Raw genomic sequence first — 48752 nt, forward strand, 5'->3', positions numbered from 1 at the left:
CCCCGGTAATCCGCGATGAACCAAAAAAAAGGCGGAGACTTTCGTCTCCGCCTCTGGATCCCCCCGCAGGGAGATATCGCTTACGCCGTGACCTTCGAAACCACGCCGGCGCCGACGGTGCGGCCGCCTTCGCGGATCGCGAAGCGCAGGCCTTCGTCCATGGCGATCGGGTGGATCAGGGTGACAGCCATCTTCACGTTGTCGCCCGGCATCACCATTTCCACGCCTTCCGGCAGCTTGATGGCGCCGGTGACGTCGGTGGTGCGGAAGTAGAACTGCGGACGGTAGTTGTTGAAGAACGGGGTGTGACGGCCACCCTCGTCCTTCGACAGCACGTACACCTCGGCTTCGAACTGGGTGTGCGGCTTGATCGTGCCCGGCTTGGCCAGCACCTGGCCGCGCTGCACGTCGTCGCGCTTCAGGCCGCGGAGCAGGAGGCCGGCGTTATCACCCGCCTGGCCCTGGTCGAGCAGCTTGCGGAACATCTCGACGCCCGTGACCGTGGTCTTCTGGGTATCGCGGATGCCGACGACTTCGATTTCTTCGCCAACCTTGATAACGCCACGCTCGATACGACCCGTGACGACGGTGCCGCGGCCCGAGATCGAGAACACGTCTTCGACCGGCATCAGGAAGGTCTTGTCGACGTCGCGCTCCGGCGTCGGGATCCAAGTGTCGAGCGCATCAACGAGGTTGATGATGGCCGGCACGCCGATTTCCGACTGGTCGCCTTCGAGCGCCATGCGCGCCGAACCCTTGATGATCGGGGTCTCGTCGCCCGGGAAGTCGTACTTCGAGAGCAGTTCGCGGACTTCCATCTCGACAAGCTCCATGAGCTCGGCGTCGTCGACCATGTCGGCCTTGTTGAGGAAGACCAGGATGTACGGCACGCCGACCTGGCGCGAGAGCAGGATGTGCTCGCGGGTCTGCGGCATCGGGCCGTCAGCGGCCGAGCACACCAGGATCGCGCCGTCCATCTGGGCGGCACCGGTGATCATGTTCTTGACGTAGTCGGCGTGGCCCGGGCAATCGACGTGCGCGTAGTGGCGCGTGGCCGATTCGTATTCCACGTGGGCGGTCGAGATCGTGATGCCACGAGCCTTCTCTTCCGGCGCCGCGTCGATCGAGCCGTAATCCTTGAATTCACCACCGAAGCGCTCTGCACCGACCTTGGTCAGCGCGGCGGTCAGCGTGGTCTTGCCGTGGTCGACGTGGCCAATGGTGCCGACGTTGACGTGCGGCTTGTTGCGTTCGAACTTGCCCTTTGCCATGACTTGAAACCTCTAAAATACGTTGGATGGTGGAAGAAGAAGCCCTATCAGGACTTCTTCATGACCTCGTCGGCGATGTTCTTCGGCGCCGGCTCGTAGTGGTCGAATTCCATGGTGAACGTGGCGCGGCCCTGCGTCTGCGAGCGCAGCGAGGTGGCGTAGCCGAACATTTCACCCAGCGGGATCATCGCGTTGACGGTCTTGCCCGACGGGGTCTCTTCCTGGCCCGTGAGCATGCCGCGACGACGGCTGATATCGCCCATGACGTCACCGACGTAGTCTTCCGGCGTGACGACCTCGACCTTCATGATCGGCTCGAGCAGCACCGGCTGCGCCTTGGCGAAGCCCTGCTTGAACGCCATGGAGGCGGCGAGCTTGAACGCCATTTCGGACGAGTCGACGTCGTGGTACGAACCGAAAACGAGCTTGACCTTGACGTTGACCACCGGGAAGCCCGCGAGCGGACCGGCCGTGATCGTTTCGCGCAGGCCCTTTTCCACCGACGGGATGAATTCCTTCGGAATCACACCACCCGTGATGTCGTTGATGAACAGGAAGTCGTCCTTGATGCCAGCGGCGAGCTTCTCGTCCGCACGATCGGCGTCGGTGATGGGCGACAGCTCGATCACGACGTGACCGTACTGACCCTTACCACCCGACTGCTTGGCGTGCTTGTAGTCCGACTTGACGTCCGAACCCTGGATCGTTTCGCGGTAGGCCACCTGCGGCTTGCCGACGTTGGCTTCGACGTTGAACTCGCGCTTCATGCGGTCCACCAGGATATCCAGGTGAAGCTCGCCCATGCCCGAGATGATCGTCTGGCCCGACTCTTCGTCCGTACGGACGCGGAACGACGGATCTTCCGCGGCCAGGCGGCCGAGGGCGATACCCATCTTTTCCTGGTCCGACTTGGTCTTCGGCTCAACCGCCATCGAGATCACCGGCTCGGGGAACGACATGCGCTCGAGGGTGATGATGTGGTCCTGCGCGCAGAGCGTGTCACCGGTGGTGACGTCCTTCAGGCCGACCGCAGCGGCGATATCGCCAGCGCGGACTTCCTTCAGTTCGTGACGCTCGTTGGCGTGCATCTGCAGGATGCGGCCAATGCGCTCCTTCTTCGACTTGACCGGGTTGTACACCTGGTCACCGGCGTTCAGCGTGCCCGAGTAGACACGGAAGAACGTCAGGGCGCCGACGAACGGATCGGTCATGATCTTGAACGCGAGGGCCGAGAACGGCGCGTCGTCCTTGGCCGGACGGGTATCCGGCTGCTCGTCTTCGTTCACGCCTTCGACCGGCGGGCGGTCGATGGGCGACGGGAGCAGGTTGACGACGGCGTCGAGCATGGCCTGCACGCCCTTGTTCTTGAACGCGGTGCCGCAGTAGACGGGGATGATCTCGCTCTTCAGCGTGCGCAGGCGCAGGCCTTCGATGATCTCTTCCTCGGAGAGGTCGCCCTCTTCCAGGTACTTCTCCATCATCTCTTCGGTGGCTTCGGCAGCCGCCTCGACCATGAAGCTACGATCGGCAGTCGCCTTCTCGACCAGCTCGGCCGGGATGTCGACGTACTCGAACTTCATGCCCTGGGATTCCATATCCCACTTGATGGCCTTCATCTTGAGCAGGTCGACCACGCCTTCGAAGTTGTCTTCGGCGCCGATCGGCACCTGCATCGGCACCGGGTTGGCGGCGAGGCGGGCCTTCAGCTGGTCGACGACCTTGTAGAAGTTGGCACCCGTGCGGTCCATCTTGTTGACGAACGCGAGGCGCGGCACCTTGTAACGGTTGGCCTGGCGCCACACGGTTTCCGACTGCGGCTGCACACCACCCACGGCGCAAAGCACGAACACCGCGCCATCGAGCACGCGGAGTGAACGCTCCACTTCGATGGTGAAGTCGACGTGCCCCGGGGTATCGATGATGTTGAAGCGGTGCTCGGGAAGCGAACGGTCCATGCCCTTCCAGAACGCCGTGGTGGCGGCGGAAGTGATGGTGATGCCGCGTTCCTGTTCCTGCTCCATCCAGTCCATCGTTGCCGCACCGTCATGCACCTCGCCAATCTTGTGACTGACGCCGGTGTAGAACAGGATGCGCTCCGTGGTCGTGGTCTTGCCGGCATCGATGTGGGCCATGATGCCGAAATTGCGGTAGCGCTCGATGGGAGTGGTGCGTGCCACAGTCTTACCTCAGATCTTGGAAGCTGGGGGGATTACCAGCGGTAATGCGAGAAGGCCTTGTTGGCTTCTGCCATGCGGTGCGTTTCTTCGCGCTTCTTGACGGCGCCGCCACGGGACTCGGAAGCCTCCAGCAGCTCGGCAGCCAGCTTGCGCGGCATCGACGTCTCGCCACGCTTGCGGGCGGCATCGATGACCCAGCGCATGGCAAGCGCCATGCGACGGCCCGGACGGACTTCGACCGGCACCTGGTAGGTCGCACCGCCGACGCGGCGGGACTTCACTTCGACGGCCGGGGCGATGTTGCCCAGGGCCTTTTCGACGAGCTGGACGGGCTCTGCGTGCTTCTCGCCGATGGCCTCGAGGGCACCGTAGACGATGGCTTCAGCGACCGACTTCTTGCCGGACTTCATCACCATGTTGATGAAGCGGGCGATCAGCTGGCTTCCGTGCTTCGGGTCCGGGAGGACGACACGGGCGGGATGGGAACCTTTACGCGACATATTCTGTGTCCTTCACTTAGCCTTTCGGGCGCTTGGCGCCGTACTTCGAGCGCGACTTGCGACGCTTGGTCACGCCCGCGCAGTCGAGGCTGCCGCGAACCGTGTGGTAACGAACACCGGGGAGATCCTTGACGCGACCGCCACGGATCAGGACCACCGAGTGCTCCTGGAGGTTGTGACCTTCGCCACCGATGTAGCTGATGACTTCGAAACCGTTGGTGAGGCGCACCTTGGCAACCTTACGCAGCGCCGAGTTCGGCTTCTTCGGGGTGGTCGTGTAAACGCGCGTGCAGACACCGCGACGCTGCGGGCTGCTCTGCAGGGCCGGCGAGGCGCTCTTGTACGCCTTGGGGCTGCGGGATTTGCGCACCAACTGGTTGACTGTCGTCATGCGAAGCTATTCCTGAGAAACATAAAGGCAGACCGAAGAATCGGCCCGCCGTGTAAGCGATTTTGACGTGCGCCCCCGCACTATGCGGCCGGCACCCATCGTCCCTGAATCCGAACACGAGGCGCATCCGTGCGCCTCATTTCGTATGTACGGGCGAAGCCCGTACAGGAGCCTCACTCGGCGCTATCGTTGGACCCGGCGGGAGCCTCTTCGAACGAGACGGAGGAGCCCGAGCCCTGGAGGGTCTGGAGATCCGCATCCGTCAGGCCGCTCTGGCTACGACGCGAGGCGTGGTAGGCCAGACCCGTACCCGCAGGGATTAGCCGCCCAACAATAACATTTTCCTTCAGGCCACGCAACGTATCACGGGTACCCCGGACCGCGGCCTCGGTAAGGACGCGGGTGGTCTCCTGGAACGAGGCCGCCGAGATGAACGACTCGGTGGCCAGCGAGGCCTTGGTGATGCCCAGCAGCACCGATTCGAACTCGGTAGGACGCTCGCCCCGCTTCTCGGCGCGCTCGTTCTCCTCGTTGATGCGGATGCGCTCGACCTGCTCACCGCGCAGGTAGGTGCTGTCGCCGGCGTCGGTGATCTCGACCTTGCGGAGCATCTGGCGAATGATCGCTTCGATGTGCTTGTCGTTGATCTTCACGCCCTGCAGGCGGTAGACGTCCTGGATTTCCTTGACCAGGTAGCCCGCCAGCGGCTCGACACCCAGCAGGCGCAGGATGTCATGCGGATTCGGCTCGCCGTCGACGACGGTTTCGCCCTTCTCCACGTGCTCGCCTTCGAAGACGATGACCTGGCGCCACTTCGGGATCAGCTCCTCGTGCTCGTTGCCGTCCACGTCCTTGATGATGAGGCGCTGCTTGCCCTTGGTGTCCTTGCCGAAGCTGATGATGCCCGAGCGCTCGGCCAGGATCGCCGGCTCCTTGGGCTTGCGGGCTTCGAACAGATCGGCCACGCGCGGAAGACCACCGGTGATGTCGCGGGTCTTCGACGTTTCCTGCGGGATACGGGCGACGACGTCACCCACGCCCACTTCGGCGCCGTTCTGGATCGAGACGATGGCCCCGGCCGGCAGGAAGTACTGGGCCGCGATATCCGTACCCGGCAGCTTGAGCTCACGGCCCTTGCTGTCTTCCAGGCGGACGATCGGGCGCAGGTCCTTGGCCTGCGTGCCGCGACGCTTCGGATCGGTCACCACCGCCGACTCGAGGCCGGTGAGCTCGTCGGTCTGCGACTGCACGGTCACGCCATCGATGAAGTCAATGAAGCGGACCACGCCGGCCACTTCCGTGACGATCGGGTGGGTATGCGGATCCCAGTTCGCGACGGTCTGGCCGGCCTTGACCGGGTCGCCGTCCTTCACCGTGATGGTCGCGCCGTAGGGCACCTTGTAACGCTCGCGCTCGCGGCCGTTCGCGTCGATGACGCTCACTTCGCCCGAACGCGACACGGCGACCAGGTGGCCCGCCGAGTGCTCGACCGACTTCAGGTTGTTGAACTTCAGCGCGCCGGTGGTGCGGACGGTGACGTTATCCACGGCGGCGGCACGGGAGGCCGCGCCACCGATATGGAACGTACGCATCGTCAGCTGGGTACCCGGCTCACCGATGGACTGCGCGGCGACGACGCCCACGGCCTCACCCATGTTGACCAGGTGGCCACGGGCAAGGTCACGGCCGTAGCACAGGGCGCAGACGCCGTGGCTGGCGCGGCAGGTGATGGGCGAACGCACCTTGATGAGCTGCACGCCGGCCTTGTCGAGCTTGTCGACCAGGCTTTCGTCGAGCAGGGTATCGCGGGTGACGATCGGCTCGTCGCCTTCGCCCGGGGCGTAGACGTCTTCGACGACCGTGCGGCCCAGCACGCGCTCGCGCAGCGGCTCGACCACGTCGCCGCCTTCCACGATCGGCGCCATCATCACGCCGTCTTCGGTGCCGCAATCGTGCTCGGTGATGACCACGTCCTGCGCCACGTCGACGAGGCGACGGGTGAGGTAACCGGAGTTCGCCGTCTTCAGCGCCGTATCCGCGAGGCCCTTGCGGGCGCCGTGGGTGGAGTTGAAGTACTGCAGCACGTTGAGGCCTTCGCGGAAGTTCGCCTTGATGGGCGTCTCGATGATCGAGCCATCCGGGCGGGCCATCAGGCCGCGCATGCCGGCCAGCTGGCGGATCTGGGCCGCGCTACCACGCGCACCCGAGTCAGCCATGATGTACAGCGAGTTCATCGACTTCTGGTTGACCTGCTTGCCCTCGGCGTCGGTCACCTTCTCGGTGCCGATGCCGTCGATCATGGCCTTCGCGACGAGTTCGTTCGTGCGCGACCAGATGTCGACCACCTTGTTGTAGCGCTCGCCCGCGGTGACCAGGCCCGACTGGTACTGCTCCTGGATCTCGACCACTTCCTTCTCGGCTTCCTCGAGGATCGCCTTCTTCTCGGCCGGGATCTTCATGTCGTCGATGCCGATCGAGATACCGGCGCGCGTCGCGAAGCGGAAGCCGGTGTACATCAGCTTATCCGCGAACACAACCGATTCCTTGAGGCCAAGGAGGCGGTAGCTCTGGTTGATGAGGCGCGAGATGTTCTTCTTGGTCAGCTCCGTGTTCACCAGGGCGAACGGGAGGCCTTCCGGGATGATCTCGGCCAGCAGGGCGCGACCAACCGTCGTGTCGACGATCTGGGTGGAGGCGACGCGCTCGCCGGTCTCGGACAGGTTGAAGACGCGCACGCGCACCTTGACCTTGGCGTGCAGCTCGACCGCGCGGTTGTCGTACGCGCGGCGCACTTCGCCGAGGTTCGCGAACACCATGCCGGTGCCCTTCGCGTTCACCAGCTCGCGGGTCATGTAGTACAGGCCGAGCACGACGTCCTGCGACGGCACGATGATCGGCTCGCCGTTCGCCGGCGACAGCACGTTGTTGGACGACATCATGAGCGCGCGGGCTTCGAGCTGCGCCTCGATCGAGAGCGGCACGTGCACGGCCATCTGGTCACCGTCGAAGTCCGCGTTGAACGCGGTACAGACGAGCGGATGCAGCTGGATCGCCTTGCCTTCGATGAGCACCGGCTCGAACGCCTGGATGCCGAGACGGTGCAGCGTGGGCGCACGGTTCAGCATGACCGGGTGTTCGCGGATCACCTCTTCGAGGATGTCCCACACCTGCGACTCTTCGCGCTCGACCAGCTTCTTGGCGGCCTTGATCGTGGTGGCTTCACCACGGGCCTGGAGCTTGGCGAAGATGAAGGGCTTGAACAGCTCGAGCGCCATCTTCTTCGGCAGGCCGCACTGGTGCAGGCGCAGGGTCGGGCCGACCACGATGACCGAACGGCCCGAGTAGTCGACGCGCTTGCCGAGCAGGTTCTGGCGGAAGCGGCCCTGCTTGCCCTTGATCATGTCGGCCAGCGACTTCAGCGCGCGCTTGTTCGTGCCAGTGATGGCACGGCCGCGGCGGCCGTTGTCGAGCAGCGCATCGACCGATTCCTGCAGCATGCGCTTCTCGTTGCGGACGATGATGTCCGGCGCGGCGAGTTCGAGCAGGCGCTTCAGGCGGTTATTACGGTTGATGACACGGCGGTACAGGTCGTTCAGGTCGGACGTGGCGAAACGGCCGCCATCGAGCGGAACCAGCGGACGCAGGTCGGGCGGCAGCACCGGCAGGACGGTCAGCACCATCCACTCCGGCTTGTTGCCGGATTCCAGGAACGCCTCGATCAGCTTCACGCGCTTGGTGAGGCGCTTGAGCTTGGTTTCCGAGTTGGTGGAAGCGATCTCTTCCTTCAGGCGGATGACTTCGCCCGGCAGGTCGAGGCTCTTCAGCAGCTCATAGACGGCCTCGGCACCCATGCGGGCATCGAACTCGTCGCCGTGCTCTTCGGTGGCTTCCAGGTACTGGTCTTCGCTGAGCAGCTGGCCGCGCTCGAGCGCGGTCAGGCCCGGATCGATGACGACGAACGCCTCGAAGTACAGGATGCGCTCGATGTCGCGCAGCGTCATGTCCAGCATGAGGCCGATGCGCGAAGGCAGCGACTTCAGGAACCAGATGTGCGCGGTGGGGCTGGCCAGCTCGATGTGGCCCATGCGCTCGCGACGGACCTTGGCCAGGGTGACCTCGGTGCCGCACTTCTCGCACACCACGCCGCGGTGCTTCATGCGCTTGTACTTGCCGCACAGGCACTCGTAGTCCTTGATGGGACCGAAGATGGCGGCGCAGAACAGGCCATCACGCTCGGGCTTGAACGTGCGGTAGTTGATGGTTTCCGGCTTCTTCACTTCGCCGTACGACCACGAGCGGATCAGCTCCGGCGAAGCCAGGGCGATCTTGATCGCGTCGAAGTCCAGCGTCTGTCGCTGCTGGTTGAACAGATTGAGCAGGTCTTTCATGCGTAATCTCCGATAGCCGCGACGATCACTTGTTGAGCTCTTCGAGCTCGATGTCGATACCGAGCGAGCGGATTTCCTTCACGAGGACGTTGAAGGATTCCGGCATGCCCGCAGCCATTTCGTGGTTGCCGTCGACGATGTTCTTGTACATCTGGTTGCGGCCCTGCACGTCGTCCGACTTGACGGTCAGCATTTCCTGCAGGGTGTACGCCGCGCCGTAGGCTTCGAGCGCCCAGACTTCCATTTCGCCGAAGCGCTGGCCGCCGAACTGCGCCTTGCCGCCCAGCGGCTGCTGGGTGACGAGCGAGTACGGGCCCGTGGAGCGCGCGTGCATCTTGTCGTCGACCAGGTGGTTCAGCTTCAGCATGTGCATGTAGCCGACGGTGACCGGGCGATCGAACGCTTCGCCGGTACGGCCGTCGAACAGCACGGTCTGGCCGGATTCCGGCAGGCCCGCGAGCTTCAGCATGTGCTTGATCTCGTGCTCTTCCGCACCGTCGAACACCGGGGTCGCCATCGGCACGCCGTCGCGGAGGTTATCCGCGAGGTTGACGATTTCGTCGTCCGACATCGAGGCGAGGTCGACCAGGCGCGTGGCACCTTCGGCGCCGGCGTTGCCGTGGTTGTACACCTCGTGCAGGAACTCGCGCAGCTTGGCCGGCTTCTCCTGGGCTTCGATCATCGCGTCGATCTTGTGGCCAAGGCCCTTCGCCGCCCACCCAAGGTGGACTTCGAGGATCTGGCCGATGTTCATACGCGACGGCACGCCGAGCGGGTTCAGCACGATATCGACCGGGCGGCCGTCGGCGGAGAACGGCATGTCCTCGACCGGCACGATCATCGAGACCACGCCCTTGTTACCGTGGCGGCCCGCCATCTTGTCGCCCGGCTGGATGCGGCGCTTCACGGCGAGGTACACCTTGACCATCTTGAGCACGCCCGGGGCGAGGTCGTCGCCCTGGGTGATCTTGCCCTGCTTCTCCTTGAAGCGCTTGTCGAAGGCTTCCTTGTGGCGCTTGACCTGCTCGGCCGCGCGCTCGAGGAACTCCGAGACTTCCTCTTCCTTGACGTTGATCTTGAACCAGTCGTCCTTCTTCAGGCCGTCGAGGTAGGCGTCGTCGATGACGGCGCCGCGCTTGAGGCCGGCCGGGCCGCTCATGGCGCTCTTGCCGACGAGCTGCGTGCGCATGCGGGCGTAGATGGCGCCCTCGAGGATGCGGAACTGGTCGTCAAGATCCTTGCGGATGCGCTTGAGTTCGGTTTCCTCGATCTGCTTGGCGCGCTTGTCCTTCTCGATGCCGTCGCGGGTGAAGACCTGCACGTCGATGACATTGCCGTCCATGCCCGGGGGCACGCGCAGCGAGCTGTCCTTCACGTCCGAGGCCTTCTCGCCGAAGATGGCGCGCAGGAGCTTTTCTTCCGGGGTGAGCTGGCTTTCGCCCTTCGGCGTGACCTTGCCGACGAGGATGTCGCCCGCCTTCACTTCCGCACCGATGTAGACGATGCCGCTCTCGTCGAGGCGGGCCAGGGCCTGCTCGCCGACGTTCGGGATGTCCGCGGTGATTTCCTCGGCGCCCAGCTTCGTGTCACGGGCGATGCAGGTGAGCTCCTCGATGTGGATCGAGGTGTAGCGGTCTTCCTGCACGACGCGCTCGGAGATGAGGATCGAGTCTTCGAAGTTGTAGCCGTTCCACGGCATGAAGGCGACGAGCATGTTCTGGCCGAGCGCAAGCTCGCCCAGGTCGGTCGACGAACCGTCGGCCAGCGTATCGCCCACGGCCACCACGTCACCCACGTTCACCAGCGGGCGCTGGTTGAGGTTGGTGTTCTGGTTGGAGCGGGTGTACTTGGTCAGCGTGTAGATATCGACGCCGGCATCGTCGTCGCCCACTTCGGCTTCGTTGACGCGCACGACGATACGGGCGGCATCGACCTGGTCGATGACACCGCCGCGCTTGGCGGACACGGTGACGCCCGAGTCGCGCGCCACGGCGCGCTCGATGCCCGTGCCGACGAGCGGCTTCTGGCTGCGCAGCGTGGGCACGGCCTGGCGCTGCATGTTCGCGCCCATGAGCGCGCGGTTCGCGTCATCGTGCTCGAGGAACGGCACGAGCGCCGCCGCCACCGACACCGTCTGCATGGGCGAGACGTCCATGTAGTTGATCTCGGCCGACGGGCGCAGCTCGGACTCACCGCGGAAGCGGCAGGACACGAAGTCTTCGAGGAACTTGCCTTCCTTCGAGAGCGGCGAGTTCGCCTGCGCGATGACGTGGTCGCCCTCTTCGATCGCCGACAGGTAATCGACCTTGTCGGTGACCTTGCCGTTCTCGACCTTGCGGTACGGCGTCTCGAGGAAGCCGTAGGCGTTGGTGCGGGCGTACACGGCCAGCGAGTTGATCAGGCCGATGTTCGGGCCTTCCGGCGTTTCGATGGTGCAGACGCGGCCGTAATGGGTCGGGTGCACGTCGCGCACTTCGAAGCCGGCGCGCTCGCGGGTCAGGCCGCCCGGGCCAAGGGCCGAGACGCGGCGCTTGTGGGTGACTTCCGACAGCGGGTTGTTCTGGTCCATGAACTGCGAAAGCTGCGACGACCCGAAGAACTCCTTCACCGCGGCCGCGACGGGCTTGGCGTTGATGAGTTCCTGCGGGGTGAGGCCTTCGGATTCAGCCAGCGACAGGCGCTCGCGCACCGCGCGCTCGACGCGGACGAGGCCGATGCGGAAGGTGTTCTCCGCCATTTCGCCGACCGAACGCACGCGACGGTTGCCCAGGTGGTCGATATCGTCGACCGTCCCGATGCCGTTGCGGATGTCGATGAGCACGCGCAGCACGTCGAGCACGTCGGAGGTTTCGCCCAGCTCGCTGATGAGCTGCTGGCAGGCTTCTTCCTTGCGGTCGCTGAAGTACTTGTGGTCGTACAGCACGCCCGGGCCGATGACGTCCTTGCGGCCGACGCGGCGGTTGAACTTCATGCGGCCCACGGCCGAGAGGTCGTAGCGGTCGAAGGTGAAGAACAGGTTGAAGAACAGGTTCTGCGCGGCGTCCTTGGTGGGCGGCTCGCCCGGGCGCATCATGCGGTAGATTTCGACCAGGGCCTCGAGCTGCGTGCGCGTGTTGTCGATGCGCAGCGTGTTCGAGATGTAGGCGCCGCGGTCGAGGTCGTTCACGTACAGCGTCGGCACGGTTTCGATGCCGGCCTTGCGGAAGTGCTCGAGGTGCTCGAGGGTGAGCTCGTCGTTGGCCGCGGCGATGACTTCGCCGGTGTCCTTGTCGATCATGTCGATGGCCACGATGCGGCCCACCGGGTAGTCGTCGGGGACTTCCAGCGTCGCGATCTTCTCGTTGGCCAGCTGGCGCACGTGGCGCGCCGTGATGCGCTTGCCGGCTTCGACCAGCACCTTGCCATCGACCACGAGGTCGAACGACAGGGTTTCACCGCGCAGGCGCTCGGCGACCAGGTCGAGGGTGACGGCACCCTTCTTGCCCAGGTGGAACACGTTGTGCTCGAAGAAGATGCTGAGCATCTCTTCGTTGGTGTAGCCCAGCGCGCGGAGCAGCACCGTGACCGGCAGCTTGCGGCGGCGGTCGATACGGGTGAACAGGGCATCCTTCGGGTCGAACTCGAAGTCGAGCCACGAGCCGCGGTAAGGGATGACGCGCGCGGAGAACAGCAGCTTGCCCGAGCTGTGCGTCTTGCCACGGTCGTGGTCGAAGAACACGCCCGGCGAACGGTGCAGCTGCGAGACGATGACGCGCTCGGTGCCGTTGATGATGAAGGTGCCGGTATCGGTCATGAGCGGAATTTCGCCCATGTAGACCTCCTGCTCCTTCACGTACTTGACGGCCTTCTTCGACGCCGGGCTGTCCTTGTCGTAGATGACAAGGCGCACGGTGGCGCGCAGCGGGGCGCCGAACGTCATGCCGCGGTTGCGGCACTCGCGCTCGTCGAACGCCGGCTCGCCCAGGCGGTAGTCGACGTATTCCAGCGCGGCGTTACCCGAGTAGCTGGAGATGGGGAACACGGACTTGAGGGCCGCATGCAGGCCCTTGTCCTCGCGCGACTTGGGCGCGGTGTGCTCCTGGAGGAATTCCTTGTACGAGTCGGTCTGGATCGTCAGCAGGTTGGGCACGCCCAGCACGGGGGGCCGCTTGCCGAAATCCTTGCGGATGCGCTTCTTCTCGGTAAACGAGTAGGTCATGGGTGTTACCGCCTCGGTCTTGTAGTTGCCGGCACCGTCGTGCCAGCTAAAGGTGAATCGAAAATCGGAGATCGGGATTCGAACCGCGGAGCCCCGGCGTGGCGGCTCTCGAATCGCGATGTCCCATTTCCGACGGTTTGGAACAGGGGACAACGACACACAGCTTTGGAACGGCCAAAGCCCGGGGGCTTTCGCCCCCAGGCCTGGCATGACGCTAAGTCAAACTCGGGGCGCGCAAGGCGCCAATTACTTGAGTTCGACCGTGGCGCCGGCGGCTTCCAGATCCTTCTTGAACTTGGCTGCGTCTTCCTTCGAAGCAGCTTCCTTCACGACGCCACCGGCTTCGGTGAGGTCCTTGGCTTCCTTCAGGCCCAGGCCGGTGATGGCGCGGACGGCCTTGATCACGTCGACCTTCTTGTCGCCAGCGGACTTGAGGATGACGTCGAACTCGGTCTGCTCTTCGACGGCAGCGGCCGGGCCAGCGGCGGCGGCAGCGGCAACCGGGGCGGCAGCGGAGACGCCGAAGGTGTCTTCGATCGACTTCACCAGTTCCATGATTTCCGTCAGGGACTTGGCCTTGATGGCTTCAACGATCTGTTCGGTGGTCAGGGTGGACATTGTTTCTTACCTTCTGAAATGGGTTTCGATGAGAAAAGAGTCAGCGAGATCAGGCTTCAGCCGGGGCTTCGGCGGCGACTTCGCCACCACCCTGCTTGTCCGCGACGGCCTTGATGGCGCGCGCGAACATCGTGACCGGCTCGGCCAGCACGCGGGCCAGCATGGAAAGCGCTTCTTCGCGGGTCGGCAGCGAGGCCAGCACGTCGACGTGCCTGGCATCGAACAGCTTGCCTTCGATGGAAACGACCTTCGGCTTGAGCTTTTCGTTGGTCTTCGCGAATTCCTTGATCAGGCGGCCAGCGGCGCCCGGTTCCTCGGTCGAGAACGCGTACAGCAGCGGACCGGTGAGGGCGTCGGCGACGACCTCGAACTCGGTACCGGCAACGGCGCGTGCGGCGAGCGTGTTCTTGACAACCTTAAGGAACACGCCCGATTCACGGGCCTTCTTGCGCATCGCGGTCATCTGCGAGACCGTGGTGCCTGCGTATTCGGCAGCAACCAAGGAGTGAGCCTTCGCGGCGACCTCAGCGAGCTCTGCGACTACTTCTTGCTTCTGAGACAGATTGAGAGCCATTGCACTCCTCCAATTGAATTCCGCTTACGACTCCTGCCGCTTGCGGTCCTGGGCGACATCATCCTGACGTCGGGGACGGTCTGCGTCCCGGGGGTGGTGGCCTTTCCAGAGTCGAAACGATTCCAGAAGGGGCTGCACCATCTACGCCGGCTGGGCTTGTGGCCCGATTAAGCGAACCCGCTAGCGATGACGGCGGTTCCTTGCCAACACGAGCTCCCTGCTCGTCGCCATCGCGCGCTGATCGCGCCTGCGGTCTTTGACGGCTGCCCGGTGTTGCAACCGGGCTGCCCTCAAAAACGTGCCCCCGCCGGCAAGCCGACGGGGGTCGTAACACTTACTTGGCCGATGCGTTCACGGTCGAGGTATCGACCGGCACGCCAACGCCCATGGTGCTCGACAGCGCAACCTTCTGGATGTACTGGCCCTTCGCAGCCGACGGCTTGGCCTTCAGCAGGTCGCCCAGCAGCGCGTTGAGGTTGTCAGCCAGCTGGGCAGCGTCGAAGCTGGCCTTGCCGATGGTGGCGTGGATGATGCCGCCCTTGTCGTTGCGGAACTTCACCTGGCCGGCCTTGGCGTTCTTGACGGCCGTGGCGACGTCGGCGGTGACCGAGCCGTCCTTCGGGTTCGGCATGAGGCCACGGGGGCCGAGCACCTGGCCGAGCTTACCGACGACGCGCATGGCATCCGGCGTGGCGATGACGCGGCCGTAGTTCAGGTCGCCAGCGGCCATCTTCTCGGCGAGGTCGTCCATGCCGACGGCATCGGCGCCAGCGGCGAGCGCGGCGTCGGCCTTTTCACCGGCCGGCACGAACACGGCGACGCGAACCGTCTTGCCGGTGCCGTGCGGCAGCAGCGACGAGCCACGGACACCCTGGTCGGACTTCTTGGCGTCGATGCCGAGGCGGACGGAGACGTCCACGGACTCGGCGAACTTGGCCTTGGCGTTGTCCTTGACGATCTTGAGGGCTTCGTCGAGGGAGTAGGTCTTGCCCGGCTGCACGGCGGCGGCCGCGGCCTTCATACGCTTGGTGATCTTTGCCATGTCTTAACCCTCCACCACCAGACCCATGGAACGCGCGCTGCCGGCGATGGTACGCACGGCGGCATCCAGATCAGCAGCCGTGAGATCCGGCTCCTTCTGCTTCGCGATTTCCTCGAGCTGGGCGCGGGTGACCTTGCCCACCTTGTCGGTGTTCGGCTTCTGCGAACCCTTGGCGACGCCCGTGATCTTCTTGAGGAGGATCGAGGCCGGCGGGGTCTTCGTGATGAAGGTGAAGGTACGGTCCGAGTAGGCCGTGATCACGACCGGGATCGGGAGACCCGGCTCGAGCTTCTGCGTGGCGGCATTGAACGCCTTGCAGAACTCCATGATGTTGAGGCCGCGCTGGCCGAGGGCGGGGCCCACCGGCGGCGACGGGTTGGCCTGGCCGGCCTTCACCTGCAACTTGATGTAACCAATGACTTTCTTTGCCATTTTAGTTTCCTCGCGAGTGCTGGCGCCTTGCGGCTCCTCGCTGTTGGCCATCCCTGGGTGTGATGGAGCCCGCGCCTGCGGACCCCTTAAACACGGGCACGCCGGAGCACAAGGCTCCAGCGTGAACCGGGCATTATAGGCACTTCACACGGCTTATGCAAACGCCGTGCCGTTGGGGCCGTGGAACTGGCCTCAGGCCTTCTCGACCTGGCCGAACTCGAGCTCGACCGGGGTGGAACGACCGAAAATGAGCACCGCGACGCGCAGGCGGCTCTTTTCGTAGTTGACCTCTTCGACCACGCCGTTGAAGTCGTTGAACGGACCATCGGTGACGCGGACCATCTCGCCCGGCTCGAAGAGGACCTTCGGGCGGGGCTTCTCGACACCCTCGCGGACGCGGCTGAGGATGGCGTCGGCCTCGGTATCGCGGATGGGGTGCGGGCGATCGGCGGTGCCGCCGATGAAACCCATGACCTTCGGGGTTTCCTTCACCAGATGCCAGCACTCGTCGTCGATACGCGGGGTTTTGCCGCTGGTATCGGTCTCGATCTGGACCAGGACGTAGCCCGGGAAGAACTTGCGCTCGCTGCGGCGCTTCTGGCCACCGCGCATCTCGATGACTTCCTCGGTCGGAACCAGGATCTCACCGAACTTCTCTTCCATGGCCTCGCGCTTGACGCGCTCTTCGAGGGCCTTGCGAACCTGCTGCTCGAACCCCGAATAGGCGTGAACGACGTACCAACGTTTGCTCATGCCTTACCTCAATGTCCGAGCTTGAGCAGCCAATCGAGCACCACCGACTTCAACAGCCAGTCGATGAGCCCCATCAGCAGCGAAAGGATGATGACGACCACGATGATGATACCGGTGGTCTTCAGCGTTTCGTCGCGCGACGGCCAGACGACCTTGCGCAACTCGAACTGCGATTCGGAAAGGAACCCGCGCAGCTTACGGCCCGGGGCCGTGAAGGCGCCGATCGCCAGGGCGGCGACGACGGCGACGACAACGCCAAGGCCGCGCGCGATGGCGGGCACGTTCGGGTTATCGCCGTAGTAATAGAAACCGGTGATGCCGGCCGCGAGCACGATGAAGGCAAGCAGCAGCTTACCGATGTCGGCAGGGCTCGTGCCCTTGGCTTCTTGTGCCTTCGTGTTCATGCGTGCTCGAAAGTGGCACGCCAGGAGGGACTCGAACCCCCAACCTGCGGTTTTGGAGACCGCTGCTCTGCCAATTGAGCTACTGGCGTACAGGTGAAACGTTGAACCACAGGGGCGGCCGATCATGGACCGGGCCGCCCGTGGCGGAAGGCCAGCCCCAGGGGGCTGGCTTCACAAGCTTACTTGGTGATCTTGGCCACGACGCCGGCGCCGACGGTGCGGCCACCTTCGCGGATGGCGAAGCGCAGGCCTTCGTCCATGGCGATCGGCTTCAGGAGCTGGACGTGCATCTTCACGTTATCGCCCGGCATCACCATTTCCACGCCCTCCGGCAGCTGGCAGGCGCCAGTGACGTCGGTGGTGCGGAAATAGAACTGCGGACGGTAGTTGTTGAAGAACGGGGTGTGACGACCACCCTCTTCCTTCGACAGCACGTACACCTCGGCGTCGAAATCGGTGTGCGGCTTGATCGTGCCCGGCTTGGACAGGACCTGGCCACGCTCCACGTCTTCACGCTTCAGGCCGCGAACCAGCACGCCGACGTTGTCGCCAGCCTGGCCCTGGTCGAGCAGCTTGCGGAACATCTCCACACCGGTGACGGTGGTGGCGACCGTGTCCTTCAGGCCCACGACTTCGGCGGCGTCGCCGACCTTGATGATGCCGCGCTCGACGCGACCGGTAAGCACCGTGCCGCGGCCCGAGATCGAGAACACGTCTTCGACCGGCAGGAGGAACGGCTTGTCGATGTCGCGCTCCGGCTCCGGGATCCAGGTGTCGAGGGCGTCGACGAGCTTGATGATGGCCGGCACGCCGATTTCCGACTGGTCGCCTTCGAGGGCGAGACGGGCCGAACCCGAGATGATCGGGGTATCGTCGCCCGGGAACTCGTACTTCGAGAGGAGTTCACGAACTTCCATCTCGACGAGCTCGAGGAGCTCGGCGTCGTCGACCATGTCGGCCTTGTTCAGGAACACGACGATGTACGGCACGCCGACCTGGCGCGAGAGCAGGATGTGCTCGCGGGTCTGCGGCATCGGGCCATCGGCGGCCGAGCACACGAGGATCGCGCCGTCCATCTGGGCGGCACCGGTGATCATGTTCTTGACGTAGTCAGCATGGCCCGGGCAATCGACGTGGCCGTAGTGGCGGGTCGGCGATTCGTATTCGACGTGGGCGGTCGAGATCGTGATGCCACGCGCCTTTTCTTCCGGCGCCGCGTCGATCGAACCGTAGTCCTTGAACTCACCACCGAAACGCTCGGCACCGACCTTGGTCAGCGCGGCGGTCAGCGTGGTCTTGCCGTGGTCGACGTGACCGATGGTGCCGACGTTGACGTGCGGCTTGGTGCGTTCGAACTTACCCTTTGCCATGAGCCGTAAACTCCGCTGGAGTCAAAAATAGAAGGAAAAATGAACCGTCAAAATATGACGAGATGGTGCTCATGACTGGAATCGAACCAGCGACCTCTTCCTTACCAAGGAAGTGCTCTACCGACTGAGCTACATGAGCACGAGACGCAATGCGCGGAGGATCAATGGAGCGGGAGACGGGAATCGAACCCGCACAATCAGCTTGGAAGGCTGAAGTTCTACCATTGAACTACTCCCGCACTACGCGGAACTCGTAATGGTGGAGGAAGGTGGATTCGAACCACCGAAGGCGTAAGCCAGCAGATTTACAGTCTGCCCCCGTTGGCCGCTTGGGTATTCCTCCAACAAAGAACGCCTATTGTCGCGAGCACCCCGGAAACTGTCAACATCTTCCGCACGTTGAAAACACATGCGACGACGGGTTCCGAAGGCCCGGACAACACCCCGCCGGTACGGGTGGCCGGCGGGTGGGCCGCGAACTATACAGGGGTGTTATGCGGTTGTGAATAGCGCATCGCCTGCAAGCAGGCTCCCACAGGAGAAGGCGCTCAGGTTTCGCGGGTTTTCTGTACCAGGGGCTCCATGGCGCGGGACATCTCCATGAGCTTCAGGGCGTACTCCTGCAGCCGCAGGTCGCGCTCCTCCACCGGCACCCACGGGGGCACCGGCGTGGGCTTGCCGCCATCAGGCTTGTCCATGGCCACGAAGACCATGACGCAGCTCGTGGCCAGGCGCGGCTCGCCGCTGCGCAGGTCCTTCGCTAGCACGTCCACGGCCAGGTGCATGCTGGAGGTGCCGGTGTGGATGAGGCGGGCCCGCACCGTGACCAGGTCGCCGATGAGGATGGGCGCAAGGAACTGGATGCCGCTGACCGAGACCGTGACGCAATAGGCCCCGCTCCAGCCCACGGCGCAGGCGTAGCCGGCCTGGTCGATCCACTTCATGACCATGCCGCCGTGCACCTTGCCACCGAAATTCACGTCGGTCGGCTGGGCCAGGAATCGGAATTCAACATCGCGCTGGGAGCCGGGCATGCCCTTACCTTGCTGGGGGAAGACGCCCATTATGGCCTCCGGACAGCTTGTCGCCACGCCCCGGGCGGCATAGATTCGCGGTAACCCTCCCCCTGGAGCCGCCCGTGGTCCTACGCAGCGTCGCATCGCGGCTGGCCCTGGGCGTCCTCGTGGGCTCGGCCGCCGTGCTCGTCATCACGGGCGGCCTGCTGCTCACCCACACCCGCGACCAGATGCTGCGGCAGACCGAGCGCGAGGCCGCCGCCGTCGCCGACGCCGCCGCCACGCGCATCCAGGGCCGCATCGACAGCGTCGCCAAGGTGGCCCAGGTGGTGGCCGGCGTGCTGGGTACCCGCCGCGACCAGGCGCCCTCGGTGATCCACGACGTGCTGGCCGTGAACCCCGAGCTCGTCGACGTCAGCGCCGCCTTCATCCCCCGGGACGTGAACCACCTGCGCCCGGAGGACGCCCCGGTAGCCCGCCGCGATGCCAACGGCACGCTCGTCGCCAGCGACCGCCTGGCCGACCCGGAGCCCTACTGGAGCGCCCCGTGGTTCGTCCGCGGGCTCAACTGCGACCATGGCTGCTGGCAGCCGCCGTTCCGCTCCGCGGCCCACAACGAAACGCTGATCGGCTATTCCGTGGCCATCCCGGGCAAGGACGTGCCCGTCATCGGCGTCACCGACGCCACGATCAGCCTGGGCTGGCTGCAGACCCTGCTCGGCGACCTCACCAAGCCCGACCACGCCTCGGCGTTCGTGGCCGACGCCAATGGCGAGTTCCTCGCCCACGACTGGCGCTCGTACATCGGCACGCGCGGCAGCAAGCCACTGCTGGATGCCATCGCCCGCAAGCAGAACCCCGTGCGCATCACGCCGGAGGACGGCGGGCGGGTCAGCGAGCCCGTCTGGGTGTACTTCGTGCCCGTGAAGGGCACGCGCTGGGTGTTCGGCCTCAGCATGCCCGAGCGCCGCGTGCTGGCCGACCTGCGCCGCACCTACCTGGTCGATGGCCTGCTGGGCGTGCTCGCCCTCGTCGGCGTGGCCATCATCACGCTGGTGATCACGCGGCGGCTCATGGCGCCGCTGAAGGTCCTGGCCAACCGCGCCGAGGACGTGGCCCGCGGCGACCTCGACTTCGAATTGCCGGAAGTGCGCCGCGACGACGACGTGGGCCGCCTCACCCGCGCCTTCGACCAGATGCGCCACCAACTGGCCGGCCACATCGAGACCGGCCAGCGCATCGCGCGCGACCAGGCCCGCATGGCCAGCGAGCTGGAGATCGCGCGTCAGATCCAGCTGGCGCTGATCCCCGAGGCGCACTGGCTGGCCGAAGACGGCCGCCTTGAAGTGCACGCCGCGCTACGTCCTGCCAGCGCGGTGGGCGGCGACCTGTACGTGTATTTCACGCTCGGCGCCAGGCACGTCTGCGTGATGGTGGGCGATGTCTCCGACAAAGGCATCCCCGCCGCGCTCTTCATGGCGCGCACCATCACGCTGGCCCGCACCATCGCCACCCACGCGCGCTCGCCCAGCGATATCCTCGGCGCCCTCAACCGCGAGCTATGCAAGGGCAACGACACCTGCATGTTCGTCACGCTGCTCTGCGGCGTCATCGAAACCGAAACGGGCCTGCTGTCGCTCGCCAGCGCGGGCCACGAGCAACCGGTGCTGCACGCCGGCGGCAGCGCCATCCTCGTCGACGTGGAAACCGGCCCCGCGCTCGGCCTCGACCGCGAAGCGCGCTACCCTGTACGCGTACTTTCGTTGCTGGGGGGCGACACCTTGCTCATGTACACCGACGGCGTCAGCGAAGCCCATGCGGGCAACCAGCGCCTGTATGGCACCCACGCGCTGCTCGACAGCGTGGCGCGCATCGACGAGGGCGCCAACCCCGGCACCTACGTGGAACGCGTGCTGGAAGACGTGGACGCCTACACCAGCGGCGCGCCCGCTTACGACGATATCGCCCTGCTCGCCCTCACGTGGCACGACACGGGGGCCGAGGGAGCACGTATCCATGCGGCTGTGCATTCCTAACCGCCTCGAGGACGTGTTCCAGGCACTGGAGCACGCCGACACCACGCTGGGCCGCGCGGAGGTCGACGACGCCTGCCGCGCCGACGTGCGCCTGGTGCTCGAGGAGCTGCTGGTGAACACCGTGCGCCACGGCTACCCCGACGGCCGCCGCGGCACCATCGAGATCAAGCTCGAAGCCCGCACCGACGCCGTGCGCCTGGAACTGCGCGACGACGGCCAGCCCTTCAATCCGCTGGAACAGGAACCGCCCGACCTGCCCGGCGACCTCGCCGACCGCGAGGTCGGCGGCCTGGGCCTGCACCTGGCGCGCAGCATCGCCTCCGGTTTCGAATACGCGCGGGACGCACGCGGCAACCGCGTCGTCGTCCGCTTCGACCCCTCCCCGCCTGACGAGCCCACCCCATGACATTGATCGTCCGCAATGAAAGCCCGACGCCGGAGCGCAGCACCGTGTGGCTGGAAGGCAGCCTCGACGCCAACTCATTCAGTGATTTCGACGAAACCATGCGCGATATCACCCCCCTGGTCGACAACGGCGGCACCCTGGTGCTCGACCTCTCGCAGCTGAACTACATCAGCAGCGCCGGCCTGCGCAGCCTCGCGCAGCTGCGCAAGCAGATGCACGACCGCGGCGGCCGCACGCTCCTCCTGAACCCGCAGCCACAGGTGAAGAAGGTCTTCGATATCGTGAAGGCCGTGCCGGTGAAGGAGGTGTTCGCCAGCATCGCGGAGCTGGACCAGTACCTCGACCATATCCAGCGGTCGGTGACTGGGCAGGGCTGAGAGCCCTTGTAGGAGCGCGCTTGCGCGCGATGCTCTTACTTAGCAGCGTCAGAGAGGTTCGAGCGCAGCATCTCAAGCTGCGCCTTCAACCCACCCAACGTCTCCACATCGCAATCCATCGCGCAGAACAGATCGACAGGCACGTCGGCCGCCTTCGCCTGCAGCGCCCTGCCCTCGTCGGTAAGCGTGACGATGACCTGGCGCTCGTCCTGCGTGCTGCGGTTGCGCGCGACAAGACCCGCGGCCTGCAGCCGCTTCAGAAGCGGCGTGAGCGTGGCCGAATCCAGGAACAACTTGTCGCCCAGCTCCGAGACCGTGACGCCATCGCGCTCCCAGAGCACCAGCATCACGAGGTATTGCGGGTAGGTGAGGTCGAGCTTCGCCAGCAGCTGGCGGTAGACCTTGCCCATGGCCAGGTTGGCCGAGTACAGCGCGAAGCACAGCTGCCCGTCGAGGGTGCGGGGAGGCTGGATGCCGCTATCCTTGGTTTCTTTCGTGGCCATGGGCCGAATGTAGGGACGGGCTAATTCAATTGCAAGCGATTGAATTGTGTCGCAGAACGGCGTGCCAGCCTGAGGCGGCGCGAGCCGCTGGATGCATGCATTCGCGTTAGCGGATGAACCGATAAAAAAAACCGGCTTGCGCCGGTTTTTTTTAAGAGCATCGCGCGCAAGCGCGCTCCCACCAGGTTCTTCCCCCATAGGGCATCTCCCCCAAAAGGGGTTCCCCAGGGATGAGTGGCTTAGACGTTGAAGCGGAAGTGGAGGACGTCGCCTTCCTTCACGAGGTAGTCCTTGCCCTCGAGGCGGAGGCGGCCGGCTTCCTTCGCGCCCTGCTCGCCGTTGTACTTGATGTAGTCGTCGTAGCCGACGGTCTCGGCGCGGATGAAACCGCGTTCGAAGTCGGTGTGGATGACGCCGGCGGCCTGCGGCGCCGTGGAGCCGGCGCGGACCTGCCACGCGCGGACCTCCTTTTCGCCCGCCGTGAAATACGTCTGCAGGCCGAGCAGCTTGTAGCCGGCGCGGATGACGCGGTTCAGGCCCGGCTCGTCGAGGCCCATGCTCTGCAGGAATTCGTCGCGCTCGGCGTCGTCCAGCTGCGAGAGCTCTTCCTCGATGGCGGCACACACCGGCACCACCTCGGCGCCTTCTTCCAGCGCGCGGGCGCGGACGGCGTCGAGGTGCGGATTATTTTCGAAGCCATCCTCCGCCACGTTGGCGATGTACATCAGCGGCTTCATGGTGATGAGGAACATGTCGCGGACCAGCGCCTTTTCCTCGGCATCGAGGCCGGCGGTGCGCGCGCTGCGGCCCTGGTCGAGTACCTTGGCCAGCTTCTCGAGCACCGGCTTGCGGGCCAGCGCGTCCTTGTCGTTGGCCTTGGCCGAACGCGTGGCGCGGTCGAGGGCCTTCAGCACCGACTCCAGGTCGGCCAGCGCCAGCTCGGTATCGATGGTTTCGATATCGGAGATGGGGTCGACCTTGTTGGCCACGTGGATGATGTTGCCGTCTTCGAAGCAACGCACGACGTGCGCGATGGCGTCGGTCTCGCGGATGTGCGCGAGGAACTTGTTGCCCAGGCCCTCACCCTTCGAGGCACCGGCGACGAGGCCGGCGATGTCCACGAATTCCATGGTGGTGGGGATGATCTTCTGCGGCTTGACGATGGCCGACAGCGCCTCGAGGCGCGGATCGGGCACCGGCACGATGCCGGTGTTCGGCTCGATGGTGCAGAACGGGAAGTTGGCCGAGGCGATGCCCGCCTTCGTCAGCGCGTTGAACAGGGTGGACTTGCCGACGTTAGGCAGGCCGACGATGCCGCATTTGATGCCCATGGCGAACTTCTCTGTATCCGGTAGGTGTTGGGTAGGGTCAGGCGGCGGTGTGCAGGCGTTTCATCGCCTCTTCGAACTTGCCTTCCTGCGCCAGCGGCAGCACGTCGAACGCGCGCCCGATGCCGTGCATGATGGCGTCCTCGTCGGCCGCGTTGGGCCGGCCGAGCACCCACGGGGTGACCTTGTCCTTGCTGCCCGGGTGGCCGATGCCGACCCGTAGCCGATGGAACTTGCCGTGGCCCAGGTGGGCCATGATGTCGCGCAAACCGTTCTGGCCGCCGTGGCCGCCATCGAACTTCATGCGGACGGTGCCGGGGGAAAGATCGAGCTCGTCGTGGGCGACGAGGCATTCCTCCGGCGCGATCTTGTAGTAGCGCAGCGCCGATGCGACGGCGATGCCGCTCTTGTTCATGAACGTGGCCGGCTTCAGCAGCCACACACTTTCGCCGCCGATGCCCACCTTGCAGCTTTCGCCGTGCAGCTTGCCATCGAACGACCAGCGCCCGCCCTTCTCCATGGCCAGCGCATCGACACACCAGAACCCGGCGTTGTGCCGGGTCCTGACGTATTCGGCCCCGGGGTTACCGAGGCCGACGATAAGACGGATGGACGCCATGGAAGGGGCACGGTGGGCGACCCGCGCGCGGGGGCGCGGGCCGCCAGCCGATTACTTCTTCTCTTCGTCCGACGCCTCGCCGCCTTCGGCGCCTTCGACGGTCGGGTCGACTTCTTCCTGGATCTGCGCCACGGTGACGACGGCAACGTCGTGCTCCTTGCCCAGGCCCAGTTCCGGCACGTCCACGCCCTTCGGCAGCTTGAGGTCCGAGAGGTGGATGATGTCGCCGGCCTTCAGGTTGGCCAGGTCGAGTTCGATGAACTCCGGCAGGTCCTTCGGCAGGCACGACACGGTGACTTCCGTCAGGTTGTGCGAGATGACCAGGCCGGCCGTCTTGCCCGCCGGGCTCTTTTCCTGGTTCAGGAAGTGCACCGGCACGGCGACGCGAACGGCTTCGTTCTCGTTAACGCGCTGGAAATCCATGTGCAGCATGAGCTGCTTGAACGGGTGCTTCTGCCAGTCCTTGATCAGGACCTTCTGGGCCTTGCCGTCGACGGTCAGCTCGATGACCGACGAGTAGAACGACTCGAAACGCGAACCGAGCAGGATGTCGTTGTGCAGGACCTGGATGGCCTGCGGCTCGGCGCCTGCGCCGTAAACGATGGCCGGCACGTAGCCCGCGGTACGAAGGCGGCGGCTCGCACCCTTCCCTTCGATCTTGCGGCTCGTGGCGGTGAGCTTGTGGTTGGTAGCCATGGTGGTGTTGCCTCAAGTAAACCGCCTCGCGGCGGTGGTAGAGGTCTTCCCCGCGACCAGGGAAGACCGAAAAAACGGTGGTTCAGTCGATGTAGAGCGAGCTGACCGACTCGCCATAGGCGATGCGGCGGATCGTCTCCGCGAGCAGCTCCGCGACCGACAACTGGCGGATTTTCGCACAGTTACGGGCGTTGTCGCGCAGCGGCAGGGTGTTGGTGACCACCAGCTGGTCGAGCTGCGATGCCTCGAGGTTGCTGATGGCGGCGCCCGAAAGCACCGGGTGCACGCAGTACGCGACGACCTTGCGGGCGCCTTTTTCCTTCAGCGCCGCCGCGGCGGCGCAGAGCGTGCCGGCGGTGTCGACGATGTCGTCCACCAGCACGCAGGTCTTGCCTTCCACGTCGCCGATGATGTTCATGACCGTGGCCACGTTCGCCTTCGGGCGGCGCTTGTCGATGATGGCCAGGTCGGCGTCGTCGAGGCGCTTGGCGAGCGCACGCGCACGCACCACGCCGCCGACGTCGGGGCTGACCACGATCAGGTCGTCCATGCTGTGGTGCCGCCAGATGTCGGCGAGGAGCACCGGCGAGGCGTACACGTTGTCGACCGGGATATCGAAGAAGCCCTGGATCTGGTCGGCGTGCAGGTCGATGGTGAGGACACGATCGGCACCGGCCGTCTGGAGCATCTTCGCGGCCAGCTTCGCCGTGATCGGCACGCGCGCGGAGCGCGGGCGGCGATCCTGGCGGGCGTAGCCGAAATACGGCATCACCGCGGTGACGCTGCCGGCCGAGGCGCGCTTGAGCGCATCCACCAGTACCAGCAGGTCGAACAGGTTTTCCGCGCTGGGCGCGCCCGTCGGCTGGATGACGAACACTTCCTGCTTGCGGACGTTTTCTTCGATTTCGACCTGCGCCTCGCCATCGCTGAACCGGCCGATGAGCGCCTTGCCCAGCGGGATGCCAAGGCGTGCGGCGACATCGTCGGCAAGCGCACGGTGCGCGTTACCGGAGAAGAGCATCGGGGTGGACGTGTCCACGGGGACTCCTGGGGGAAAAGTTAGGTTGAATCGGCGCAGTGCCACCCGTGAAGGTGGCTGGGGCGGCAGGATTCGAACCTGCGCATGCGGGAATCAAAATCCCGTGCCTTAACCAGCTTGGCGACGCCCCAACAATTCGTGACACATGCCGCAGCCCGCGGCCCTTTCCGTCCTTAGGCGAACCCCCTTGCCCCGATCCGCGCGCGCACCGCGAACAGCGGCGATGGATCGACACCCGCCGCCACGTGGGCGGTGTAGGCCCCGGGGCAGCGCGACGCGACCGCGAGGGCCGCTTCGAAGGTTCTCGTTTCCAGGAAAACGCAGCCACCGCTGCCGGAAAGCCGGGCGCGGCCGAAGCCTGCCAGCCAGTCCAGCGCCGCGGCCACCCGCGGGTGGCGCGCACGGACCACCGGTTCGAAGGCGTTCTCCGCCGAATCCCCGGAAACAAAGGACGAAATTGTCGCCCGCGGGGCATTTCGAGTCAATTCGGGGGCAGCGAACAAGGCCGGTGTAGGCACGTGCTCGCCGGGGTCGAGCACGACGTACCAGCGCCGGGGCAGCTTCATGGCCTGGAGGCGCTCGCCCACGCCCTCGGCCCAGGCCGAGCGGCCGCGGACGAACACCGGCACGTCGGCGCCCAGCGCCAGGCCCAGGGCGGCCAGGGCGTCCTCGTCCAGGCCGGTTTCCCACAGGGTGTTGAGGCCCACCAGCACGCTGGCCGCGTCCGAGCTGCCCCCGCCCAGCCCACCGCCCATGGGGATGCGCTTGGTCACCTCGATCTCCGCGCCAAGGGCGGTGCCGGTGGCCTCCGCCAGCAGGCGCGCGGCCCGCACGGCGAGGTCGCTGGCCTCGGGCACGCCCGGCACGTCGGTCGGCCGGGTGATGACGCCGTCCTCGCGGCGGCGCAGGCGCACCTCGTCGCCCCAGTCGAGCAGGCGGAACACCGTCTGCAGCTCGTGGTAGCCGTCGGGCCGGCGGCCCGTGATGCGCAGGAACAGGTTCAGCTTCGCGGGGGCCGGCCAGGCGGTCCAGTCGCCACGGGCCAGCGGCGCCAGCCGGCGGCTCATGAACACGCGCAGGTGGTCGGGGAACCCATTGTCGCGGTCGCGCGCCAGCGCCTCGGCGAACTCCGGGGCATGCTTGTCGACCTCCACGAAGCCATGCTTCGCATAGAACGGGGCGTTCCACGGCACATCGGCGAGCGTGCCGAGGTCGACGCGGTAATAACCGGCCTCGCGCGCCCAGGCGCAGGCGTGCTCGAGCAGCGCCGCACCGATGCCCCGGCCGCCGAACGCCGGCAGCACGTCGATCTCGGCGATACCGATGGCGCCAGGCGTGCCATCGGCATGCAGGCAGACAAACCCGACCGCCTCGCCGTCGACCACCGCGACCCAGCACAGGCCGCGGATGATGAGCTGGCGGACAATATCGACGGGCAACGCCATGGCCGAATACGACGCCCAGGCCTCGTGCCCGCGGAACATCTCGACAGCCGCGCGCTCGATGGCGCACAGGCGCCCGGCGTCGTCAGGCTGGGCGCGGGTGATGGTGAAGTGCGTCACGGGGGTGGGCTTCGGCGCGAAAGGCGGGATTATCGCGGACGAAGCCTGTGGGAGCCAGCTTGCTGGCGATGTGACTTGTCGCAAACCCCATCGCCAGCAAGCTAGCTCCCACAAAAAAATGGTTGCTACGGGCCCAGCTGCCAGGTGTCGATCGCCAGGCGCACCTTTAACGGGGCTTTTTCCGCGAAGACCTTGCTCGGCATCGGCGGCTGGTGGGTGGCGTCCCAGGCCTTGTAGTCGACCACCCAGCCATCCTGCGTGAGCTGTGACGGCAGGCGGTCGTCGCCGAAGCGGATATCGGCCGGCCCCGTGTCGGCGCGCAGGCCGAGGACCCAGCGCTTCAGTTCCGCCATGGGGATCTGCCAGCCGACGGCCTGCGCCATCAGCGTCTCGGCATCGGGCCCGTGGCGGGTGCCGCCGTCCAGGCCCTCCAGGTCGGCGCCATCGGGGCCACCAACGAGGCGGAAGCTGCGGCCCGTGACCGGGGCCCGCACGGTGAACTCATAGCGCTCGCCGTCCTGCTTCCACGTCAGCGCGCCCGAGCCGGAATCCTTGCCATCGGATACCGAGAGCTTGCCCTGCAGGGTCCAGTGGCTGGTATCGGCGAGGGCGCGTTCGCGCTGCTCCTGCTGGCCCAGGGTGACGACATCGCCCGCGTTATGCACCGCGGGGCGGGTGGTGGCGCAGGCGGCGAGCAGCAGCGGCAGCAGGGCCGCGAGGGCCCCGCGGGGGGCGGAAAGGGATCGGCTCACGGGGTGAATTTCTTCTCGGTTTTCTTCAGCTGGGCGTTCTTAGGGTCGATGCGGCGCACCTCGTTCAGCACCTTGCGGGCCTCGTCGTGCTCGCCGCGCTGCCATAGCACCTCAGCCAGGTGGACGCCGATGTCGCCGTCCTTCTGCTTCGCCCACGCGCCACGCAGCGTGCTCTCGGCCTGGTCGAGCTGGCCCTGGCGGAACTGCAGCCAGCCCCAGGAATCGGCCACGGAAGGGTCGTCCGGCCGCGCGCTGCGCGCCGCCTGCAGCAGGGTCTGCGCCTCGGGCAGGTCGCGGTTGTTGTCGGCCAGCGTGTAACCCAGCGCGTTGCTGGCCTCGATATCGCCCGGCTTCATGTCGAGCACCTTGCGGAAATCGGCCACGGCCTGGTCGACGCGGCCGGCCTCGGCGTAAGCGAGCCCGCGCGCATAGAGCATCTCGGTGTCGTCGGGCTTCACGCGCAGGGCCTTGTCGTACGCGGCGGCCGCGGCGTCGAACTGGCCCGCGTCCATGTACAGCTCGGCATCCACCGCGAACGCCTTCTGCAGGGCATCCGGCCGGTCGGCGTAGCTGGTCTGCAGGTCGGCGACCACCTGGTGGGCGTCGTCGTCCTTGCCCTGGGCGTGCAGGATGACGGCGCTGCGCACGGAGGCATCGAAGGCGCGCGGGTCGTCGTCGCCCACGGCGGCGTACCAGTCGAGGGCGTCGTCCTTCTTGTCCTGCAGCTCGGCCAGCTGGCCGAGGGTGAACGCGTTATCGGCCTGCACGTCGTCGGGCTGCCGGCGGATCTCGTCATAAAGGCGACGGATGGCGGCCTTGTCAGCCGCGCGGGCCGCCAGGGTCATGCGCATGCTGTAGGTGTCGGCGTCCTGCGCGCCTTGCGCCAGCACGCGGGCGGCTTCTTTCTCGTCGCCGCCCTGGGCGAGCACCGAGCCGTAGGCGAGGCGCAGGCGCGGGTTCTTCGGGTCGGCCGCGACCGCTTTGGCAAACAGCTTCTTCGCCCCGGCCTTGTCGCCCGCGTGGAATTTCTGCTGGGCGGCCCAGGCATAGGTGGTGCCGTCATGGAAGCGCTTGAGGGCCTCGGCCCCGATGCGCTGGGCGTAATCGTGGCGGCCCAGGTTCTCGCCCAGCTCGGCCATGGCCAGCCAGGCCGTGGAATCGTTGGGCAGGCGCTGCGGCGTGGCGATGCGCTCGAGCAGCACGCCGGCCTGGGCGGCGTCGCGGGCCTGTACGAGCGTGCGGCCAAAGGCGCGCCAGGCGTCCGGGCCACCGGCCGCCACCAGGGTTTCGAGCTGGCGCTGGGCCTCGGCGGTGTCGCCGCGGTCGAGCGCCATGCGCGCCCTGCCCTCGGCCAGCTCGCCCGGTTTCGCACCCAGGGCGGCCCAGCGGTCGAGCGCCTTGCCCGCAGCGGCCTGGTCGTGGATGGCGAGGGCCAGCTCGGCGGCGCGGCTGGCCACCTTCGGGTCGTCGCTGAGGGCCGCGGCGCGGCCGTAGGCGTCTGACGCGGCCTTGAGATCGTTGTGGGCGATGGCGAAATCGCCGGCCATGACCTGGGCCTCGAGGTCGCGCTCGGGTGGCACGATGGCCACCTGCAGGCGGTCGAGCGGCTGGACGCCGGTGCGGACCTGGCGGGGCTGCTGCCCGGCGGGCGGCGTGGCGGTGGCGCAACCGGCAAGGGCCGCGGCGGCACCCATGAGGACCACAAAATGCCGCACTAGCTTGAACTTGGACCGACCGCTCAGCACACTACTCTCCGTTGTTTTCCGCTAGTCAGCGCACAATGCGCCCTTAGCTTAGCCGACGCCACCCCCGCCGAGCGCCGCCGCCGACATGCCACTCATCGCCCTCGGGCTCAACCACCTCACCGCGCCGGTCAGCCTGCGCGAGCAGGTGGCGTTCGACGAAACGGTGGCGGCCGAGGCCCTGGGCGACCTCACCGCCCAGCCGGGCGTGGAGGAGGCCATGATCCTCTCCACCTGCAACCGCACCGAGCTCTACGTGAGCGTGGCCGACGGTTTCCAGGGGGTGCCGGGGCAATGGTTGTCCCGGCAACACCGGTTGACCCCGCAACGCCTCGATGAGTTCCTCTACCGGCACGACGAGCACGATGCCGTGCGCCACATGTTCCGCGTGGCCACCGGGCTCGACTCGATGGTGCTGGGCGAGCCGCAGATCCTGGGCCAGGTGAAAGATGCCTACCAGCAGGCGCGCAGCGCCAACGCGCTGAAGGCCCCCATGGAGCGCCTGCTGCAGCACACGTTCGCCGTGGCCAAGCGCGTCCGTACGGATACCCGCATCGGCGCGCACACCGTCTCGGTGGCCTACACCGCGGTGCGCCTGGCCGAGCAGGTGTTCACCGACCTGCGCCAGGCCTGCGTGCTGCTGATCGGCGCGGGCGAGACGATCGAGCTGGCCGCGCGCCACCTTGCCGACAAGCAGGTGCGCCGGCTCATCGTCGCCAACCGCACGCTCGAGAACGCCCAGGAGCTGGCCGGCCGCTACAGCGGCTACGCCATCGCCCTGGCCGACCTGCCCCGCCACCTGGCCGAGGCCGACATCGTCATCAGCTCCACGGCGGCGCGCCAGCCCGTAGTCACGAAGGCCATGGTGGCCGACGCCATCGCCCAGCGCCGCCGCCGGCCCATGTTCATGGTGGATATCGCCGTGCCACGCGATATCGAACCGGGCGTGGCCCAGCTCGACGACGTGTACCTCTACGGCATCGACGACCTCAAGCAGGTCATCGACGAGAACCGCCGTTCGCGCGAGCTCGCCGCCCGCGAGGCCGATGCCATCATCGACCTGCAGGTGGAGCGCTACATGTCGTGGCGCCGCGCGCTTACCCTGCGCAACCCCGCCGTCGACATGCGCGTGGCCGCCGAAGCCCAGCGCGACGAGGTACTGGCCAAGGCCCAGGCCATGCTCGCCAGGGGCCGCCCGGCCGAGGAAGCCCTGGCCTTCCTCGCCAACACGCTCACCAACAAGCTGCTCCACGCCCCCAGCGCCCGCCTGCGCGACGCCGCTCTTTCGGGCGACCTCGACCTGCTCCACGCGGCCGGCCGCCTCTACGGGCTGGACCCGGACGACGACGTTTCCGCATGATGTACGGCTTGAGCCGCCATCGTGCCCCCAGATGACCCCGTCGATCCGCCGCAAACTCGAAGCCCTCGCCGAACGCCACGAAGAGGTGGGCCTGCTGCTGGCCCAGCCCGACGTGCTGGCCGACGGCAACCGCTTCCGCGATCTTTCGCGTGAATACGCCCAGCTCGAACCCGTGGCCACCTCGCTGAAGGAACACGACGACGCCGAGCGCGAGCTGGCCGACACGAAGGCCATGCTCGACGACCCCGACATGCGCGAGATGGCCGCCGACGATATCGAGCGGATCGAGCGCCGCCTTGTCGAGCTCGACGGCGAGCTGCAGGTGTTGCTGCTGCCCAAGGACCCGCGCGACGACGGCAACCTGTTCCTCGAAGTGCGTGCCGGCACCGGCGGCGACGAGGCCGCCATCTTCGCCGGCGACCTGTTCCGCATGTACGCCCGCTACGCCGAGCGCATGCGCTGGCACGTCGAGATCCTCAACGCGAACGAGGGCGAGCACGGCGGCTACAAGGAAGTGGTGGCGCGCATCGAGGGCCGCGGTGCCTACTCGCGGCTGAAGTTCGAATCCGGCACCCACCGCGTGCAGCGCGTGCCCGAGACGGAATCACAGGGCCGCATCCACACCTCGGCCGCCACGGTGGCCATCCTCCCCGAGCAGGACGAGGTGGGCGACATCGAGATCCGCGACGCCGACCTGAAGGTGGATACCTTCCGCGCCTCCGGCGCGGGTGGCCAGCACGTGAACAAGACCGACTCGGCCATCCGCATCACCCACCTGCCCACGGGCACGGTCGTGGAGTGCCAGGACGAGCGCAGCCAGCACAAGAACCGCGCACGCGCCATGAGCCTGCTCAAGGCCCGCCTGCTCGACGCCGAGCGCAGCAAGCAGAGCGCCGCCCAGGCCGAGGAACGCCGCCTGCAGGTGGGCTCCGGCGACCGCAGCCAGCGCATCCGCACGTACAACTTCCCGCAGGGGCGCATCACGGACCACCGTATCAACCTCACGCTGTATCGGCTGGTGGAGGTGATGCAGGGGGATATGGATGAGCTGGTGGATACGCTGACGCGTGAGAACCAGGTGGATGAGTTGAGGGGGCTGGGCGACTAGAGCGGAGGCGGGGGATGGGAAGTGGGGGCGCATGGGGTGCCCCCTGCCGCACGCCCCAACCCCGTGGGAGCGCGCTTGCGCGCGATCGCGCGCAAGCGCGCTCCCACAATGTCGTGACGCAAGCTGGGGCAGAATGCCTCTTTCGTCCCAGGAAGCCGTGGCATGGGTAAGAAAAAGAAACAGTACGAGCACGACCTCGAGGCCCTCCAGGTCGAACTGGTCGGCCTCACCCGCTGGCTGCGCCGCACCGGCAAGCGCATGGTGGTGGTCTTCGAAGGCCGCGATGCCGCCGGCAAGGGCGGCACCATCAAGGCCATCACCGACAAGCTCGATACGCGGGCCGCGCGCGTGGTGGCCCTGGGCAAGCCGACGCCCCAGGAAGAAACCCAGTGGTACTTCCAGCGCTACGTGGAGCACCTGCCGGCGGCGGGCGAGCTCGTGCTGTTCGACCGCAGCTGGTACAACCGCGCCGTGGTGGAGCCTGCCATGGGCTTCTGTACGCCCGAACAGTACGACGCGTTCATGAAGGCCTGTCCCGCCTTCGAGAAACTGCTCACCGACGACGGCATCCTGCTGTTCAAGTACTGGCTGGCCGTGGACCAGGCCGAGCAGGAAGAACGCTTCGCCGAGCGCGCGGAAGACCCGCTCAAGCGCTGGAAGCTCTCGCCCGTGGACATCAAGGGCCGCGAGAAATACGAAGAAATGGGCGACTTGCGCGACACGATGATCCAGCACACCGACAAGCCTGACGCGCCGTGGTTCATCGCCGACTTCAACGACCAGAAGAAAGGCCGCCTGGACCTCATCCGCCACCTGCTCGACCAGGTGCCCGACAAGCTGGTGCCGGACCAGGGAGTGGAGCTGCCCAAGCTGAAGGGCAAGCCGCGGAAAGAACGCGTCACCGCGAAGGCGGTGAAGGTACCGAAGGTCTACTGACCCGGCGCACTACGGGCGGCCGCTTCGGCAGCCGCCCCGTGCGCGACAGGCGCAGCCACTGGCGCATGGCCAGCAGGCCGCCGATGGATTCGATGATGGCCGCCGGCACCCACATGATGACGCCGCCGATGAGCTGGCCGGTGAGCACGTTCATCGTGAAGGCGCGGCCGCAGATCTCGAAGATGGGATAGAGGTCAGCCTTCGAGAAGGTGACGATGGCGCCCGCCACGATCTGCGGGGTCATGGTGAACGCCGGCGACAGCACGCGGATGCCGGGCGTCATGCGCCCCGGCGGCTTGGGGCGGTGGTCGAGCACCAGCCACCAGTAGGCCAGGCCCGAGGCCATCATCGACCAGTTCATGAAACGGTAGATGCGCCAGTCGAGCATCGCCAGCGTCTGCATGTCGGGGATGAGCCACACCAGGATCAGCGCAACGAACGAGAGCGTGACGAAGGCCGGGTTGAGCAGCACCGCCGCCACGGCGCGCCCGGCCCACGAGCGCCCCGCCCTGCGCAGGCGCACGCGCCATGGCAGTGGCAGGCCCTTGCGCAGCACGGTGCCCGGGTAAGACGCGATGATCAGCAACGGCGCCAGGTGGTGCAGCAACACCTGCTGGATACGGTGCATGAAGAACTCATGCTCGAAGAAGTAATCCAGGTAGGTGTGCAGCGTGACATACACGATGGCCATGCCCGCCCAGAACGCGGCGCGGCGGCCCACTGGCACGCGCAGGCGCCGCGCGCCCGCCGCATACAGCCATGCGATGGCGACGAAGGCCAGCAGGAAGCTCCACGAGAACTCCCACGGCACGATCCACTTCAGCAGCCCCCCGCCCACGGCTTACATCTCCCGGCGCGCGCGGCGCGTGCGGCGCCAGCCGAACAACAAGCCCGCCAGGGCCACGAGCGCGGGCACCAACACGATGTTGATGAACTTCAGGCGCATGCCCAGCGCGTCGATCTCGGCGTTGAGCTGGTGCTGCACGTCGCGCAACTCCTTGCCGATGGCAAGCTTGCGCTGCAGGTATTGCTCCACTTCCTTGCGCTGCTGCGAGGTGAGCGTGTTGGTCGCGGCGGCGCCCTTCGCAGGCTGCAGCTCGGCAAGGCGGCGCTGCGTGTCGTACAGCTCGTTCTCGAGCTCGCGCTTCTTCACGATGAACTTGCGATCGGCCGCGGCCTGCATGGCCCGCACGCGCGTGAACGGCCGCTGCAGGTTGGCGCGGCCGCGGATCGACAACAGCGCCGTGGAACCACCGAGGTTATCCACGATGTTGGCGATGAAGTCGCCGTTGTTCGCGAACGGCGTGAGCTGCTGCTGGCCCAGCAAGGGCTGCACATCGAGCCACAGGCGGTCGGAGAGCAGGTCGGTATCAGCGATAAGCACGACCTCGCCCGGCGCGGCGGCGACATCGAGGTGGCCGGCGCCCTTGCGCCCGGGGAAGGCCGTGTGGAACGTGTCGCGCAGGCGCGCCGCGACCACGTAGCGATCGTGGCTGGGCTCGTAGTTCTCCAGCAGCGTCGACGGGTCGGCCACGGCATCGCGCACGCGCTGCGACGGCACCACCGTGGCCTCGTCGGAGGTCTGCACCAGCGGCAGCAGGCGCGCCTTCGTATCCGGCGCGAGCTCGAAGAAGCCCGCGGTGGAAACGTTGATGCGCTGAAGGCTCGCCGTCACCACGTCGTCGTGGTTCAGGTCCTGCGCCGACAGGCCAAGCATGGCCGCATGCGGCACGCTGTTGCCGTTGAGCTCGATGGTGAGCGCCTGCGAGCGGTCGAGCACCACCTTGCCCGGGTCGTACACCACGCCCCAGGCCCCGAACAGGCGGCGCAGGTCGGAATCGTGGTCGTCCACGGTGCCGTTCGAATCGATCAGTGGCGCGGTATCCATCTCCGCATCGGGGTCGACGAACACCACCAGGTGCCCGCCGTGCAGCACGTACTGGTCGATGGCGTACTGGGCGTCGTCGCTGAGCTTCTTGGGGTGGATGAGCAACAGCACGTTCACCGAGGGGTCGATGCGCGTGAGGCCCTCCGGGTCGATCGTGGTCACATCGGCCAGCTGGTCGAGCTGGCGCACCACCGACCAGGGTTGCTCGCCGATGACGAGGTTGCCCTCGACGGGTAGCGAGCTCAGGACGCCAATCTTCGGCTTGCGCGGGGCACCCAGTTCGTACAGCAGCTTGGCGATGTCGTACTCGACGAACGCCTCGCGTGCCGGGTCGAAGAAGGCGATGGCCTGTGATGTCGTCGCATCGCCCGTGCCCGTCGTGCCGACCAGACCAAAGAACACGCGCTCGCCGTTGCTGCCGCCACTGGCCGGCGTGAGCCCATAGCTTTCCGCGGCGTCCTCATCGTCGGAGTACGGCACCGGGTCGATCACCCGCAAACGGATGCGCCCATGCGCCCGCACGGCGATCTCGCGCAGCATCTCCAGGATGCGCTGCTCATAGCTGCGCAGTTGCGGCAGCTCGCGGGTGGCGTGCTCGGAGAAGTACAGGGTGAGCGTCAGCGGCTTGGCGAGGCCATCGACGATGTTTTCCGTGCCCGGGGTGAGCGTGTAGATGCGATCCTCGGTGAGGTCGATGCGGGCCGTGCGCAGCGACAGCGAGCTGGCGCCGATGACGGCGAGGAACAGCACCGCCACGGCGACGAGGCCGAGCCGCAGCAGGTTGGCCCGCGAAAGGGCGAACGAGGGCCGCTTCATCAGCGCGTCCTCTTCAGGTCGAGCACGAGCACGGCCGCCCCCAGCCACGCCACGATCATGGCGCCGAAGTACACCAGGTCGCGCAGGTCGAGCACGCCACGCGCGATGGCGTTGGCATGCCGGACGATCGAGAGCTGGCCCATGGCGCCGATAAGCTTGGGCGGCAGCGCGTCCTGGAAGAAATCGAGCACCTGCGGCTGGCCCACCAGCAGCAGCACGAAGCACAGCGAGGCGGTGAGGATGAACGCGATGACCTGGCTGCGCGTGGCCGTGGACATGCACGCACCGATGGCGAGGAACGCGCCGGCCATGAGCCAGCTGCCGATGTAGCCCGACACGATGACGCCGTTATCCGGCTGGCCGAGGTAATTCACCGTGACCCAGATGGGGAACGTCAGCGCGAGGCAGATACCGATGAAGCCCCACGCGGCGAGGAACTTGCCCAGGACCGCCTGCGAGATGCTCACCGGCAGCGAAAGGAGCAGCTCCAGCGTGCCCGAGGCGCGCTCTTCCGCCCACATCGACATCGTCACCGCCGGCACCAGCACCAGGTACAACCAAGGGTGCATGTCGAAGAACGGCTGCAGGTCGGCCAGGCCACGGTCGTAGAAATCGCCCGTGTAAAACGTCAGCACGCCCGACAGCACCAGGAAGATCACCATGAACACATAGGCCACGGGCGTGACGAAATAAGCCCGCAGCTCGCGCCGGACGATGGCAGCCACGGCGCTCATGCGTTGCCTCCGCGCGGCTGCGTGGTGATCTGGCGGAATACTTCGTCCAGGCGCCCCTGCTCCAGCTGGATTTCGGTGACGAGCAGGTTCTGCTCGCGCAGCAGGGCCTGCACCTCCTCGAGGATGGGCTGGCCGGGTTTGGGGAACACCGTGACCCGGCCGTCGAGCGGGTCGACCTCGGTCATCGACACGCCCGGGATGCGCGCCAGCATCTCGCGCGATACACCGCTACCCTGCGCGCTGAATGACACCGCGCCGTGGTACCGCGAGCGGGCCTCGAGCTCCGCCGGCGTGGCATCGGCCAGCAGCTTGCCGTTGGCGATGATGGCCACGCGGTTGCACAGCGCGTGCACCTCTTCGAGCAGGTGGGTGGAAATGAGGATGGTGCGCTCGCGCGCCATGGCGTCGATGAGCATGCGCACCGAGTGCTTCTGGTTGGGGTCGAGGCCGTCGGTGGGCTCGTCAAGCATCAGCACGGGCGGATCGTGCAGGATCGCCTGCGCCAGGCCCACGCGGCGGCGCAGGCCCTTGGACAGCGTACCGATCGGCGCCTCGAGCACATCCTCCAGCTCCAGCCGCATCACCACCTCGTCAAAGCGGCGCAGCGCCACGTCGCGGTCGAGGCCACGCACGCGCACCATGAAGGTGAGGAACTCGCGGACGGTCATCTCGGCGTAGCTGGGTGCACCCTCGGGCAGGTAGCCGAGGGCGCGCTTGGCGGCGAGGGGTTCGCGACGGATATCGTGCCCGCACACGCGGGCGGTGCCGGCGGTGGGGGTGAGGAAGCCGGCGATCATGCGCATGGCGGTGGATTTGCCGGCGCCGTTGGGGCCGAGCAACCCGACGACCTGGCCGGGCTCGGCGCGGAGGGTCAGCGAATCGACCGCGACAAGCGGGCCATAGCAGCGGGTGAGTCGTTCGGTCTCGATCATGCCCGCCCATTAACGCACGGCGACGACGACGGTATCCAGTCCATGGCGCTGCGTATGACTTGTGGGAAAGGCCTGTGGGAGCGCGCTTGCGCGCGATGCTCTTGCACCGGTTCATTCGCTTCGCGAATGCATGCATCCAGCGGCTGGCGCCGCCTTAGGCTGGTGCGGTGTCGCGATTCGGCGGCGGGTGGGCCCTTGGGGCCGACATGAGCGGAGGGCCGCCATGCGTAGCGATTGTCGCGCAGGCGGTGCTACGGCCCGGTCCGAAGGTCCGCGACTGGCGGCACCAAGGGCCTGCCCGCCCCCGACTTCCGACACACCACCAGACACAGGCGGCGCAAGCCGCTAGAAACATGCATTCGCGATAGCGGATGAACCGCTTGAAGAGCATCGCGCGCAAGCGCGCTCCCACAGGGGGTGGGAACAAAAAAAGGCCGCCCGGAGGCGGCCTTTTTTCGACAGCGTAAGTCGCTTCGCGGCTTACTGGGCGGCGGCCGTGCTGGCCGGGGCCGGGGCGGTGCCTGCCGGGGCCGGGGCCGTGCCCGCGGCGGCCGGAGCGGAGGACGAGCCCGCCGGGGCGGCGTCTTCCAGGCCCGGCTGCTTCATGCCGGCTTCCTGCTCCGGGGTCTGGTCCGGGAGGTTGTCGCCCTGCAGCGGCAGGTAGATCTCGAACTTCTGCTCGTCGTAACCCTCGATCGTGCCCTTGTTGTTCACCGGGGCCTTCACCTGGATGTCGTAGGCGCGGAAGCTCACGTCGTCGTACTTGTAACCGTGGGTCTGCGAGTACGCGGCCAGCATCTGGCGCGTCTGCGGCAGGCCGGCGCCGGTGCCGTTCCAGTCAGCCTTGAGGGCCTTGCCGCCGAAGGCGAGCGTGGCCTTGACGTTGCCGTCGACGACGACGCGGCCCAGCTTGTCCTTGCTGCCGGGGGTGGCGGCATCGGCCGGGGCGGCCGGGGCGGCGGCGGTCGAGGCTTCGGCCGGGGCGGCCGCGTCGAGCGTCGGGCGCTGGGCGGCGGTCAGTTCCACGTCCTGGCCGTTGATCTTGATCGTGGTGGCGTCGATCTCGGCGGCCACGTCGAACGTGTAGTTCTGGTCGCCCCAGTTCGTGGTGAACGTGATGCGCGGGCTGACGATGTTCACGCCGAGCTTCTTGGCGGCCGCCTGGATCTCGGCCATGGCCTTGTCCGACGCGGTGTCGACGTCGTCGAGCGTGCGCGGGGCCGTGGTGGAAACGAACAGGATGGGCTTGGCCGGCTGCTCGACGATCGACGGAACCATCTTGCTGTAGTCGATGTTCGGGATCGACGCCATCAGGTTCTGCAGGTTCGACAGGCTGAACTGGATCTGCGCGTCGGGATCGCCGTGGATGTAGAGGTTCGAGAAGCGGTCGATCAGGTTGAACCCGTAGGCGACATCGTAGGCCCAGTTCACCTTCACGAGCTTCTGGCTGCGGCCGGTGCGCTCGAGGTTGATGGTGTACTTCTTGTCGTGGCCGCGCCAGTTGTTCTCGAGGTTCCAGACGATGGTGCCCTTGCCCGCATCGCTGATCTGGGCGAAGCCCGGATCGATGGAGGCGATCTCGAGGGAGCCGTCACCCAGCTTCGGGTCGTTGGCCTTCCACGAAATCTTGGCGCCCGGGCCGTAGGCCTTGCCCGACAGCTCGTACTGCAGCTTGGGGTCGTAGGTGCGCAGGACGCTGAAGTCCTGGAAGCGACGGAAGTTGCTAAAGACGTCGTAAACCTGGCGCAAGTCCTTGCTGATAAGCACTTCGCGCTCGACGTGTCCGGTCGAGGGCATGGCCACGCCAACGACGACGCCAAGGACGGCGACGATGACAATAGCGACGATGAATTCTAACAGACGCGTCATTCCACGATTCTCCGAACGTCTTTGAACAGGCAACGCCCGGCTGTGGAGGCCGCGCCGTCACCCCTGAAGAACGGCCCGTGGCAAGCGGCTGCCAGTGCCGAAAGAACCGATGGTAGCCGGTCATGGCGCCGAGCGCCATTGGGTCCCCTGCCCTTTTTCGCAAGCCAGTACAAGGCGAAAAATTCCGGTGCGGCCGGGGCTGGTCAGCCGCCCGTCAGACGATACCCAGCTCCAAGGCCTTCAGCACGGCCCGGGTGCGGTCGCGGACGCCCAGCTTGGAAAGGATGTTCGACACGTGGTTCTTCACGGTGCCCTCGGCCACGCGCAGGGAGTTGGCGATCTCCTTATTGCTGTAGCCGCCCGAGAGCAGGCGCAGGATCTCGGTCTCGCGCTCGGTGAGCGGATCGGGCTGCTCCAGGCTCGAGAACTGGTTCTGGATGCGGCCCACCCCGGCCAGCAGGCGCTGGGTGACCATGGGGGCCACCAGGGAGCCCCCGGCGGCCACGGTACGCACGGCCTCCACCAGCTGGTCGAGCGACACATCCTTGAGGAGGTAGCCACGGGCGCCCGCCTTCAGGCCCGACAGCACCAGCTGGTCGTCGTCGAAGGTGGTGAGGATGATGGTGGGCGGCAGCTCGTTGCGGCCGCCCAGCGCCTGGAGCACCTCCAGGCCGCTCATGTTGGGCATGCGCAGGTCGAGCAGCACCACGTCGGGGCGCACCTGCGGGATGGTCTGCACGGCCTGGGCGCCGTCGGCGCACTCGGCCACCACGCGGATATCGCCGGCAAGGTCGAGCAGCGAGCGGATGCCCTGGCGGACCAGGTTCTGATCGTCAACGAGGCAGACGGAGATCATGTGGGGTCCTCGGATGGAACGGCGATGGTGGCATGGGTGGGCGGCAGCGGGCTATCGGCCAGCGGCAGGCGTTGGGGGGCATGGGCCAGCACCTGCGCCTCGCCCAGCGGCAGGCGGGCCGTCAGGGCGAACCCGCCCTCGGGGGCGTCGCGGAACGCGATGGTGCCGCCGAACTCGGCGAGCCGCTCGCGCATGCCGGTGAGGCCGTTGCCAGGGCGGAAACCGGTGGCGTGGCCCGTGCCCCGGCCGTCGTCGCGGGCGTCGAGGCAGAGTTCGTCGGGCCCGGTGTGGCGGAACGTGAGCCAGAGGTTACGGGCGGCCGCGTGGCGCACGGTGTTGGTGAGGATCTCCTGCACGCAGCGCAGCAGCATCTGGGCCCGGCGCGGATCCTCCACGCCAAAACGCGGCGGGATGGCCAGGTGCACCGAAAGCCCCGGCACGCCCTCGGTCAGGCTGCGCAGGGCCTGGGTGAGGTCGATGGCGTCGTCCTGGCGCAGTTCGCTGACCACCTCGCGCACATCGGCCAGCAGCTGCTTGGCGGTGGTCTGCGCCTTCAGCACGTGCTCGCGCGCGGTGTCGTTGGTGAGGTGGCTGGCCACCTCGAGGTTGAGGCTGAGCGCGGTGAGGTGGTGGCCGACCAGGTCGTGCAGGTCGCGCGCGATGCGCATGCGTTCGGCGATGCGGGTCGATTCCGCCAGCAGCGCGCGCGTGGCGCGCAGCTCGGAGTTGAGCCGGCGTAGCTCCTCGCGCTCCTCGGCCAGCAGGCTCGCGGCCATGGAGGTGACGAACATCAGCGAGGAGAAGCCGAAATACAGGCAGGCCTGCATCACCGACAGCAGCAGGGTGAACCCGGGCACGAGGGTGAGCACGGGCACGAGGGCCACGTGGGCCACCACCATCCACACCATGGCCACCGGCAGGCTCACCAGCCATGGCGCCACGGCCGCGACGAGCACCAGCAGCAGCGCCGACAGGCCGCTGCGGCTGAGCGCGCCGATGGCCAGCGCCGTGCCCGTGAGCACCACGAGCACCACGATGCGCGTGGGGCCGTGCACGCGGGTGCCAAAGCTGCGCGTCAGCAGCCAGTACACCAGGCCGAAGACGAGGTAGCAGCCGGTCCACGCCAGCAGGGCCAGGTCGCCGATCTGGCCGTCCTGCGCGCCGGCGCGTTGCAGCGACAGCGGCAGGCCCACGCACAGGTACACGAAGTACGCGGCGTAGCGCAGCAGGCGGACGTGGTTCAGCTGGGGCTTTGACATGCACGCATCATAGGCCTTCGCGTGGCCGGCACCACCTGACTGAAGTCACGTGGCGCGGCGCGGCAAACACCGGCTTTACAACGGTTTTACATCCGCGCCGGCGCTCCCCGGCGAGACCGGGGCGTGTCATAATCCGCGCGTCGGGCGCCCCGGGGGCTGCCTTTTTCGTAACACATGGACCGGAGCAACGAATGGCCCTTGCCATCCGCGACGTGCGAGAGCACGACCTGGATGCCGTGCTTGCGCTTAACAACGCAGCGGGCACCGGCATCCTCGCCACCGATCGCACCCGGTTGCGCCACCTGTACGACCACGCGCATTACTTCCGCATCGCCGAGCAGGATGGCCGCCTCGTCGGCTTCCTCATCGCCATGCGCCAGGATGCCGCTTACCAGAGCCCGAATTTCCGCTGGTTCCAGGGCCATTACGAATCCTTCGTGTACATCGATCGCATCGTCATCGAGCACGATTACCGCGGCCATGGCCTGGGCCGCATTTTTTACTGTGACGTGCAAAGTTATGCCGAGGTACGCGTGCCGCTCCTGACCTGCGAAGTTTTCCTTGAACCCCGCAACGACCAGACCGTGCTGTTCCACGGCACCATGGGTTTCCAGGAAGTGGGCCAGCAGACGATGGGCGAGGATGGCCCGAAGGTAAGCCTGCTCGCCCGCGAGCTGCCCAGCTTCCCGTTCGTGCGCGAGCGCTACCTCGAACAGGGCGGCCTGCCGGCCGAGCCCTGGCTCGCCGAGCGCAGCCGCCCCGCCGACCGCGGGGTGGCCGCATGAGCGCCCGCGCCGAATCCCTCGAAGCCGCCTGCGACCTGCGCTTCGGCCAGGTGGGCATCGCCTGCGTGCGCGTGCGCCGCGTCGATGCCGCCGCGCTGGTCGAGGAACTGGAGCGCCGCGTGCGCTCGGCACCGCAGATGTTCACCCGCGCCGCCGTGGTGCTCGATCTCTCGCACCTGCCCCGCCTGCCCGACGACGGCATGGTCGACGCCATGCTCGAAGCCATCCGCAGCGCCGGCATGCTGCCCGTGGGCCTGGCCTACGGCACCAGCGAGACCGAGGCGCTCGCCGAGCGCATGGGCCTGCCCCTCATCGCCAAGTTCCGCGCGCAGTACGAGCCGGCCCAGGGCGAGGCCGCCGCGGCCGCCCCGGCACCCGTCGCCGCCACGCCACGCGCCGCCGAACCGGCACCGGTGCCCGGCGTGGAGCCCGGCGCCGCCGCCACCGCGCAGCACCACGCCGGCAGCGCCGTGCGCTCGGGCCAGCAGGTGTACGCGCGCGAGCGCGACCTGGTCGTGGCCGCCGCGGTGGCCAACGGCGCCGAGGTCATCGCCGATGGCTCGATCCATGTCTACGGCAGCCTGCGCGGCCGCGCCATGGCCGGCGCGCAGGGCGACGAAACCGCGCGCATCTTCTGCTCCGATTTCCGCGCCGAACTGGTCGCCATCGCGGGGCATTACCGGGTGTTCGAGGATATCCCCAAGGAATTCGAGGGCCAGGCCGTGCAATGCTGGCTCGATAGTGGAAAACTCATGATCGCGCGGCTCTGACGCCGATCCCAACCGTTGTATGCGGAGAATCACTTGACTGAAATCATCGTCGTCACCTCCGGCAAGGGCGGAGTCGGCAAGACCACCACCAGCGCCTCCCTCGCCACCGGCCTCGCCATCGACGGCAAGAAGGTCGCGGTCATCGACTTCGACGTCGGCCTGCGCAACCTCGACCTGATCATGGGCTGCGAACGCCGCGTGGTGTACGACTTCGTCAACGTCGTGCACGGCGAGGCCACGCTGAAGCAGGCGCTAATAAAGGACAAGCGCCACGAAACCCTCTACGTGCTCGCCGCGTCGCAGACGCGCGACAAGGACGCGCTGACCCAGGAAGGCGTCGAGAAGGTGCTGAACGAACTCACGGCCGAGGGCTTTGATTTCGTGGTGTGCGATTCGCCGGCGGGCATCGAGAAGGGTGCGCACCTGGCCATGTACTTCGCCGACCACGCCGTTGTCGTCGTGAACCCCGAGGTTTCCTCGGTGCGCGACTCCGACCGCATCCTGGGCCTGCTCTCCAGCAAGACCCGCCGCGCCGAGAAGGGCGAAGCCCCGATCAAGCAGCACCTGCTGCTCACGCGCTACAACCCGAACCGCGTCGAAGCCGGCGAAATGCTCAGCGTGAAGGACGTGGAGGAAATCCTCGGCATCTCCGTCGTGGGCGTCATCCCCGAATCCGAAAACGTCCTCGCCGCGTCGAACGCGGGCGTGCCCGTCATCCTCGATGAGAACTCCAATGCCGGCCAGGCCTACAAGGATACGGTGGCCCGCATCCTTGGCAACGAGCGCCCGCTGCGTTTCCTCGAGCCGGTGAAGAAGGGCTTCCTCAAGCGCGTGTTCGGAGGCTGAGCATGGGTATCCTCGATTTCCTGAAGCGCAAGCCCGAGCCAAGCGCGGGCGTGGCCAAGGAGCGCCTGCGCATCATCGTCGCCCAGGAGCGCTCGACCCGTGGCGGCCCCGACTACCTGCCCCTGCTCCGCAACGAGCTGCTGGAAGTCATCCGCAAGTACGTGAATGTCGACGTCGAGGCCGTGAACATCAACCTCGAGCGCGATAGCGGCCACGAAGTGCTCGAACTCTCGGTCGCGCTGCCGGACGGCAAGCCCGCGTCGGCATGACCACGGCCGGCCCCGCCGACGCGGTGCTCCGCGTCGGCGACATCGGCTTCGACGAACCCCGCACCCTGCTCGCCCACCATGGCCTCGCGCTTGTCGCGGTGGCCGACGGTGAAGCCATCCCCGGCAGCTACTGGGGGGATACCGAAGCCGGCATCATCGGCAGCACGGTGTATGCCCGCGCCGACACCCCCGTGCACTCCCTGCTCCACGAGGCCTGCCACCTGCTGGTGCTGCCCGAGGACAAGCGCGCGCTGGTCCACACGGACGCCACCGACTCGGTGGAGGAAGAAGACGCCACCTGCTACCTGCAGATCGTGCTGGCCGGCCACATGCCGTCGGTGGGCTCCGGCCGCCTGATGGACGACATGGACCGCTGGGGCTACACCTACCGGCTCGGCTCCACGCGGGCGTGGTTCGAACACGACGCGCCGGAGGCCCGCGCATTTCTCCAGGCGCGTGGCCTGCCCGTGGGCTAGGCCCTACGGGGTGTCGTCCCCCCGCTCGGTGTCGTAGGGGGACGGGCGCTCGGCGACGCTCCTGAGGCGCTGCGCCAGGTGGCTATCCACCGGCTGCACCGGCGCCGAAAGGAACGGCCCGCGGCGAAGCGGCTCCCATTTGATGACGGCGCGGCGACCCAGCGCCCACGCGATATCCGCGAGGTTGCCCAGCGTAAGCGTGCGTGCGCCGGAAAGCAGTTGCGTGACCTGCGCACGGGTGGTGCCAAGCCGCCTGGCCAGGTCGGCCCGGGACATGCCGGTGGACGCCATGAGCTCGGCGACCGCTTCGGTGGTCCACAGGATGAGCCGCTCGCGTTCGTAGGCGCGGCGGTCTTCCTCGGTGGCCTCCTGGCGGGCAACCCAGTCGTCGTTCGTAGCCATCTAGTTCACCTTCTCAAGAAATTGCCGCCTGCATCGCTCGGCGTACGCGATGTCGGTTTTGTCATGCTTATCCTTCTTTTTGTAAACACCGCGGACGACGACCACGCCATCGCCATGCATGAAGCAGAGCAGGCGCACCTGGAACGACTTGAACTCGAAGATGCCCGCCGACCCCTCGAGTTTCTTGAATTTCTCGGTGTTGTGGATACCGCCCATGGTGCCGAACAAATCGAACAACACATCGACCTTGCGGCGGGCCGCGCGGTCGAGCGAGGCCAGGAACGCATGCACGCACTGGCAATCGCCCTCATCGACGAGGGCATACACCGACTTCTTTAATCCCTTGAACAGACATCGTGTCTTCAACGCGTTTCCTCCCATGCGGCCGGGTTTCCTACCCGGCACCGCGGGAGAAACTTAGCGCAGGGAGCCCCATGCGTCTGTCGGATGATTCCGACACACCATGTAGGTGAAACGGCTGGCCAGCGTGGGGGATCAGCCCGGTTCGTTGCGCTCGATCTGCGAGACGACCTCGCTGGCCGCCACCGCGGTGGCTGACGCGAGGCGGCGGCGCTCCATGCCGCGGTACCACAGCCACGCCGCGAGGCCGACCAGGCAAAGGGCCGAGGCGCCCAACGCCAGGTGCAGCATGCTCGACGACAACAGCGGCGAAAGCACGCCGGCGATGAAGGCCGTGGTGAGCAGGCTGCCGAACGCCTGCACCGACGATACGCCGCCACGCTGCGCGGGGAAGCGATCGAGCAGCAGCAAGGTGATGGTGGGGAAGGCCATCTGCACGCCGCAGCCGTAGAGCGCCAGCGGCAGCGTGGACCACGGCACGCGCGGCGCGTCGAGCACCAGCGCTAAGAACAGGCTGAAGGCGCAGCTGGCCAGCATGGCTGCGTAACCCCAGCCGACGGTGCGCGCCGCGCTGACGCGGCCGGCGACGCGGCCGGAAATGAACGCACCGGTGACCATGCCGGTCACGGTCGGCACGAACAGCCAGGGAAAGCCGTCGGCGCCCAGGTGCAGCACATCGCGGATGAGGTGCGGCGCCGAGGCGATATACAGGAACAGGCCGGCGAAATTCACCGAGCTGGCGATGGCCAGCGGCCAGAACGGCAGGTCGCGGGCGATGGCAAGGTAGCCGCGCAGCAACGGCCGCGGCCGGAACACGGTGCGTTTTTCGACCGGGTGCGATTCCTGCAGGAACCGCAGGATGCCCGCCACCAGCAGCACCGTGAACGCCGTGAGCGCCCAGAAGATGCCGCGCCAGCCATCGATGCCCAGCAACCATGCACCGACGATGGGCGCGATGGCCGGCGCGATGCCGAAGATCATCATCACCTTCGACATCATCCGCTGCGCATCCTCGCCGTGCAGCGTGTCGCGCACGATGGCCCGGCCGACGACGATGCCCGCGCCGCCCGACAGCCCCTGGACGATGCGGCAGCCAAGCAGGAAGCCGAAGCCCGGCGCCAGCGCCGCGCCCGCCGAGGCCAGGGCGTAGATGCCCATGGCCACGACGATGACGGGCTTGCGCCCGTAGGCGTCGGAGATGGCGCCGTGGAACAGGCTCATCACCGCATAGGCCAGCAGGTAGACGCTGAGCAGCTGCTGCAGGGCCACCTCGCCCACGCCGAACGAACGGCCGATATCGGGGAAGCCCGGGAAGATGGCGTCGATGGAGAACGGCCCGATCATGCTGAGGGCCGCGAGCAACAACGGGAGGTGGCGCCGCGGGTCGCGGGCTACGGAGGCCATGGACCTTCAATCTGTACCGGGGGATGTCTTCCAGTATAGCTGGAAGTGGTGCTTGCCCCGTGGTGCCCGGCGGTGGCCATAATCATGCCCGACAGGGGGCGCCACCCATGAGCCACGATACGTCGTCACTGAAGGCACGCGCGCAGGGCCTGCTGGAACACGCGGGCATCGCGATCAACGGCAACCGCCCCACCGACATCACGGTGCACGACGAGCGCACCTACGCGCGCGTGTTCGCGCACGGCTCGCTGGGCCTCGGCGAGTCTTACATGGATGGGTGGTGGGATTGCCCCGACCTGCCCGGCTTCATGGCGCGCGTGCTCACCTCGCACCTCGACGAATCGCTGCGCACGCTCGATACCGTCGTGGCGCACCTGAAGGCCCGCCTCACCAACATGCAGCGCGGCGACCACGCGTGGGACGTGGGCCGCCGCCACTACGACCTCGGCAACGACCTGTTCGAGGCCATGCTGGGCAGGCGCCTGGTGTATTCATGTGGCTACTGGGCGAACGCGTGGAACCTCGACGATGCGCAGGAGGCCAAGCTCGATCTCATCTGCCGCAAGCTGCAGCTACGGCCGGGCCAGCGCATCCTCGACATCGGCTGCGGCTGGGGCGAGGCGCTGAAGTACGCGGCCGAGCGTTACGGCACCCGTGGCGTCGGCATCACGATCTCGAAAGAGCAGGCCGACTACGCGCGCGAGCTGTGCCGCGGGCTGCCCATCGAGATCCGGCTGCAGGATTACCACGCGCTCGATGAATCCTTCGACGCCATCCTCTCGGTAGGCATGTTCGAGCACGTGGGCGGGAAGAACTACCGGCCCTGGTTCGAGGTGGCGCGGCGCTGCGTGCGGCCCGACGGGCTGGTGCTGCTGCATTGCATCGGCAGCAACGGCGCGCCGACACGGCCCGACCCGTGGATCGACCGGTACATCTTCCCGAACTCGGTGATCCCCACCATGCCGCAGGTGGCCAGCGCCCTCGAAAGCCTGTTCGTGGTGGAGGACTGGCACAACTTCGGCCCCGACTACGACCGCACCCTGGTGGCCTGGCAGGTGAACTTCGATGCCGCGTGGCCGCAGTTGTCGGCGCGCTACGACGAGCGCTTCCGGCGCATGTTCCACTATTACCTGGGCTGCTCGGCCGGCATCTTCCGCAGCCGCCGCGACCAGCTCTGGCAGGTGCTGCTGTCGCCACGGGGCGTGCCAGGCGGCATGCGCGTGCCGCGGTAGACAAAACGACCACCTGTGGCCCCGTAGGGTCGGGGCATGATCGAGACCGACGTCCCTGCCCGCCTCGACCGCCTCGCCTGGGGCCGGTTCCACACGCTCGTGGTGGTGGCGCTGGGGATCACCTGGGTGCTGGATGGCCTCGAGGTCACCATCACCGGCTCGATCGCCGGCGCCCTGAAATCCAGCCCGGTGCTGCACCTCACCGACACCCAGGTGGGCCTGGCCGGCAGCGTCTACCTGGTGGGCGCCGTGGCGG

At 66.8% G+C, this 48752-nt stretch carries 45 protein-coding genes and 5 tRNA genes; 13 read left to right on the forward strand and 37 right to left on the reverse strand.

Annotation, left to right across the window (positions count from 1 at the left end; genetic code table 11):
• Nucleotides 1-80: 80 nt before the first annotated feature.
• The 18 genes from tuf (VI08_RS09945) to VI08_RS10030 all read right to left on the reverse strand — a co-directional run bounded on the left by tuf (VI08_RS09945) (nucleotide 81) and on the right by VI08_RS10030 (nucleotide 19152).
• On the reverse strand, nucleotides 81-1271 hold the full coding sequence (gene tuf, locus VI08_RS09945) for an elongation factor Tu (protein WP_045829435.1): 1191 nt from the start codon (nucleotides 1269-1271) through the stop codon (nucleotides 81-83).
• A gap of 47 nt (nucleotides 1272-1318) precedes the next feature.
• The gene (gene fusA, locus VI08_RS09950; RefSeq protein ID WP_045829436.1) at nucleotides 1319-3448 is read right to left on the reverse strand and encodes an elongation factor G; all 2130 of its coding nucleotides are present in this window, start codon (nucleotides 3446-3448) and stop codon (nucleotides 1319-1321) included.
• A 32-nt stretch (nucleotides 3449-3480) separates the two neighbouring features.
• The gene (rpsG, locus tag VI08_RS09955) at nucleotides 3481-3948 is read right to left on the reverse strand and encodes a 30S ribosomal protein S7 (RefSeq protein ID WP_045829437.1); all 468 of its coding nucleotides are present in this window, start codon (nucleotides 3946-3948) and stop codon (nucleotides 3481-3483) included.
• 16 nt (nucleotides 3949-3964) lie between these two features.
• A complete protein-coding gene (gene rpsL, locus VI08_RS09960) occupies nucleotides 3965-4339 on the reverse strand; it encodes a 30S ribosomal protein S12 (protein ID WP_045829438.1) in 375 nt (124 codons plus the stop codon).
• 173 nt (nucleotides 4340-4512) lie between these two features.
• Nucleotides 4513-8727, reverse strand: coding sequence for a DNA-directed RNA polymerase subunit beta' (rpoC, locus tag VI08_RS09965; RefSeq protein ID WP_045829439.1), 4215 nt, complete (start codon nucleotides 8725-8727; stop codon nucleotides 4513-4515).
• Between the two features lie 25 nt (nucleotides 8728-8752).
• Nucleotides 8753-12925: a DNA-directed RNA polymerase subunit beta gene (gene rpoB / locus VI08_RS09970; protein WP_045829440.1), complete on the reverse strand. Its 4173-nt coding sequence runs from the start codon at nucleotides 12923-12925 to the stop codon at nucleotides 8753-8755.
• A 246-nt stretch (nucleotides 12926-13171) separates the two neighbouring features.
• Nucleotides 13172-13543, reverse strand: coding sequence for a 50S ribosomal protein L7/L12 (rplL, locus tag VI08_RS09975; RefSeq protein WP_045829441.1), 372 nt, complete (start codon nucleotides 13541-13543; stop codon nucleotides 13172-13174).
• Between the two features lie 49 nt (nucleotides 13544-13592).
• Entirely contained in the window at nucleotides 13593-14117 is a 525-nt protein-coding gene (gene rplJ / locus VI08_RS09980) for a 50S ribosomal protein L10 (RefSeq protein ID WP_045829442.1), read from the reverse strand.
• A 334-nt stretch (nucleotides 14118-14451) separates the two neighbouring features.
• Nucleotides 14452-15159, reverse strand: a complete 708-nt coding sequence (gene rplA, locus VI08_RS09985; RefSeq protein ID WP_045829443.1) for a 50S ribosomal protein L1 — start codon at nucleotides 15157-15159, stop codon at nucleotides 14452-14454.
• Nucleotides 15160-15162: 3 nt separating this feature from the next.
• A complete protein-coding gene (gene rplK / locus VI08_RS09990) occupies nucleotides 15163-15591 on the reverse strand; it encodes a 50S ribosomal protein L11 (RefSeq protein WP_045829444.1) in 429 nt (142 codons plus the stop codon).
• 192 nt (nucleotides 15592-15783) lie between these two features.
• Nucleotides 15784-16344: a transcription termination/antitermination protein NusG gene (nusG, locus tag VI08_RS09995; RefSeq protein ID WP_045829445.1), complete on the reverse strand. Its 561-nt coding sequence runs from the start codon at nucleotides 16342-16344 to the stop codon at nucleotides 15784-15786.
• Between the two features lie 8 nt (nucleotides 16345-16352).
• On the reverse strand, nucleotides 16353-16748 hold the full coding sequence (secE, locus tag VI08_RS10000; protein ID WP_045829446.1) for a preprotein translocase subunit SecE: 396 nt from the start codon (nucleotides 16746-16748) through the stop codon (nucleotides 16353-16355).
• Nucleotides 16749-16761: 13 nt separating this feature from the next.
• Nucleotides 16762-16837 (reverse strand) — tRNA-Trp (locus VI08_RS10005).
• Between the two features lie 90 nt (nucleotides 16838-16927).
• The gene (tuf, locus tag VI08_RS10010; RefSeq protein ID WP_045829447.1) at nucleotides 16928-18118 is read right to left on the reverse strand and encodes an elongation factor Tu; all 1191 of its coding nucleotides are present in this window, start codon (nucleotides 18116-18118) and stop codon (nucleotides 16928-16930) included.
• A 63-nt stretch (nucleotides 18119-18181) separates the two neighbouring features.
• Nucleotides 18182-18257, reverse strand: a tRNA-Thr gene (locus VI08_RS10015).
• Nucleotides 18258-18283: 26 nt separating this feature from the next.
• Nucleotides 18284-18357: transfer RNA gene (locus VI08_RS10020), tRNA-Gly, on the reverse strand.
• An 18-nt stretch (nucleotides 18358-18375) separates the two neighbouring features.
• Nucleotides 18376-18461: transfer RNA gene (locus VI08_RS10025), tRNA-Tyr, on the reverse strand.
• Nucleotides 18462-18666: 205 nt separating this feature from the next.
• The gene (locus tag VI08_RS10030; RefSeq protein WP_045829475.1) at nucleotides 18667-19152 is read right to left on the reverse strand and encodes an acyl-CoA thioesterase; all 486 of its coding nucleotides are present in this window, start codon (nucleotides 19150-19152) and stop codon (nucleotides 18667-18669) included.
• A 104-nt stretch (nucleotides 19153-19256) separates the two neighbouring features.
• Here VI08_RS10030 and VI08_RS10035 point away from each other — a divergent pair, with 104 nt between their 5' ends.
• Genes VI08_RS10035 through VI08_RS10045 form a run of 3 tightly spaced genes read left to right on the forward strand, consistent with a single transcriptional unit; the run spans nucleotide 19257 to nucleotide 21953 of the window.
• Nucleotides 19257-21170, forward strand: a complete 1914-nt coding sequence (locus VI08_RS10035; protein ID WP_045829448.1) for a SpoIIE family protein phosphatase — start codon at nucleotides 19257-19259, stop codon at nucleotides 21168-21170.
• Complete coding sequence (locus VI08_RS10040) at nucleotides 21151-21576, forward strand: ATP-binding protein (protein WP_052697816.1); 426 nt, start codon at nucleotides 21151-21153, stop codon at nucleotides 21574-21576. Before VI08_RS10035 ends, VI08_RS10040 begins: the two co-directional genes overlap by 20 nt.
• Nucleotides 21573-21953 (forward strand): STAS domain-containing protein, encoded by a 381-nt coding sequence (locus VI08_RS10045; RefSeq protein ID WP_045829449.1) that lies wholly within the window; start codon nucleotides 21573-21575, stop codon nucleotides 21951-21953. Before VI08_RS10040 ends, VI08_RS10045 begins: the two co-directional genes overlap by 4 nt.
• A 35-nt stretch (nucleotides 21954-21988) precedes the next feature.
• On the opposite strand, the gene VI08_RS10050 is transcribed toward VI08_RS10045, so the two are convergent.
• The 9 genes from VI08_RS10050 to VI08_RS10090 form a co-directional block, all read right to left on the reverse strand.
• Nucleotides 21989-22456 (reverse strand): MarR family winged helix-turn-helix transcriptional regulator, encoded by a 468-nt coding sequence (locus tag VI08_RS10050; protein WP_045829450.1) that lies wholly within the window; start codon nucleotides 22454-22456, stop codon nucleotides 21989-21991.
• A gap of 239 nt (nucleotides 22457-22695) precedes the next feature.
• The gene (ychF, locus tag VI08_RS10055) at nucleotides 22696-23787 is read right to left on the reverse strand and encodes a redox-regulated ATPase YchF (RefSeq protein ID WP_045829451.1); all 1092 of its coding nucleotides are present in this window, start codon (nucleotides 23785-23787) and stop codon (nucleotides 22696-22698) included.
• A 37-nt stretch (nucleotides 23788-23824) separates the two neighbouring features.
• Entirely contained in the window at nucleotides 23825-24403 is a 579-nt protein-coding gene (pth, locus tag VI08_RS10060; protein WP_045829452.1) for an aminoacyl-tRNA hydrolase, read from the reverse strand.
• 51 nt (nucleotides 24404-24454) lie between these two features.
• Nucleotides 24455-25099 carry a 50S ribosomal protein L25/general stress protein Ctc gene (locus tag VI08_RS10065; RefSeq protein WP_045829453.1) on the reverse strand — a complete coding sequence of 215 codons (645 nt, stop codon included), beginning with the start codon at nucleotides 25097-25099 and terminating at the stop codon, nucleotides 24455-24457.
• Nucleotides 25100-25181: 82 nt separating this feature from the next.
• Nucleotides 25182-26120: a ribose-phosphate diphosphokinase gene (locus tag VI08_RS10070; protein WP_045829454.1), complete on the reverse strand. Its 939-nt coding sequence runs from the start codon at nucleotides 26118-26120 to the stop codon at nucleotides 25182-25184.
• Between the two features lie 72 nt (nucleotides 26121-26192).
• Nucleotides 26193-26269, reverse strand: a tRNA-Gln gene (locus tag VI08_RS10075).
• Between the two features lie 42 nt (nucleotides 26270-26311).
• A complete protein-coding gene (gene ispE / locus VI08_RS10080; RefSeq protein ID WP_045829455.1) occupies nucleotides 26312-27700 on the reverse strand; it encodes a 4-(cytidine 5'-diphospho)-2-C-methyl-D-erythritol kinase in 1389 nt (462 codons plus the stop codon).
• A 125-nt stretch (nucleotides 27701-27825) separates the two neighbouring features.
• Nucleotides 27826-28452 carry a lipoprotein insertase outer membrane protein LolB gene (lolB, locus tag VI08_RS10085; protein ID WP_045829456.1) on the reverse strand — a complete coding sequence of 209 codons (627 nt, stop codon included), beginning with the start codon at nucleotides 28450-28452 and terminating at the stop codon, nucleotides 27826-27828.
• The gene (locus VI08_RS10090; protein WP_045829477.1) at nucleotides 28449-30146 is read right to left on the reverse strand and encodes a tetratricopeptide repeat protein; all 1698 of its coding nucleotides are present in this window, start codon (nucleotides 30144-30146) and stop codon (nucleotides 28449-28451) included. The genes lolB and VI08_RS10090 overlap by 4 nt, the downstream gene beginning before the upstream one ends.
• 136 nt (nucleotides 30147-30282) lie before the next feature.
• Between VI08_RS10090 and hemA the strand changes: the two genes are divergently transcribed.
• From hemA to ppk2, 3 genes are all read left to right on the forward strand, one after another.
• Entirely contained in the window at nucleotides 30283-31554 is a 1272-nt protein-coding gene (gene hemA / locus VI08_RS10095) for a glutamyl-tRNA reductase (protein ID WP_045829457.1), read from the forward strand.
• A gap of 31 nt (nucleotides 31555-31585) precedes the next feature.
• The gene (gene prfA / locus VI08_RS10100) at nucleotides 31586-32662 is read left to right on the forward strand and encodes a peptide chain release factor 1 (RefSeq protein WP_045829458.1); all 1077 of its coding nucleotides are present in this window, start codon (nucleotides 31586-31588) and stop codon (nucleotides 32660-32662) included.
• Between the two features lie 162 nt (nucleotides 32663-32824).
• Nucleotides 32825-33598 (forward strand): polyphosphate kinase 2, encoded by a 774-nt coding sequence (gene ppk2, locus VI08_RS10105; protein ID WP_045829459.1) that lies wholly within the window; start codon nucleotides 32825-32827, stop codon nucleotides 33596-33598.
• Here the strand turns inward: ppk2 and VI08_RS10110 are convergent.
• The 7 genes from VI08_RS10110 to VI08_RS10140 all read right to left on the reverse strand — a co-directional run bounded on the left by VI08_RS10110 (nucleotide 33561) and on the right by VI08_RS10140 (nucleotide 41952).
• On the reverse strand, nucleotides 33561-34436 hold the full coding sequence (locus VI08_RS10110) for a cytochrome c oxidase assembly protein (RefSeq protein ID WP_045829460.1): 876 nt from the start codon (nucleotides 34434-34436) through the stop codon (nucleotides 33561-33563). The two genes, ppk2 and VI08_RS10110, sit on opposite strands and share 38 nt — an antisense overlap.
• 3 nt (nucleotides 34437-34439) lie before the next feature.
• Complete coding sequence (locus VI08_RS10115; RefSeq protein ID WP_045829461.1) at nucleotides 34440-36302, reverse strand: GldG family protein; 1863 nt, start codon at nucleotides 36300-36302, stop codon at nucleotides 34440-34442.
• A complete protein-coding gene (locus VI08_RS10120; protein WP_045829462.1) occupies nucleotides 36302-37036 on the reverse strand; it encodes an ABC transporter permease subunit in 735 nt (244 codons plus the stop codon). Before VI08_RS10120 ends, VI08_RS10115 begins: the two co-directional genes overlap by 1 nt.
• On the reverse strand, nucleotides 37033-37968 hold the full coding sequence (locus VI08_RS10125) for an ABC transporter ATP-binding protein (RefSeq protein WP_045829463.1): 936 nt from the start codon (nucleotides 37966-37968) through the stop codon (nucleotides 37033-37035). The genes VI08_RS10120 and VI08_RS10125 overlap by 4 nt, the downstream gene beginning before the upstream one ends.
• Before the next feature lie 480 nt (nucleotides 37969-38448).
• Nucleotides 38449-39837 (reverse strand): polyketide cyclase, encoded by a 1389-nt coding sequence (locus VI08_RS10130; protein WP_045829464.1) that lies wholly within the window; start codon nucleotides 39835-39837, stop codon nucleotides 38449-38451.
• 214 nt (nucleotides 39838-40051) lie between these two features.
• Nucleotides 40052-40693, reverse strand: a complete 642-nt coding sequence (locus VI08_RS10135; protein WP_045829465.1) for a response regulator — start codon at nucleotides 40691-40693, stop codon at nucleotides 40052-40054.
• On the reverse strand, nucleotides 40690-41952 hold the full coding sequence (locus VI08_RS10140; protein ID WP_084621429.1) for a sensor histidine kinase: 1263 nt from the start codon (nucleotides 41950-41952) through the stop codon (nucleotides 40690-40692). The genes VI08_RS10135 and VI08_RS10140 overlap by 4 nt, the downstream gene beginning before the upstream one ends.
• Before the next feature lie 191 nt (nucleotides 41953-42143).
• On the opposite strand from VI08_RS10140, the gene VI08_RS10145 reads away from it, so the two are divergent.
• Genes VI08_RS10145 through VI08_RS10165 form a run of 5 tightly spaced genes read left to right on the forward strand, consistent with a single transcriptional unit; the run spans nucleotide 42144 to nucleotide 45098 of the window.
• Nucleotides 42144-42737, forward strand: coding sequence for a GNAT family N-acetyltransferase (locus VI08_RS10145; RefSeq protein ID WP_045829466.1), 594 nt, complete (start codon nucleotides 42144-42146; stop codon nucleotides 42735-42737).
• Nucleotides 42734-43507 carry a septum site-determining protein MinC gene (gene minC / locus VI08_RS10150; RefSeq protein WP_045829467.1) on the forward strand — a complete coding sequence of 258 codons (774 nt, stop codon included), beginning with the start codon at nucleotides 42734-42736 and terminating at the stop codon, nucleotides 43505-43507. Before VI08_RS10145 ends, minC begins: the two co-directional genes overlap by 4 nt.
• A gap of 33 nt (nucleotides 43508-43540) precedes the next feature.
• Nucleotides 43541-44353, forward strand: a complete 813-nt coding sequence (gene minD, locus VI08_RS10155; protein WP_045829468.1) for a septum site-determining protein MinD — start codon at nucleotides 43541-43543, stop codon at nucleotides 44351-44353.
• A gap of 2 nt (nucleotides 44354-44355) precedes the next feature.
• On the forward strand, nucleotides 44356-44622 hold the full coding sequence (gene minE, locus VI08_RS10160; protein ID WP_045829469.1) for a cell division topological specificity factor MinE: 267 nt from the start codon (nucleotides 44356-44358) through the stop codon (nucleotides 44620-44622).
• The gene (locus VI08_RS10165; protein ID WP_045829470.1) at nucleotides 44619-45098 is read left to right on the forward strand and encodes a hypothetical protein; all 480 of its coding nucleotides are present in this window, start codon (nucleotides 44619-44621) and stop codon (nucleotides 45096-45098) included. The genes minE and VI08_RS10165 overlap by 4 nt, the downstream gene beginning before the upstream one ends.
• 3 nt (nucleotides 45099-45101) lie before the next feature.
• On the opposite strand, the gene VI08_RS20835 is transcribed toward VI08_RS10165, so the two are convergent.
• The 3 genes from VI08_RS20835 to VI08_RS10180 form a co-directional block, all read right to left on the reverse strand.
• Nucleotides 45102-45500, reverse strand: a complete 399-nt coding sequence (locus VI08_RS20835) for a helix-turn-helix domain-containing protein (RefSeq protein WP_052697817.1) — start codon at nucleotides 45498-45500, stop codon at nucleotides 45102-45104.
• On the reverse strand, nucleotides 45501-45866 hold the full coding sequence (locus VI08_RS10175) for a type II toxin-antitoxin system RelE/ParE family toxin (RefSeq protein ID WP_198148915.1): 366 nt from the start codon (nucleotides 45864-45866) through the stop codon (nucleotides 45501-45503).
• A 129-nt stretch (nucleotides 45867-45995) separates the two neighbouring features.
• Nucleotides 45996-47264: a multidrug effflux MFS transporter gene (locus VI08_RS10180; RefSeq protein ID WP_045829472.1), complete on the reverse strand. Its 1269-nt coding sequence runs from the start codon at nucleotides 47262-47264 to the stop codon at nucleotides 45996-45998.
• Nucleotides 47265-47371: 107 nt separating this feature from the next.
• Between VI08_RS10180 and cfa the strand changes: the two genes are divergently transcribed.
• Both cfa and VI08_RS10190 read left to right on the forward strand, forming a co-directional pair.
• Nucleotides 47372-48496 carry a cyclopropane fatty acyl phospholipid synthase gene (cfa, locus tag VI08_RS10185; RefSeq protein WP_045829473.1) on the forward strand — a complete coding sequence of 375 codons (1125 nt, stop codon included), beginning with the start codon at nucleotides 47372-47374 and terminating at the stop codon, nucleotides 48494-48496.
• 36 nt (nucleotides 48497-48532) lie between these two features.
• A partial coding sequence (locus VI08_RS10190; protein ID WP_045829474.1) for a hypothetical protein occupies nucleotides 48533-48752 on the forward strand: 220 nt, incomplete at its 3' end.

Source organism: Luteibacter yeojuensis, assembly GCF_000964085.1.
Lineage (GTDB): Bacteria > Pseudomonadota > Gammaproteobacteria > Xanthomonadales > Rhodanobacteraceae > Luteibacter > Luteibacter yeojuensis_A.

Bases quoted from the DNA above. Each gene is read 5' to 3' on its own strand.
- tuf (WP_045829435.1), bottom strand. From the start codon at position 1,271: ATGGCAAAGGGCAAGTTCGAACGCAACAAGCCGCACGTCAACGTCGGC.
- rpsG (WP_045829437.1), bottom strand. From the start codon at position 3,948: ATGTCGCGTAAAGGTTCCCATCCCGCCCGTGTCGTCCTCCCGGACCCG.
- rpsL (WP_045829438.1), bottom strand. From the start codon at position 4,339: ATGACGACAGTCAACCAGTTGGTGCGCAAATCCCGCAGCCCCAAGGCG.
- rpoC (WP_045829439.1), bottom strand. From the start codon at position 8,727: ATGAAAGACCTGCTCAATCTGTTCAACCAGCAGCGACAGACGCTGGAC.
- rpoB (WP_045829440.1), bottom strand. From the start codon at position 12,925: ATGACCTACTCGTTTACCGAGAAGAAGCGCATCCGCAAGGATTTCGGC.
- rplL (WP_045829441.1), bottom strand. From the start codon at position 13,543: ATGTCCACCCTGACCACCGAACAGATCGTTGAAGCCATCAAGGCCAAG.
- rplJ (WP_045829442.1), bottom strand. From the start codon at position 14,117: ATGGCTCTCAATCTGTCTCAGAAGCAAGAAGTAGTCGCAGAGCTCGCT.
- rplA (WP_045829443.1), bottom strand. From the start codon at position 15,159: ATGGCAAAGATCACCAAGCGTATGAAGGCCGCGGCCGCCGCCGTGCAG.
- rplK (WP_045829444.1), bottom strand. From the start codon at position 15,591: ATGGCAAAGAAAGTCATTGGTTACATCAAGTTGCAGGTGAAGGCCGGC.
- nusG (WP_045829445.1), bottom strand. From the start codon at position 16,344: ATGAGCAAACGTTGGTACGTCGTTCACGCCTATTCGGGGTTCGAGCAG.
- secE (WP_045829446.1), bottom strand. From the start codon at position 16,748: ATGAACACGAAGGCACAAGAAGCCAAGGGCACGAGCCCTGCCGACATC.
- tuf (WP_045829447.1), bottom strand. From the start codon at position 18,118: ATGGCAAAGGGTAAGTTCGAACGCACCAAGCCGCACGTCAACGTCGGC.
- VI08_RS10030 (WP_045829475.1), bottom strand. From the start codon at position 19,152: ATGCCCGGCTCCCAGCGCGATGTTGAATTCCGATTCCTGGCCCAGCCG.
- VI08_RS10040 (WP_052697816.1), top strand. From the start codon at position 21,151: ATGCGGCTGTGCATTCCTAACCGCCTCGAGGACGTGTTCCAGGCACTG.
- VI08_RS10045 (WP_045829449.1), top strand. From the start codon at position 21,573: ATGACATTGATCGTCCGCAATGAAAGCCCGACGCCGGAGCGCAGCACC.
- VI08_RS10050 (WP_045829450.1), bottom strand. From the start codon at position 22,456: ATGGCCACGAAAGAAACCAAGGATAGCGGCATCCAGCCTCCCCGCACC.
- ychF (WP_045829451.1), bottom strand. From the start codon at position 23,787: ATGGGCATCAAATGCGGCATCGTCGGCCTGCCTAACGTCGGCAAGTCC.
- pth (WP_045829452.1), bottom strand. From the start codon at position 24,403: ATGGCGTCCATCCGTCTTATCGTCGGCCTCGGTAACCCCGGGGCCGAA.
- VI08_RS10065 (WP_045829453.1), bottom strand. From the start codon at position 25,099: ATGGCTACCAACCACAAGCTCACCGCCACGAGCCGCAAGATCGAAGGG.
- VI08_RS10070 (WP_045829454.1), bottom strand. From the start codon at position 26,120: ATGCTCTTCTCCGGTAACGCGCACCGTGCGCTTGCCGACGATGTCGCC.
- VI08_RS10090 (WP_045829477.1), bottom strand. From the start codon at position 30,146: ATGGGTGCCGCCGCGGCCCTTGCCGGTTGCGCCACCGCCACGCCGCCC.
- hemA (WP_045829457.1), top strand. From the start codon at position 30,283: ATGCCACTCATCGCCCTCGGGCTCAACCACCTCACCGCGCCGGTCAGC.
- prfA (WP_045829458.1), top strand. From the start codon at position 31,586: ATGACCCCGTCGATCCGCCGCAAACTCGAAGCCCTCGCCGAACGCCAC.
- ppk2 (WP_045829459.1), top strand. From the start codon at position 32,825: ATGGGTAAGAAAAAGAAACAGTACGAGCACGACCTCGAGGCCCTCCAG.
- VI08_RS10115 (WP_045829461.1), bottom strand. From the start codon at position 36,302: ATGAAGCGGCCCTCGTTCGCCCTTTCGCGGGCCAACCTGCTGCGGCTC.
- VI08_RS10120 (WP_045829462.1), bottom strand. From the start codon at position 37,036: ATGAGCGCCGTGGCTGCCATCGTCCGGCGCGAGCTGCGGGCTTATTTC.
- VI08_RS10125 (WP_045829463.1), bottom strand. From the start codon at position 37,968: ATGATCGAGACCGAACGACTCACCCGCTGCTATGGCCCGCTTGTCGCG.
- VI08_RS10130 (WP_045829464.1), bottom strand. From the start codon at position 39,837: ATGACGCGTCTGTTAGAATTCATCGTCGCTATTGTCATCGTCGCCGTC.
- VI08_RS10135 (WP_045829465.1), bottom strand. From the start codon at position 40,693: ATGATCTCCGTCTGCCTCGTTGACGATCAGAACCTGGTCCGCCAGGGC.
- VI08_RS10140 (WP_084621429.1), bottom strand. From the start codon at position 41,952: ATGTCAAAGCCCCAGCTGAACCACGTCCGCCTGCTGCGCTACGCCGCG.
- VI08_RS10145 (WP_045829466.1), top strand. From the start codon at position 42,144: ATGGCCCTTGCCATCCGCGACGTGCGAGAGCACGACCTGGATGCCGTG.
- minC (WP_045829467.1), top strand. From the start codon at position 42,734: ATGAGCGCCCGCGCCGAATCCCTCGAAGCCGCCTGCGACCTGCGCTTC.
- minE (WP_045829469.1), top strand. From the start codon at position 44,356: ATGGGTATCCTCGATTTCCTGAAGCGCAAGCCCGAGCCAAGCGCGGGC.
- VI08_RS10165 (WP_045829470.1), top strand. From the start codon at position 44,619: ATGACCACGGCCGGCCCCGCCGACGCGGTGCTCCGCGTCGGCGACATC.
- VI08_RS20835 (WP_052697817.1), bottom strand. From the start codon at position 45,500: ATGGCTACGAACGACGACTGGGTTGCCCGCCAGGAGGCCACCGAGGAA.
- VI08_RS10180 (WP_045829472.1), bottom strand. From the start codon at position 47,264: ATGGCCTCCGTAGCCCGCGACCCGCGGCGCCACCTCCCGTTGTTGCTC.
- cfa (WP_045829473.1), top strand. From the start codon at position 47,372: ATGAGCCACGATACGTCGTCACTGAAGGCACGCGCGCAGGGCCTGCTG.